Source organism: Streptomyces sp. NPDC048352, assembly GCF_040651895.1.
Classification (GTDB): Bacteria; Actinomycetota; Actinomycetes; order Streptomycetales; family Streptomycetaceae; genus Streptomyces.
Genome location: NZ_JBEZKZ010000023.1, coordinates 1 through 54,694, shown reverse-complemented (window position 1 = coordinate 54,694; position 54,694 = coordinate 1). Strand labels below are relative to the sequence as shown.

The window sequence follows — 54,694 nt, the reverse complement described above, 5'->3', positions numbered from 1 at the left end:
TGGACGGGTGCTGGGGTCCCATGTTGACGACGATGCGCTCGTCGTCGGCGCGGGACGCCGACCGGACGATCTCGTCCCAGTCGCCGCCGGTGACGGTGTAGACGGCGCCTTCGGTCGTCTCGCGCGCGGAGGCGTGGTCTTCCGCGTGGTTCGGGGTGGGGGACATCAGCTGTACGACCTCCGCTGGTCGGGAGCCGGGATCTGGGCGCCCTTGTACTCGACGGGGATCCCGCCGAGCGGGTAGTCCTTGCGCTGGGGGAAGCCCTGCCAGTCGTCCGGCATCATGATCCGGGTGAGGGCCGGGTGGCCGTCGAAGACCAGGCCGAAGAAGTCGTACGCCTCGCGCTCGTGCCAGTCGTTGGTCGGGTAGACCGTGACGAGCGAGGGCAGGTGCGGGTCGGCGTCCGGGACGGACACCTCCAGCCGCAGGATCCGGCCGTGGGTGAGCGAGCGCAGGTGGTAGACGGCGTGCAGCTCGCGGCCCTTGTCGCCGGGGAAGTGCACCCCCGAGACGCCGGTGCAGAGCTCGAAGCGCAGGGCGGGATCGTCGCGCAGGGTGGAGGCGACCCGCACCAGGTGCTCGCGGGCGATGTGGAGGGTCAGCTCCCCCCGGTCGACGACGGTCTTCTCGATCGCGTGCTGCGGGAGCAGGTCCTGCTCCTCCAGGGCGCCCTCCAGCTCGTCGACGACCTCGTCGAAGTACGAACCGTAGGGGCGGCCGGTCGCGCCGGGCAGTGCCACGGTGCGCACCAGGCCGCCGTAGCCGCTGGTGTCGCCGTCGCCGCGGCTGCCGAACATGCCCTTGCGGACGCCGATCACCTCGGGCCCGGAGCCGGGCCGGGGAGCGGGGACGTTGTTGCCGTTCTCGACGGCCGGGTCGTCGCTCACCGAAGGAGCCCCTTCATCTCGATGGTGGGGAGGGCCTTGAGGGCGGCCTCCTCCGCCTCGCGCGCCGCCTCTTCCCGGTTCACGCCGAGCTTCGAGCCCTGGATCTTCTGGTGGAGCTTGAGGATCGCGTCCATCAGCATCTCGGGGCGGGGCGGGCAGCCGGGCAGGTAGATGTCCACCGGGACGATGTGGTCGACGCCCTGGACGATCGCGTAGTTGTTGAACATTCCGCCCGACGAGGCGCACACGCCCATGGAGATGACCCACTTCGGGGCGGGCATCTGGTCGTAGACCTGGCGCAGCACCGGCGCCATCTTCTGGCTGACGCGTCCCGCCACGATCATCAGGTCGGCCTGGCGCGGGGAGCCGCGGAAGACCTCCATGCCGAAGCGGGCCAGGTCGTAGCGGCCGGCGCCGGTGGTCATCATCTCGATGGCGCAGCACGCCAGGCCGAAGGTGGCCGGGAAGACGGATGCCTTGCGCACCCAGCCCGCGGCCTGTTCGACGGTGGTGAGCAGAAAGCCGCTCGGCAGCTTCTCTTCCAGTCCCATGGGAATTCAGCCCCTCAGTCCCATTCCAGGCCGCCGCGGCGCCACACGTAGGCGTAGGCGACGAAGACGGTGAGCACGAAGAGCAGCATCTCGACGAGCCCGAAGATCCCCAGGGCGTCGAAGGTGACGGCCCAGGGGTAGAGGAAGACGATCTCGATGTCGAAGACGATGAAGAGCATCGCCGTCAGGTAGTACTTGATGGGGAAGCGTCCGCCGCCGGCGGGCACGGGGGTGGGCTCGATGCCGCACTCGTAGGCTTCGAGCTTCGCCCGGTTGTACCGTTTTGGGCCGATCAGCGTGGCCATGACCACGGAGAAGATCGCAAACCCTGCGCCGATGGCGCCGAGCACGAGGATGGGTGCGTACGCATTCACGCTCCTCGCTCCTTCCAGTCGTCCTTGACCGTTGGACCGCTGCGCCGGCGCCGCGTGCCCCGCCCCCTCGAAGGCCACCCCCTCGAACAGGGGCCGATCGCATGTGAGGCAGTTCACAAGCCGGACTGGTGCGCATCTTATGCCCGCCGGTCTGTGATCTGCGACACGGGTTGCAACACCGGGTTTGTGATCTCCACCACCCGGCGAACGATCATGAAGCCCAATGAGTGGTGATCTTCATACTCAAGGCATCCACATGATCACCAAAGGTGACATCCGGCCCCGTAGGCGCAGGTGGAAGGCGTGGCGCTCTATCAAATGATGGGCAGTGCAGGCAAATTGGCGAAGCGGTGTCCGAACTGGTAAGGGGATGCGCGTCCCTCGGTCGGGGGAGGAGCCCGGTACGGGAGTGGACGCGGTGACCGGGATTCGCCGCCGACGGGAACCGGGCGGAGATCCTGTGCATCCGTTCACGAACCGCACGGCGGCTTCACGGCGGGATCACGGACCGGTCACAGCGCCCTCACGGCGACGGGCGACTGTGACCTGCGACACACCGAACGGGGGTCGCCGAAAGGGGGCTTGGCCATCTGTACAGGTGGATGGTAGGCCGTGGATCAATTCGGACTTATTACTGAAAGCCCATGATCACAGCCTTGTGAAAGCGTGTCCGTTACGTCCGTTACGGCGTCAATAAGAGGCGTCGCGCGCCCGGTTAGCGGCCCTCGCGCGCAACTGTGGCGCAGACCACGTTTCTTGAAGGAAACCCGGCACCCCTGATAGCGGTTGTCCCATGTCCCACACCGCTCACATACCCAGCCACCGGAAGCCCCGCCGCAGCGCCTCGAAGCTCGCGGTCCGCGCCGGAGTTGCCGGTGGCGTCCTCAGCACCCTGGCCATGGCCGGAACCGCGAGCGCGTCGCCGTCCGAGCCCGTGGCCGAGACGACGCTCGAGATGCCGGTCCTCGACCTGGACCTCGGCGCCGAAGTCTCCAACGCCGTCAACACGGCCGCGGAGAACACCCGCGTCGCCGCCGTCGAGGCCGCCGTCACCGGCGAGCTGAACGCCCAGGAGGAGAGCGCCCGCACGGGTGCCGCCGCCGAGGCGAAGCAGGCGAAGGAAGACGCCACCAAGGCCGCCGAGCTCAAGGCGAAGCAGGAGGCCGACCGCAAGGCCGAGGCCGAGCGCGCGGGCCGCGGCACCGACCGCACCTCCCTGACCACCGCCTCCGCCTCCGACGACGGCGGTTCCTCCGTCGCCAAGGGCTCGGGCAGCGGCTCCACCGCCTCGAAGCCGGCCACCGGCTCGGCGGCCGCCATCGTGAACTTCGCCCGCGCCCAGATCGGCAAGGCCTACGTGATGGGCGCCACCGGCCCCTCCGCGTACGACTGCTCGGGCCTCGTCCAGGCCGCCTACCGCCAGGCGGGCATCACCCTGGACCGCGTCTCGCAGGACCAGTCCATGGCCGGCCGCTCGGTCTCGCTGAGCAACCTGCAGCCCGGCGACATCCTGTACTGGGGCGCCAAGGGCAGCGCCTGGCACGTCGCCATCTACGTGGGCGGCGGCAAGTTCGTCGGTGCGCAGAACCCGAGCACCGGCATCGTCGAGCGCAACCTGAGCTACGACATGCCGACGGGCGCCGTCCGCGTCCTCTGACCGCGGCGTTCCCCGATCTCGACGGTCCCCGTGTCGCACGGTCCCTGAAGGTCCGGCACTCCCCCTCCCCCGGCTACCGCTGGGAGGTACCCCCAGGGGGCGGAGTGCCGGGCCTTCGGCATGCTGGGAAAATGGCCGCTGCGCGCGGCCGTTCGAACCGATCAGCCCTGGAGGTGGTGGTCCGTGAGCAGACCGTCCTACGAGGGCCGCGGCGAGGAGGACCACCGCGACGAGGACCGGCTCGCCGGCGACCGCACCGCCGTCCCGGCCGCCCTCGGGCTGGGGCTCCTCTCGGTCGGCGGCTGGCTGCTGACCACCACCCGCCCGTGGCACAAACCGGGCAATCCCCTGACGCTGGGCCTCGGCTGGACCGTCTCCGGCGCGCTGCTGCTGTCCGGGCTCGTCCTGCTGGCCCGCTGCGTCCGCACCGTCCACGGCGGCCCCGGGGCGGCCGGGGCGGCCGTACGGGGGCCTGGGAGCGGCGGGAACGACTGAGCCGCCCCCGGAGACCCGGGAGCGGCTCACAGGCGCCGCAGAGCGCCCTGGCGGGCCCGCTCAGGCCTTCGGGGCCACCTTCGAGAGGCCGTTGATGATGCGGTCCATCGCGTCGCCGCCCGTCGGGTCGGTCAGGTTCGCCAGCATCTTCAGCGTGAAGCGCATCAGCACCGGGTGCGTCAGGCCCCGCTGCGCGGCCACCTTCATGACCTTCGGGTTGCCGATCAGCTTCACGAAGGCACGGCCCAGCGTGTAGTAGCCGCCGTAGGTCTCCTTGAGCACCTTCGGGTAGCTGTGCAGGGCCAGCTCGCGCTGCGCCGGGGTGGCGCGGGCGTGCGCCTGCACGATCACCTCGGCCGCGATCTGCCCGGACTCCATCGCGTAGGCGATGCCCTCGCCGTTGAACGGGTTGACGAGCCCGCCCGCGTCACCGACGAGCAGCAGCCCCTTGGTGTAGTGCGGCTGCCGGTTGAAGGCCATCGGCAGCGCCGCACCGCGGATCGGGTGCGTCATGTTCTCCGGGGTGTAGCCCCAGTCCTCCGGCATGGACGCGCACCAGGCCTTGAGGACCTCGCGCCAGTCCAGCTCCTTGAAGGCGGAGGAGGAGTTGAGGATGCCGAGGCCGACGTTCGACGTGCCGTCGCCCATGCCGAAGATCCAGCCGTAGCCGGGCAGCAGCCGGTCCTGCGGACCGCGCCGGTCCCACAGCTCCAGCCAGGACTCCAGGTAGTCGTCGTCGTGCCGGGGCGAGGTGAAGTACGTGCGCACCGCGACGCCCATCGGGCGGTCCTCGCGCCGGTGCAGGCCCATCGCCAGGGACAGGCGCGAGGAGTTGCCGTCGGCCGCGACGACCAGCGGGGCGTGGAAGGTGACGGGCGTCTTCTCCTCGCCGAGCTTCGCCTGCACGCCCGTGATGTGCCCGGTACGGGGGTCGCGCACGGGCTCGCCGACGTTGCAGCGCTCGTACAGCCGGGCGCCGGCCTTCTGCGCCTGGCGGGCCAGGGTCTCGTCGAAGTCGTCACGCTTGCGGACGAGTCCGTAGTCCGGGTAGGAGGCGAGCTCCGGCCAGTCCAGCTGGAGCCGCTGCCCGCCGCCGATGATGCGCAGGCCCTTGTTGCGGAGCCAGCCGGCCTCTTCGGAGACGTCGATGCCCATGGCGACCAGCTGCTTGGTGGCACGCGGGGTCAGACCGTCGCCGCACACCTTCTCGCGCGGGAACGCCGTCTTCTCCAGGAGCAGGACGTCCAGGCCGGCCTTGGCGAGGTAGTGGGCGGTGGTGGAACCGGCGGGCCCGGCGCCGACGACGATCACGTCCGCGGAGTGCTCGGAGAGAGGCTCGGTCACTGCGGGGTCTCCCGAAGGCTCGATAAGGGGTGCCCAACGGCACGGGACATGACGCAGTCTATGCAGCGGCGCGGACCCGCCCGGGGCCGGTCCGCGGGCTAGAAGACGCTGAGGCCCGTCAGGGTCGTGAAGCGGTCCAGCGCCGCCACCCCCGCCACCGAGTTGCCCCGGGCGTCCAGGCCCGGGCTCCACACCGCGAGGGTGCACCGGCCCGGGACCACCGCGATGATGCCGCCGCCCACGCCGCTCTTGCCCGGGAGGCCCACGCGGTAGGCGAACTCGCCCGCCGCGTCGTACGTACCGCAGGTGAGCATCACCGCGTTGACCTGCTTCGCCTCGCTGCGCGTCAGCAGGCGCGAGCCGTCCGCGCGCAGGCCGTGCCGGGCCAGGAAACGGCCGGCCAGGGCGAGGTCGGCGCAGCTCATCTCGATGGAGCACTGCCAGAAGTAGTGCTCCAGCAGCGCCGGCACCGGGTTGTCGATGTTGCCGTACGCGGCCATGAAGTGGGCCACCGCCGCGTTGCGGTCGCCGTGTTCCTGCTCGGAGGCGGCCACCTCCGGGTCGAAGCCGATGCCCGGGTTGCCGCTCTCCTGCCGCAGGAAGTCCAGGAGCTCGCTGCTCGCGTCACCGGTCAGCGTCTGGAGCCGGTCGGTGACGACGAGCGCGCCCGCGTTGATGAACGGGTTGCGGGGGATGCCGTTCTCGTACTCCAGCTGCACCAGGGAGTTGAACGGGTTGCCCGACGGCTCCCGGCCCACGCGCTCCCACAGGCCGTCGCCGCCCTCCGCGAGGGCGAGGGCCAGCGCGAAGACCTTCGTCACGGACTGGGCGGAGAAGGGCGTGCGCCAGTCGCCGACCCCGAAGACGTTGCCGTCGAGGTCCGCCACCGCCATGCCGAACTGCCGCGCGTCGACCTTGGCCAGCGCCGGGATGTACTCGGCCGGCGTCCCGCTGCCCACGAGCGGGGAGACGTCGGCCGCGACCCGCTCCAGCAGCCCCTGGTAGTCCATGCAGGGTTACGCCTTGACCCCGCGGTGCAGCGCCACGATGCCGCCGCTCAGGTTCCGCCAGGCCACCTTCGACCAGCCGGCCTTCTGCAGCAGGGCCGCCAGCGCCGGCTGGTCGGGCCACGCGCGGATGGACTCGGCGAGGTACACGTACGCGTCCGGGTTGGAGGAGACCGCCCGGGCGACCGGCGGCAGGGCGCGCATCAGGTACTCGGTGTAGACGGTCCGGAAGGGGGCCCAGGTGGGCTGCGAGAACTCGCTGATCACGACCTGGCCGCCGGGCTTGGTCACCCGGTACATCTCGCGCAGCGCGCCCTCCGTGTCCTGGACGTTGCGCAGTCCGAAGGAGATCGTCACCGTGTCGAAGACGTCGTCCCCGAAGGGGAGCCGGGTCGCGTCGCCCGCCGTCAGCGGCAGCCACGGGTTGCGCTTCTTGCCCTCGCGCAGCATGCCGAGGGAGAAGTCGCAGGGGACGACGTACGCGCCGGTCGCGGCGTACGGCAGGGACGAGGTGGCGGTGCCGGCGGCCAGGTCGAGCACCTTCTGGCCGGGGCGGGCGGCGACCGCCCTGGCGGCCTCCTTGCGCCACAGGCGCGCCTGGCCGAGGGACAGGACGTCGTTGGTGAGGTCGTAGTTCGCGGCCACCCCGTCGAACATGGAGGCGACTTCGTGCGGCTGCTTGTCCAGGGAAGCCCTTGTCACTGGCGTTGGCCCCTCGGTGCTCGGTGTGTCTGCGTCGGACGGGTACCCGGTCATCCTCTCAGGCCGCCGGCCCGGCCCGGCCGCTGCCCCGGCCCGGCCGGCGTTCCGGTGGATCCGGACCGGAAGCGGGCAGACTGTCGGACATTCCGAACAAAGGGTTGACGGATGCCGGCAGGCCGATCAGGGAGCGCACGGCGGGCGGAGCGGCGCGGGCGACTGCGCCGCACGGTCCTCCTGTCGGCGCTGCTCGCCGCCCTCGCGGTGGCCGCCCACCGGCTGGGGCCGCGCGAGGGGGACGCCGACGGCCGCGGCGGGGCTCCCCCGCGGCCGGAACGGGTGACCTCGGTGCCGGTGGGGTTCACGGCCTCCTCCGCCGCCGGGCGGCCCCAGGGCGAGGGCCGCCCGCTGCGCTGGCGGGTGGAGGTGGAGAACGGCAGCGGCGTCGACCCGGACGACGCCGCCCGGGCCGTGGAAGCGGTCCTCGGGGACCGGCGCGGCTGGACACGCGACCCCGCGAACGGCTTCCGGCTCGTCGGCCGCGGGGAGCCGGTGGACTTCACGGTCCGGATCGCCACGCCCGCCACCACCGACCGGCTGTGCGAGGTGGTCACCCCCGAGCTGGTCGGGGAGGCCAACTGCCGGGCCGGGCACACCGTCGTCGTCAACCTCAAGCGCTGGCAGGAGGGCTCGCCCCGGTTCAGCGGCACGCCGGCGGAGTACCGGGCGCTGATCGTCAACCACGAGGTGGGCCACGAGCTCGGCCACGGCCACCAGACCTGCCCGCGCCCCGGAGCCCCCGCCCCGGCGATGATGCAGCAGATCAAGGGGCTGCTCGGCTGCACGTCCAACGCGTGGCCCTACGCCGCCGACGGCACGTACCTGGCGGGCCCGCCGGCCCCGTAGGCCATGGGCCGCCCCGCTCAGAGGCCGTTGCCGGAGACCGCCGTGCCGCAGCTGCTCGCGGTGCCGCGACTGCGGGTGCCGTCGCGGCCGCCGCCGTCGCGGTCGGGCCGGCCGGCGGGAGCGCCCTCGGCCGCGCGGCGCCTGCCGGACGCGGCGAGGAATCCCGCGACGCCCGCGGCGACGCCGGCGACCGTGAACCCGACGGTCTTCTTGTGCAGGGCCATCGCGACCTCCGGAGCGGTTCGGGAACACCCGGCACTGTGCCCCGCCCGGAAGGTCCCGACACCTCGCGCGGCTCCGGCGCGCTACCGCCGCCGGTGCAGGAGACGGCCCGCGATGACCGTGGCCACGCACGTGGTCGCGCCGCGTTCCAGCAGCTCCGCCTCGTCCGCCACCGCGAACACCGCGAACCGGGCCGGGGCGCCGGCCTCCAGCACCCCGTGGTACGCCTGCCCGGCCGACTCCCGCCCGGCGAGCGGATCCAGGACGGGCGTGCCGTCGTACGGGGCCGGCGGCACCACCGCCAGGCCCGAACGGACGACCGCGGTGCGCACGGAGGCGGTCGTGAAGCGCCCGGCCACCGCCACCACCCCGCGCGCCAGCAGCTTCTGCGTGCCCCGCCGGGCGCTGTTGCCCCAGCGGGCCTCGGTCATCTTCAGCGCCTCGAGCGCCTCGGCCCCGGTGATCGGGTCGGCGCCCAGCTCGGTGACCTCGTACGGGTCGTCCGGGTAGTACGTCCGCTCCAGCAGTTCGTCCGCCCCGCGCGCGAGCAGCCCCGGGGTGAGCACCCCGGGCCAGCGGCGGACCCGGGCGTGCGGCGCGGCCGCGCCGAGTTCCCCGTACGGGCCCACGCGGACGGCCCGGTCGCCCTCGACCAGGACCGCGCCGTCCTCCAGCGGAACGGCGCCCGGTCCGGTGACGAGGAGCTCGGCGGTGTGCAGCGTCAGCATGGGGCGTCAGTTCGTGGAGATGAGCTTCAGCTCGGGGTGCGCGGTGCCCCCCTCGATGGCGGTCGAGGAGATGTGCGAGACCACGCGGTCGTCGACGGGGTCGTTCGCCGGGTCGTCGTGCACCACGAGGTGCTCGTACGTGGTCGCGCGCTGCGCGGGGACGCGGCCCGCCTTGCGGATCAGGTCGATGATCTCCTGGCGGTTCGAGCGGTGCCTGGCGCCGGCCGAGGAGACCACGTTCTCCTCCAGCATGATCGAGCCGAGGTCGTCGGCGCCGTAGTGCAGGGCGAGCTGGCCCGCCTCCTTGCCGACGGTGAGCCAGGAGCCCTGGATGTGCGCGATGTTGTCGAGGAAGAGCCGCGCGATGGCGATCATGCGCAGGTACTCGAAGACGGTCGCCTGGGTCCGGCCCTTGAGGTGGTTGTTCTCGGGCTGGTAGGTGTACGGGATGAAGGCGCGGAAGCCGCCCGTGCGGTCCTGGGTGTCGCGGATCATCGCGATGTGCTCGATGCGCTCGGCGTTGGTCTCGCCGGTGCCCATCAGCATGGTGGAGGTGGACTCCACGCCCAGCCGGTGGGCGATCTCCATGATCTCCAGCCAGCGCTCGCCGGATTCCTTCAGCGGCGCGATCGCCTTGCGCGGGCGCTCCGGCAGGAGTTCCGCGCCGGCGCCGGCGAAGGAGTCGAGGCCGGCTGCGTGGATGCGCCGGATGGCCTCCTCGGCGCTGACGCCGGAGATGCGGGCCATGTGCTCGACCTCGGACGCGCCGAGGGAGTGGATGACCAGCTGCGGGAAGTCCTTCTTGATCGCCGAGAAGTGGTGCTCGTAGTACTCGACGCCGTAGTCCGGGTGGTGGCCGCCCTGGAACATGATCTGCGTGCCGCCCAGCTCGACGGTCTCCGCGCAGCGGCGCAGGATGTCGTCGAGGTCGCGCGACCAGCCCTTCTTGGTGTCCTTGGGGGCCGCGTAGAAGGCGCAGAACTTGCAGGCCGTGACGCACACGTTGGTGTAGTTGATGTTGCGCTCGATGATGTACGTCGCGATGTGCTCCGTACCGGCGTAGCGCAGCCGGCGCGCCGCGTCGGCGGCCTGGCCGAGCGCGTGCAGGGGGGCGTGCCGGTAGAGGTCGAGGGCCTCTTCCCTGGTGATCCGGCCCCCTGCGGCGGCGCGGTCGAGGACGGACTGGAGTGCGGCCAGGTCGGTCACCGGTGGATCACCTTTCGGCGGTGTGTCAAGGGTCCGGACCGAGCCAGCCTACGCCAGCGGCCGTGGGCCCCTTCCAGGGCGGGGGTCACGGGCTGCGGGTGAGGTCCCCCTCGGGGTTGCCCGCCGCCTTGTCGCCCGACGTGTAGTGCAGCGAGCCGCCGGCGTTCAGGCTGAACCGCTCGTCGGCGGAGCCTCCCGCGCAGATGCCCGGAGCCGGATTGGGGCCGCCCGCCGTGTCGAGGACCAGGGAGCGGTCGGTGGCGGAGACGAGCTTCCAGTCGCCGCTGCAGTCGGTCCCGAGGAGCGGCAGGACCGACTTGTCCCGGGCGACGACCTCGCCGGTCCTGCCGCCCTTGATGGTGATCTCGAACTGGCTGGTGGCGCCGAGGTGGGTGGTGACGGTGCCCTTCCAGGTGCCGATGAGCTCCTTGGGGACGTCGGTGCGGGTGCCCTTGGGCGGGGCCTGGGAGCCGGACGGGGACGCGGACGGCTGGGCGGAGTCCGGCGCGGAGCCCGCCGGGGCCGGGGAGTGCTGCGGCGGCTTGCCCGCCACCTCCCGGTGCTCCCCCTGGCCGGGCAGCAGGCCCGTCGCGTACAGCCCGCCGGACAGCGCCGCCAGCACGCAGGCGGCGCCGAGCACCAGGGTGCAGCTGAAGCGGCGGCCGGCCGCGGTGAGGGTGACCCCGCGGGTGTCGTCGGCGGTGCGCGGCTTCGGCACCCCGGCCCCCGCTCCGCCGGCCGTCTCGGTCGGGGCGCCGTACACCCCGGCCCCCGCGCCGGCGGATCCGTACGGGCCGGCCTGCGCGAAGGAGTCCGGCGTCCCGAAGCCGACCCCGGCCGGGCCCCCGTACGAAGGGTCCGGCGTCCCGAAACCGGCGCCGGCCGGCCCCCCGAAGGACCCGGCCGTGAACGGCACCGGCCCGGAGCCCGAACCGGCCGGGGCGGGCGACCCGAAGCCGGCACCGGCCGGGGTCCCGGTGCCGGACCCGGAACCGGCCTGGGCCCGGGATCCCGACCCGGCCGCCGTGCCGTACCCCGCCGGGTGACCGGCACCGGCGCCCGGGCCGGAGCCGGAGCCCGCCGCAGCCCCGGCGGGATCGGCGTCCAGGTCCAGCAGCGCCACCGCCGCCCGGGTCGCCTCCTCCACCAGCGGCGCCGGCAGCCACCCCGGCGCGCCGAGGGCGCCGCCCAGGGCCGCCGCGAGGTCCTCCGGCCGCGGCCGCCCGGACGCCGTCTTGGCCAGGCAGGACCCGATCAGCTCGCGCAGCTCCCCCGCGGGGATCCCGTCCAGCTCCGGCGGCTCGTGGACCACCTTGTAGAGGAGGGTCGCGGAGTTGTCCCCGGTGAAGGGCGGCCGGCCGGTCGCCGCGAAGGCCAGCACCGCGCCCAGCGAGAACACGTCCGAGGCGCCGGTGACGCCCTTGCCGAGGATCTGCTCCGGGGACATGTAGCCGGGCGAGCCGATGGAGACCCCGGTGGAGGTCAGCGAGGCGGTGCCCTCCGTGGCCCGGGCGATCCCGAAGTCGATCAGGCGCGGCCCGTCCAGGGTCAGCATCACGTTGGAGGGCTTGACGTCGCGGTGGACCAGCCCCAGCCCGTGCACCGCCACCAGCGCGCGGGCCAGCCCCGCACCCACCGCCCGTGCCGAGGCCTCGGGCAGCGGCCCGTGCCCGGCCACCGCCCGGTCGAGGGAGGGGCCCGCCACGTAGCCGGTCGCCACCCACGGCACCGCGGCGTCCGGGTCGGCGTCCAGCACGGGCGCGGTCCATTCCCCGCCGACCCGCCGCGCGGCCTCCACCTCGCGGCGGAAGCGTGCGCGGAACTCCGCGTCGGCGGCGAAGTGCGGGTGCACGATCTTGACCGCGACGGTCCGGCCGCCGGCGCTGCGCCCCAGGTAGACCCGGCCCATGCCGCCCGCGCCGAGCCGGCCGAGCAGCCGGTACGCCCCGATGGTGCGCGGCTCGCCGGCTTCGAGCGGCTGCATCGCGTCCCCCGTCCCCCGAGATCCGTGTGTGCGAACAGACAGCACCTTAGGGGGTGGCGGGGGCGCGTTCCCGCCGAATACCGCGCGCTTCCGCCGCCGCCCTTCGCATTCGCCTACGGTGGAGCTGAATACGAAAGGCGAACGAATTCCCGGCAAACGGAACATTCCCGAAGAGGGAAGGGGAAGGCCCGCCGGGAAACCGCGATCAGTGATCCGGCGCGGCCGCCTGGAGCAGCTCCACGCGGACGTCCGCGTCGTACCCGGTGTCCGCTCCCGTGCGCCGCGCGAATTCGCGTACGCCGGCCAGCTGCTCGGGTCCGAAGCGGAAGTCGAGGGTGGTGAAGTAGCGCTGGAGGAGCTCGGCGTCGAAGGCCTCCCAGCGGGCCGCCTGCTCGGCGACCTTGACGACCTCTTCCAGGGAGACGTCCCGGGAGGCGAGGAACGCCTCGTGGACCTCCCGCACCACGGCGGGCTCGCGCTCCAGGTAGTCCTTGCGGGCGGCCCAGACGGCGAAGACGAACGGCAGCCCCGTCCAGTCCTTCCACATCCGGCCGAGGTCGTGCACGGCCAGCCCGAGCCGGGGCGCGTCGTGCAGCGAGGCGCGCAGCGCGGCGTCGCCGATCAGGACCGCCGCCTGCGCCTCCTGCATCATCAGCCCCAGGTCAGGGGGGCAGGTGTAGTAGTCGGGGCGGACTCCGTACTGCTCGGCGAGGAGCAGCTGGGCCAGGCGTACGGAGGTGCGGGAGGTCGACCCGAGGGCGACCCGGGCGCCGTCCAGCTGGTCCAGCGGGACCTGCGAGACGATCACGCAGGACATCACCGGGCCGTCGCAGCCGACCGCCAGGTCGGGGAAGGCGACGAGCCGGTCCGCGTTGCGGAGGAACTCCACGAGGGTGATGGGGGCGATGTCCAGGTCACCCTGGACGAGGCGCTCGCTCAGCTTCTCGGGGGTGTCCTTGGTCAGCTCCAGGTCCAGCAGCGTGCCGGTTCGGGCCAGCCCCCAGTAGAGGGGCAGGCAGTTCAGGAACTGGATGTGGCCGACGCGGGGCCGGCTGCGATAGACGTCCACATCGCGAGACTAGCCCCGCTTCTCCGTCAGCGATCGAGCGGGTCTTCAAACGTCCGAGTGACGTGATCTTTCCCTCTGGTCTCGGCCCGAGGGTGCGTGCTAGGCTCGACGCAAGTTGCAGTTTGGTTTCCCTTGCAGTACGAGGCCTGCGGAGCATGTAACCCGCAGGCTTTTGTAGTTTTCAGACTTCTTAGCAGGTTCTGGAGCAGGGCGACCCTTTGGCCCATAGGAGGGCTCATGGCTACCGGAACCGTGAAGTGGTTCAACGCTGAAAAGGGCTTCGGCTTCATCGCCCAGGACGGCGGCGGCCCGGATGTCTTCGTCCACTACTCCGCGATCAACGCCTCTGGCTTCCGCTCCCTCGAGGAGAACCAGCAGGTCAACTTCGACGTCACGCAGGGCCCCAAGGGTCCGCAGGCGGAGAACGTCACCCCGGCCTAGTCGCCAGGCCGGCCGATCGCGGTCGGAATTCGCAGTACCCAAGGAGCCCTGCCTCCTCCGTGTGAGCGGAGGGGGCGGGGCTCCTGCCTTTTTCCCGTCCCGGTCCGTCCGCAGCGCCGTTCGGGGTGCGCTGATGGTTCCGCTGGGTGACCGTTCATCACATGGTGTGTTCGCCGGGGGCGGGCCGGGGAGGCTGGGTCCCGTCACCGAGGCCGGGCACGGGAAAGGAAGCACATGAGGAAGCTCGCTTGGGCCGCACGAGGAATCTCCGCCGTATCCGGGGCCGTGCTCCTCGGAGCGCTGATGGCCCCGTCCGCGGCGGCGGCCGGCGGTCCGACGCCGGACCCGGACCCGCACGGCAAGAACCGGTGCGGCCCGGTGGCGCGGCACGTCAGCTCCGCCGCCCCCGACTTCTCCTTCGCGCTGGGCACGGTGTTCCGGCTGGCCACCGACCGCGAGGGGCACACCTTCCTCAATGACAGCCGCAACCAGGGCGTGTGGATCAACCTGAACGTCGTGCCGAACGCGCCGAGGTGCGTCGTGGACGTCGCCGTCTCCGTCGAGGAGAACTCCGGGGGCCGGCTCACCCTCACGCTGCTCAGCAAGAGCGGCGTGATCTACGAGGCCCGCTGCACCACGTCCTCGACGCCGTTCAGCCCCACGAACCTGCCGGGCACCTGCGGCGTCGGCTTCCAGGCCCTCCAGGCCACGCCCGTCGTCTAGCGCTCCCTGCGGCGCGACGCCGCGACAGGAGACGGCCGGTCGCCCAGGGCGGCCGGCCGTCTCGTGTGCGGAGCTGCGGGTCAGGCCTTCGGGGTGGTGACCTCGATCGTGACGATCAGCTCGGTCTTGTCCGCCGTCCGCAGCCGCAGGTGGTAGGTGCCCGGGGGGACGTCCGTGGTGAGCAGGTCCGGGAGGGCGGTCGTGCCGTCGGCGCCGGTCTCGGGCAGCTCCAGGGCGAACAGCTTCTCGCCGGCCGCGGCTCCCTTGAACCAGGGGCCCTTGGCGGTCTTCGGGTCCACGGGGGTCCAGACGCCCGGCTTGCCCGCGACCTCCTCGACCAGGGCGGCGGTCAGCCGGGCGCCCGCCACCGGCTCGCCGCCGCGGGCGGCCCGGAACTCCAGGCCCTTGACGGCGGTGCCGGGGGAGGCCTTCACCGGTCCGGTGCCGTCGGTGCGGGTCACCACGAGCGGCTCGGCGGCCGGCTTGGCGGTGACCTTGCCGTCCAGGGCCACGGTGAGCTGGCTCTTGGCGTCGTAGGCGGTGGCCCGCAGGGTGAAGGTGCCCGCCTGCGGTCCTGCCTTGAGCCGGGGTGCGGTGGCGACGCCGTCGGCGTCCGTACGGACGACCACGCTCGACTCGTCGCCGAAGACGAAGCCCGTGCCGCCGGTGGTGTCCTGCTCGACGGCGACGACCACGGCCTGGCCCGCGGCCGGCTTGCCGTCGCTGAGCAGCGCCTTGAAGCGGGTGCCCTCCGCGAACAGGCTGCCGGCCTGGGCCTCCAGCTTCGCGTCGCCGACCCGCTCCAGCTTGGCCAGGGTCGCGGGCGCCGGGGTCGGCTTGGACGGCTCCGGCGTCGGCGTCGGCTTCGAGGGCTCCGGCTTCGGGGTGGGCTTGGGGTCCGGGGTCGGGCGGGACGGGTTCACCGGGGTGCCCGGCCTCGTCGCCGGCGGCTGCGCGGTGGGGACGTGCGGGGTCGGCAGGGTCGACGTGGGCGGGGTCGGGTAGGTGCCGACGGGCGGGTTCGGAATGCCCGCGGTGCCGTCCTGCTGGTACTGGCGCATGTAGCCGAGGACGGAGTTCACGTACTCGCGGGAGCTGTTGTAGCCGAGGATCGCCTTGTCGAGGTCGGCCGGCAGCGAGAGGTCCTTGCCGCCCGAGCAGAGGTAGAGGCCCGCGCCGAGCGCCGCGTCGTAGATGTTGTTGGCGTCGCGCTTGCCGTCGCCGTTGCCATCGGCCTTCCAGGTGGCCCAGGTGGAGGGGATGAACTGGAGCGGGCCGAAGGCGCGGTCGTACTCGGTGTCCCCGTCCCACTCGCCCTTGTCGGTGTCGAGGATCTTCGCGAAGCCGTTGCCGTCCAGGCGCGGGCCGCGGATCAGCTTCTCGGTGGTGCCGTCGGACTTGAGCCCGTAGCCGGAGGCGTGCACCGACTCGACGCGGCCGATGCCGGCCAGCAGCGCCCAGGGGAGCTTGCAGGTGGGCAGGGCCGCGGCGACCGCCACCTCGGCGCGCTTGTAGGCGTCCAGGGCGGTCGCGGGTATGCCGGAGGCCCCTTCGGCCGCGGTGCCCGTACCGGCGGCGGGCGGGACCACCGGGTCGGCGAGCTGGCCGGGCAGGTCGAGGCGGGCGTCACCGCGGTCGGCGGCCTGGGGGCTGTCGGGCGTGGGCTCGGCCTCGCCGGCGCCGGCGACCGGGGTGTTGGTCACGACGGCGGCGGTGGTCAGGCTGGCCGCGAGCGCGGCGGTGCACAGGACCTTGCGTGAGGTGTTGACTACGTGGCGGTGAAGCGGCTTCACGGTGCGGCGATCCCCCCAAGGCGGCCGTCAAAGGCGTGCGGCCGGTCGGGCCGCGATTGTTCTGTCTATCAGGTATTCCGATACGACTCACCATCGCCCCCGTAGATATGACACACCATTCGTCTCGGCTTCACCGTCCTGTCGCCCAGGACGTCCAGACCGTCTCCGGCGGTCCTGCGGCCGGGCGGGGAAGGTGCCGCAGCAGCCCGCCCGAAAGGCCCCGAACACCCCTGCTGCTGCCGCTCCGTGGGCCTTTACGACGGTTGTCGGGGAGGGCGGCCGCGAGGGGGGCCGGGGCTGTCAGGGGAGCCTGGTACGTTCGTGGCCCATCGAGCGCACTGCTGTTCGGCACCTCCTCTTCCGTGACAACACCCGGAGGAGGCAACGGAATCGGTCCGGGGTGCCCGGCCGGTCGCCGCTCCCTGCCCGCGCCGATACCGAAGGCCTGCCATGACCACTCCGCCGAATCCCTACTCCGGAGCCCCGGTTCCGCCGAACCCGCACCCCGGCCCTCCGGCCGGGCAGAACCCGTACGGCCAGAGCCCGGCGGGGCAGAACCCGTACGCCCCCGCCCCCGCGGCCGCGCACCCGGCCGCCGCGCCCCCGGCCGGGCAGAACCCGTACGCCCCGAACCCGGCCGCCCCGAACCCGTACGGCCCGTCCGCGGGCGGCCCCGGCCACCCGGCCGCCGGCTACCCGGCCCCCCACCAGGGCCACCCCACGCCCGGCTACCCGGCCCCCGGCCCGGGCCACCCGCAGCAGCCCCAGCCGCAGCACCCGCAGTACGCGGCCCCGTACCCCCACGCCCAGGCGCCCGGCTGCCGCAACTGCGGCGCCCCCGAGGCGGCGAACTTCGCGGTGCGCGCCCACGTCGGCGTACTGGTCCTGATGCGCTTCCACACCCTCAACGGGCCCTTCTGCCGCCAGTGCGGGCGGGCGCTGGTGCGCACCATGACCACCAAGACCCTGTGCCAGGGCTGGTGGAGCCCCCTGTCCCTGGTGGTCTTCACGCCGTTCACGCTGCTCTGGAACCTGATCGCCGCGATGAAGTTCGCCAAGCTGCCGCACCCCACCCCGGCGCCGGGGCACCGGCCGCTGGACGAGGGCCCGCCGGTGCACGCGCGCCCGCTCGCCTACGTGGCGATCATCCCGCTGCTCTGGGCCACCTGGGTCGTGGTCAACATCGTCCTGGACGTGACCGGGCGCCGCTGAGCCCGCCGGGGGCCGGCCCCCGGCGCCGCACCCCTTCACACCGGTGGCCCGCCCCCCTACCCTGACGGCCCGTCAGATTCCTGGACCGAGCCGCCTGGGGGCGCGTCATGCTGCTGCGAGGGAAGACCGTCGTCGTCTCCGGTGTGGGGGCCGGGCTCGGCCACCAGGTGGCCGCCGCCGTGGTCCGCGACGGCGGCAACGCCGTCCTCGGCGCGCGCACCGAGGCCAACCTGGCCAAGTCCGCCGCCGAGATCGACCCGGACGGCACCCGCACCGCCCACCTGCCGACCGACATCGGCGACGAGCGCCAGTGCGAGGCCCTCGCCGCCCTCGCCCGCGAGCGGTTCGGCGGCATCGACGCCGTCGTGCACGTCGCCGCCTGGGACTCGTACTTCGGCGGCCTGGAGGACGCCGACTTCGGCACCTGGCAGCAGATCCTCGACGTCAACCTCCTCGGCACCCTGCGCATGACCCGGGCCTGCCTGCCCGCCCTCAAGGCCGGCGGCGGCTCCGTGGTCTTCATCGGCACCCAGTCCGCCGTCGCCGCGCCGAGCGAGGTCCGCCAGGCCGCCTACGCCGCCTCCAAGGGCGCGCTGACCTCCGCCATGTACTCCCTGGCCCGGGAGCTGGGCCCGCACCGGATCCGCGTCAACACCGTGCTGCCCGGCTGGATGTGGGGCCCTCCCGTACAGGCCTTCGTCACCTTCACCGCCCACGCGGAGGGCGTCCCCGAGGCCGAGGTCCACCAGCGCCTGACGGGGCGGATGGCCCTGCCCGACCTCGCCACCGACGGGGACGTGGCCGATGCCGCCGTGTTCCTCGCCTCCGACCGGGCGCGGGCGATAACCGGCCAGTCCCTGCTGGTCAACGCCGGTGAGCTGATGCGATGACGCCCTCCACCGGCACCCGGCCGGATCGTATGCTCGCCCCATGACCAGTGCGAGCGACGCCCCGACCGACAACGCCATGCGCCGTGCGCTGCGGCGGGCCCGCGACGGCGTCGCGCTCGACGCGGCCGAGGCGGCCGTGCTCCTGCGGGCGCGCGGCGCGGCGCTGGAGGACCTGGCGGCCTCCGCCGCCCGGGTCCGCGACGCGGGCCTGGCGGCCGCCGGCCGCCCGGGCGTGATCACGTACTCGAAGAGCGTGTTCATCCCCCTCACCCGGCTGTGCCGCGACAAGTGCCACTACTGCACCTTCGCCACCGTCCCCGGCCGGCTGCGCCGCGCCGGCCACGGGATGTACATGTCCCCGGACGAGGTCCTCGACATCGCCCGCCGGGGCGCCGCGCTCGGCTGCAAGGAAGCCCTCATCACCCTCGGCGACAAGCCCGAGGAGCGCTGGCCCGAGGCCCGCGAGTGGCTGGAGGCCCACGGCTACGACGACACGATCTCCTACGTGCGGGCCGTCTCCATCCGCATCCTGGAGGAGACCGGGCTGCTGCCCCACCTCAACCCGGGCGTGATGTCGTGGTCGGACTTCCAGCGCCTCAAGCCCGTCGCGCCCTCCATGGGGATGATGCTGGAGACGACCGCCACCCGCCTGTGGTCGGAGCCCGGCGGCCCGCACCACGGCTCCCCCGACAAGGAGCCGGCCGTCCGGCTGCGCGTCCTGGAGGACGCCGGGCGCTCCTCGGTGCCCTTCACCTCCGGGCTGCTGATCGGCATCGGGGAGACGTACGAGGAGCGTGCCGAGTCGCTCTTCGCGCTGCGCCGGATCTCCCGCGCCTACCACGGGATCCAGGAGCTGATCATCCAGAACTTCCGCGCCAAGCCGGACACGGCCATGCGCGGCATGCCGGACGCCGAACTGGACGACCTCGTCGCCACGATCGCCGTCGCCCGGCACATCATGGGTCCCTCGGCCTGCCTCCAGGCCCCGCCCAACCTGGTCGACGGGGAGTACGCCCGGCTGATCGGCGCCGGCATCGACGACTGGGGCGGCGTCTCGCCGCTGACCCCGGACCACGTCAACCCGGAGCGGCCCTGGCCCCAGATCGACCTGCTGGCCGAGCGGTCGGCGCAGGCCGGCTTCGAACTCCGCGAACGGCTCTGCGCCTATCCGGAGTTCGTGCGGCGCGGCGAGCCGTGGCTCGATCCCCGGCTGCTGCCGCACGTGCGCGCCCTCGCGGACCCGGAGACCGGGCTCGCCGATCCGGACGCGGTGGTCGAGGGGCACCCGTGGCAGGAGCCCGAGGACTCCTTCGCCTCCTACGGGCGCACCGACCTGCACACCGCCGTCGACACCGAGGGCCGCACCGGCGACCGCCGCGAGGACTTCGACCACGTCTACGGCGACTGGGAGGCCCTGCGCGAGGCGGCCGCGCCCGGGATGGTGCCCGAGCGCATCGACACCGACGTACGGGAGGCGCTCGCCCGGGCCGCCGACGATCCGGAGCGGCTCACCGACGGCCAGGCCCTGGCCCTGCTGCACGCGGACGGCCCGGCGCTGGACGCGCTGTGCCGGATCGCGGACGACCTGCGCAGGTCGGTGGTGGGCGAGGACGTCACGTACGTCGTCACGCGCAACATCAACTTCACCAACGTCTGCTACACCGGCTGCCGTTTCTGCGCCTTCGCGCAGCGCCGCACGGACGCCGACGCCTACACCCTGTCGCTGGAGCAGGTCGCCGACCGCGCGGCGCAGGCCTGGGACGTCGGCGCGGTCGAGGTGTGCATGCAGGGCGGCATCCACCCCGACCTGCCGGGGACGGCGTACTTCGACATCGCCCGGGCCGTGAAGGAGCGGGTCCCGGGGATGCACGTGCACGCCTTCTCCCCGATGGAGGTCGTCAACGGCGCCACCCGCACGGGGATGTCCGTACGGGACTGGCTGACGGCCGCCAAGGAGGCCGGTCTGGACTCGATCCCGGGCACGGCGGCGGAGATCCTGGACGACGAGGTCCGCTGGGTGCTCACCAAGGGCAAGCTGCCGACGGCCGACTGGATCGACGTCGTCACGACGGCGCACGAGCTGGGCATCCGCTCCTCCTCCACCATGATGTACGGGCACGTGGACCAGCCCCGGCACTGGCTCGGACACTTCCGCACCCTCTCCCGCATCCAGCAGCAGACGGGCGGCTTCACCGAGTTCGTGACGCTGCCCTTCATCCACACCAACGCCCCCGTCTACCTGGCCGGGATCGCGCGGCCCGGCCCGACGGTCCGCGACAACCGGGCGGTGACGGCGATGGCCCGGCTGCTGCTGCACCCGCACATCCCCCACATCCAGACGAGCTGGGTGAAGCTGGGCGCGGAGGGCGCGGCCGAAATGCTCCGCTCCGGCGCCGACGACCTGGGCGGGACCCTGATGGAGGAGACCATCTCCCGGATGGCGGGCTCCTCCTACGGCTCGTACAAGTCCGTCCAGGACCTGATCGCGGTCGCCGGGGCGGCGGGCCGGCCCGCGAAGGCCCGGACGACCCTGTACGGGGAGGTGCCGCAGGAGCGCCAGGACGCGGCCCGCGCCTCGGACGGCCACCTGCCGGAGCTCCTGCCGGTCCTGGACTGAGCGCGCGCGAGGGGGCTCCGGCCGGCGGCCGGGGCGGTGGCCGGAACCGTTCGCGTTCCGGCCGTTCTCCGGTCACTTACGGGCGACCCGACCGACTGCTTCCGAAAACGACCGAAGACGTCCACTACAGTGCGCGTCCTGAGCCTGGGGGGGAACAGCATGGACACGACGACGAGCACGCTGCACACCACGACGGGCACCGCCGGACGCGCGGCCGCCACCGGGCCGGGACCGGCCACCGCCCTGTGGGGCCGGGCCGAACAGCAGGATTTCCGCAGCCGGGTGCGCGGCACCCTCCTCGGCGCCGCCCTCGGAGACGCCCTCGGCGCCCCCGTCGCCGGCCTCTCCCCCGACGCCCTCCGCGCGGCCCACGGCCCGGCAGGACCGGCCGGACCGGCCCCGGCCCGCGGCCGCCGCGGCGCCGTCACGGCCGCCACCCAGCTGACCCTCTTCACCGTCGACGGCCTGATACGGGCCCACGTCCGCCGCGACACCGGCGCCTGGCACCCGCCGACCGACGTCCACCGCGCCTACCGCCGCTGGGCCGCGACCCAGCACGACTGGGGCCCCGACGAGCGGCGCGAGGACAACGGCTGGCTCGCCAACGAGGAGTGGCTCTACGCCCGGCGCGACCCCGACCGGGCCTGCCTGACCGGCTTCGCCGACGACACCCTCGCCACCCTGGAGAAGCCGAAGAACCCCACCGCGCGCGGCGCCGCCCCCGCCCTCCGCTCGGCCCCCTTCGGGCTGCTGGTCGGCTGGGAGCCCCCGCTCGTCCTCCAGCTCGCGGTCGAGTGCGCCGCCCAGAGCCACGGCCACCCCACCGCGTACCTGGCCGCGGGAGCCGTCGCGGTGATCGTCCACGGCATGACCCGGGGCGAGGCCCTGGACGCCGCCGTCCGGCGCGCCCTCGTCCTGCTCGCCGCCCGACCCGGCCACGAGCCCGTCACCGAGGCCCTGGGGCGCGCGGTCACCGCCGGCACCCGGGGCGTGCCCGGGCCCGGCCCGGTCGAGGCCCTCTCCCGCGGCGGGGCCGACGTCCCGGACGGGCCCGACGCCGCCGACGCACTCGCCGTCGCCGTGTACTGCGCGCTCGTCGCCGAGGACGTCCCGCACGGCCTGCGCCTGGCCGTCGACCACGGCGGCGACTCCGCCGCCACCGGCGCCCTGTGCGGCGCCCTCCTCGGCGCCCTGCACGGCGAGACGGCCCTCCCGGCGCCCTGGCTCGCCGAACTGGAGGGCCGCCCCACCCTCCTGGAACTGGCCGACGACTTCGCCCTGGAGATGACCCAGGGCGCAGCCCTGCACGGCCCCGCGGTCACCTCACCGGGCTGGCTGGCCCGCTACCCCCGCGGCTGACACCCGGGGGCGGGCCGCTCAGGCGTGCGGCTGCCTCGGGTGGATCCACAACGCCTCGCCGACGGCGCAGAGTTCCCCTCCGGCGGTGGCCAGGGCGGTGCCCACGGTGTACTTGCGGCCCTCCGCGCCCAGCAGCCACGCGTACGACACCAGCCCCGCGGCCGCCGGAACCGGGCGCAGCAGCCGCCCGGCCAGCGACGCCGTGACCGCACCGGCCGGGCGGCCGCCGCCCAGCAGCCGGCCCGCCGCGTTGCCCGGGCAGTCCAGCGCGGCCCACGCCAGCTCCGGCGGCAGCAGCCCGTCGCCGTCGAGGAGCCCGGCGTCCGGGGTCCAGGCCGTCGCGACGAGGTCCCGCCCGGGCACCGGCCCGCAGTGCAGCCGCAGCCCCGTCGCCGGGGTCCTGCCCAGCCCGCAGCCGAAGCAGTCGACCTGCCCGGCCGGCGGATCCGCCCGGTAGGCGTCGGCGGCCTTCGAAGCCTCCGCCCAGGAGGGCGCCCCCGGCACCTCCCCGCCCGGCGCGGCCACCGCCGACGCCGAGGCGAGCAGCACCCCGTCCCCGTCGAACAGGGCGGCTCCGCCGGCCGCGTCCGGATCCAGCCGGACCGCCGTACCGGTCGGCACGGGCCGCCGGAAGTCCACCCGGACCGCCTCCGCGCCGGCCGCCAGGCGCCCGGCGAGCAGACCGGCGACGTAGCCGCCGAAGGCCACCCCCGGATAGCCGTGCAGCGTCTCCGGAACCGTGATCGTCTCCATCGAGTCCATGGCCCCCACCTCATCACACGCCGTGCGCCGGGCACCCGGCCGGCCGCTTCACCCGCGCCGCCGGCCGCGGGCCCTGCCGCCCTCGCGGGTGAACCCGTACCTTGGCCCTCCCGACGTCTCGGAGGTGCCCTCGCCATGCGGATCGCCACGACCATCTTCCTCACCGACCGCACCGTCTCCCCCACCCGTCTCGCCCGCTCCCTGGAGGAGCGCGGCTTCTCCGGCCTCTACCTCCCCGAGCACACCCACATCCCCGTCAGCCGCGACACCGACGCCCCCATGGGCGGTGAGCTCCCCGAGCAGTACGGCCGCACCCTCGACCCCTTCGTCGCCCTCGGACAGGCCGCCGCCGTCACCGAACGCCTCCACCTCGGCACCGGCATCACCCTCGTCGCCCAGCACGACCCCATCGGCCTCGCCAAGCAGGCCGCCACCCTGGACCACCTCAGCGGCGGCCGCCTCACCCTCGGCATCGGCTACGGCTGGAACGTCGAGGAGGCCGCCGACCACGGCGTCGACTGGCGCACCCGGCGCGAACGGGTCCGGGACCACATGGCCCTGATGCGCGCCCTGTGGTCGCCGGAGCCGACCGCGTACGAGGGCCCGTACGCCTCGGTCCGCGCCAGCGCGGCCCACCCCAAGCCGGTGCAGCCCCCGCGCGAACTCGGCCCCGGGCGGCCGCTGTACGGCCCGCGCACCCTGATCGGCGGCGCGGCCGGCCCGAAGCTCTTCGCCGCCGTCGCCGACCACGCCGACGGCTGGCTCCCCATCGGCGGACGCGGCCTGACCGAAGCCCTGCCGGCTCTGCGGCGGGTCTGGGAGGACGCCGGGCGCGATCCCAAGGAGCTCCGGGTGGTCCCGTACGCCGTCCAGCCGACGCCCGGCAAGATGGGGCACTACGCCGACCTGGGCATCGAGGAGGTCGTCCTCCAGCTCCCCTCGGCGCGGGAGGCGGAAGTCCTGCGCCACCTGGACGACTTCGCCCAGTACCTCTGAACCACCGCCGCACGGAACCGGATCACCCCGCCCGCGCGTGTCAGCGGGTGATGCCCGCCGCCCGCCCGGACGGCCGGTGGCCTGGCCCGTGTTTCGATCGACTCGCTCCTGGGGGACCTCCCGTGCACAGCAACCTGCGTATCTCCGTCGCCGCCGCAGCCGGAGTCGCGGCCGTCCTCACCCTGACCGCCTGCGGCAGCGGCAGCAAGCCGGCCGAGGACAAGAAGCCGAGCGCCGCCGCCCCCTCCGCCCCGGCGGCCTCCCCGTCCGCCCCCGCCGCCGCCGCGGGCACCCTGGACGGCGGCTGGATCGCCATGGCGACCCCGGGCAAGGGCGTGGTGCTCACCGTCAAGGGCCAGCGGGCGTTCGTGGTCGAGGCCGCCACCGGCCTCACCTGCGAGGGCACGACCAACGGCTCGACCCTGGACCTGAAGTGCCCGGCGGGCGCGACCCGTTCGAAGGGCAAGGTCGACTCGGTGGACGCCACCACCCTGAAGGTCACCTGGGAGGGCGCCGGCCAGGACACCTTCCAGAAGAGCGAGCCGGGCAAGCTGCCGTCGCTCCCGGCGCTGCCGAAGTCGTAGGACGCACGCACCGGTCCGCCGCCCCGCACCGGGGGGGCGGACCGGCCGGCTCAGGCTTCGAGGTCGAGGTCGAACGCCGTCTGCACGGCCACCCGGACGACCTCTCCGGCTGCCGACCGCCCCACCCACACCGGGTAGACCCCGTCGCCGCCCGTGCAGAACACCGCGAGGTCCGCACCGAGGCTCCCGCCGTCCAGGTGCATGCCCGCGACGGAGTCGGAGAGCCGGCCGTGCTCCGGGGACCCCTTCCGCCGCGCCCGCTCCAGCAGGTCCCGCAGCTCGTCCCAGGCCCCGGCGTCGCCGAAGGCGCCCGTGGCCGCGTCCGTGCCGAAGCCGAAGGCCTCCCCGGCGCGGAGCCGGAGCGTGTCGTCACCGGGCCCGAGCGCCATCTCCCAGGCCGCCACGGGGGCGTCCCCGATCCGCAGCCGGACGGCCGCCACGTCCTCGTACGACCCCCAGTGCTCCTCCTCGACCTCGACCCAGGCCGCCTCGACGGGGTACGTGCCCGGCGGCACCGCCACCGTGACCCCGGACAGCCCCTCCCCGGTGTCCGGGCAGGCCACCGCCAGCACCCCGCTGGGCAGGCGCAGACTGCCGCACGGCACCGGGTCGAGGACCTTCAGCCCGGGGATCGGCGTCCCGGGCCGGAACACCCGGTCGAAGTCGGCGGGCCCGCGCAGCCGCGAGGACTCCCGCCGCCAGCCGGCCGCCTCCCCGTCCAGCCGCGCGGCCACCCAGTGCGGGAGCACGGCCGCCACCGGGAGGTCCGGCCAGTCGTCGAAGCCGGGCCGGGCCGTCCACAGGTCCCCGTCGGCCACCTCCACCTCGGCCTCCAGGGAGTCCCCGCGCATGCCCCCGGGCTGGTGCGAGATCCGCGCGGTGCCCTCGGCGGAGCACTCCACCGCCGTCCGGGGGCAGTCCACCGCGTACTCCGCCGTCCCCTCGTCCGGGTACCGCCGCACCAGCAGCCGCCGGACCAGCAGCCGCCCCGCGTCGTCCCGCAGCCGCAGCTCCGCCTCGGCGGTCCGGCGGCCGTGCTCGTCGTACGCCCAGGCATCGACACATCCGGCCCGCCAGGCCACCATCCGCACCCCGAGGGGCACTGCACGGCCCGGGGCGCGGTAGACCACCGCGTACGGGAGCCCCTCCGCATCCCGCGCCCTGGCCTCCTCCAGGGTCAGCTCGCGTCCGCCGGTACGGGACGCCGCGTGCCAGGACTCCTCGAAGGTCACGTACGTCGCCTCAGGCATCGACGGTGGCTCCGACCCGCTCCGGGAGGATCTCGGGCATCCCCTCGACCAGCACCACGACGCCGACCAGCTCGCCGTCCTCGGAACGGCCCAGCCAGACCGGATAGGTACCGTCCCCGGTCGTCGCGAAGGCCATCAGCTCGCCGCCGGTGGCCGTGTCCCAGGTGCGCTGCATGAACATGGAACCGTCGGCGAGGTCCTCGTACCCGTCGAGGTCCGGCTCGCCCTTGATCAGCCCGCGCTCGAAGAGCGAGAGGAGGGTCCCGAAGGCCCCGGCGTCGGCGAAGCAGCCGGTGGCGCCGTCGGTGTCGAAGCCGGCTATCTGCCCCTCGATGAAGATCCGGAGGTCGTCGTCCGCGCCGAGGGCCATCTCCCAGGACGCGGCGGGGGTCTCGCTGACGAGCAGGCGGACCGCCGTGGGGTCCGTGGTCGTGACCTCGGCGTTCCGCCACTCGCAGTGGTAGGTGTAGCGGACCCGGGCCTCGTCGAGTACGTACTTGCCGGGCGGGACGGGGACGGTGATCGCCGGTTCCTCGTCGCAGTTGTCGGGGCCGGAGACGGCCAGCAGCCCGCTGGGCACGCTCAGGGTGCCGACCCGGTGCGGCTCCACGACCGTCTGCTCGGGGTGGTACCCGTCGGTGACCCGCACCCCGGGCCGGAACAGCTCGCCGATCCGCCCGGGCTGCGCGGGCCGCGGCGGCCGCCAGCAGGTGGCCGGGGCTTCCCCGCCGTCGCCCTCGGAGACCACGGCCGCCTCGAAGACCGGCGGCTCCGTGAGCCCGTGCATCCGGGCCGAGAGCAGCGGCCACTCCCCGAAGGCGGGCCGGTCCATCCAGCGCTCGTCGTCGCGGAGGCCGGCCGAGGTGGAGTACCCCCGGGGCTCCTCCGACCGCCGTCCCCGACCGTCCGGGAAGAGGTCCAGGACGACGCGCGGGCACTTCGGGTCGAACTCGGCCGTCTCCGGGCCCGGATAGTTCCAGGCGGTGGAGTACCGGTGGAACAGCCGCTGCGGGTCGTCCAGCAGCCGCAGGTCCAGGTCGAAGGTGCGGCGGCCCTGGTCGTCGTAGACCCACAGCCCGACGTAGTGGTCCCGCCAGGACACGAGCCGGACCTCCAGCGGCGCCTCCCGGCCCGCCGTCCGGTACACCGCCACGTATGGCAGCCCGGCGGCGTCCCGCTCCCGCGCCTCCCCGGCGGTGATCGGCCGCCACGGCGTGCGGGCCTCCGGGTCCCACGCCCGCGCGTACCCCACCTCGACGACCATGGCCGCTCCTTGCTCGTGTCCCGTTGCCTGTGCAAGGTAGCCGCCACCGGTGACAGCGGCCCTACCGGGCCAGTTCCGCCCAGACGGTCTTGCCGATGATCCGGTCCATCACCCCCCAGTCGCTCGCGAGCGCGTCCACGATGCGCAGCCCGTGCCCCGACTCCGCCTGGTACTCCTGCGGCTGCACGGCGGGGCGGCGGTCCCGGCGCGGGTCGGACACCTCCAGACGCAGGACGCCGCCGGTGGGATCGCCGTCCAGCAGGGTCATGCGCAGCTCGAAGTCCCGCCCGAGGACCCGCCCGTGGGTGACGGCGTTGGAGGTGAGCTCCGCGACGAGGAGCCCGGCGTCGGCGGAGAGCCGGGTGCCCTCGGGGACACCCCAGTCGTGCAGCGAGACGAGGGCCAGCTGCCGGGCGAGGCGGGCGCCGCGGGGGGTGCAGCTGAAACGCTGAGTGAACACGCGTACGAAGGCCGGGGGGTGGCCGGAAGGTGCGGTCATGAGGAGAACATCCCGTGTGGACAGGGGAGTTCCCAGCAAGGCGACTACTACTGTTCAACAGTAGTAGTCCAGTGGCTGGACAGGTGCAGTCACCGACCGTGAGCATGGTGGTGGGGAGGTGACCGCTATGACCACCGGTGATGACAGTGACGGGAACGACAGCGGTGACAAGGAGGCCTCGACACCGGATCCCGACCTCTTGGACTTCGGGAGGACCGTCAAGGCCTTCCGCAAACGCGCCGGCTGGACCCAGGAGGAGTTCCGCCGACGGGTCGGGTACTCGCTCCAGTACGTGGCCTCGGTGGAACAGGGCCGCCGCCACCCGTCGGCCGCGTTCGTGCGGAAGTCGGAGGAGGTCCTGGACGCGTTCGGCGTCATCGAGATCGCGGCGAAACGGCTGACGCGCAGGCGGGGGCTCGCGTCGTGGTTCAGGCAGTGGGCGGACCTGGAGCAGGACGCGGTGGCGCTCAATACGTACGAGTGCCGACTGATACCAGGGCTGCTACAGACGGAGGCGTACGCGCGGGCGCAGATCCGCAACGTCCCGCCTCTGGCGACGGTAGTGGAAGCGGACGCCCGCATTACCGTCCGGATGGCACGGCAAGAGCTGCTGTTCAAGACGCCTTACATTGCCTTCAGTTTCATCATCGAGCAGTCGGTGATCGAGCGGGAGACAGGCGGTCCGGAGGTGACGCGCGAGCTCATCGACCACCTGCTGGAGTGCACGAAGCTGCCCAACGTCGACATCCAGATCATGCCGAAGGTCAGCCCGGAGCACGCGGGCACCGATGGCCCCTTCCGTCTCCTGGAAACCGGGGAGAACGAGTGGCTGGGGTACAGCGAGGGACAGCAGTCGGGCCAGGTCATCAACAGCCCGAAAGACATAAGTCTTCTCCACCAGCGGTATGCCAAACTGCGCATCCAGGCCCTCAATCCCGCAGACAGTGCGGGCCTGTTGATGCGAATGCGAGGATCCCCGTGAACAGCTCCCAGGGACAGTGGTTCAAGAGCAGCTACAGCAGCAGCCAGGGGGACAACTGCGTCGAGGTCGCCCTCTCCTGGCACAAGTCCACGTACAGCGGCAGCCAGGGCGACGACTGCGTCGAGGTCGCCGCGTGTGCCGACACCGTCCACGTCCGGGACTCGAAGCTCACCGCGAGCCCGGAGCTGGCGGTCAGCCCGGCCACCTGGACCGCGTTCCTCGGCGGGGTCACCGCCTAAGGCGGAGGGATCGGGCCCGGCGCCGCCACGCCCGGGGCCGGACGCCAAAAGCGCCCGTCAGGCAGGGCCTGACGGGCGCCGAGGAAGTAGTCGGCATCGCGCTGGAACCGGACACCCGGCACGGCGCTGCGTACGTGCGCCCAGACGCTCGGCGCCACCCGGTACTCGCCGGCCACCATCCAGGGATCGTCCCCCAGCACGAAGAGGTGGCGGATCTTCAGGAACTGGTCGCGGGAGAGGGACACGGACTCGACTATCTCTTCGTCCTCGTCGCCGAAGCCGGTCAGATCCCAGACGAGGTTGTACCCGTCGGCGAATGGATAGTCGCTGCTCACCCGCCTCAAGCTAGGCGGCACCCACCGGCGGCCGCACCTGCTTTTACGGGGGCTCAGGCGCCGAACACCGCGTCGGTCAGGGCGCTCTGCACCTTCGCGAACGCTTCCGCGGCCTTTGCCATGTCCAGCCGGGCGTCGCCGGTGGTGAGGGAGGCGGTGAGGGTCGTCCCGCCGTCGGGCGAGCTGTACATGAGGGCGCCCCAGCCCCAGAAGCCGCCGTTGTGGGTGTAGAGCGTGCCGTGCTCGGACTCCTGGACGATCAGGCCGAGGCCGTAGCCGAACTTCGGGTGCGGGGTGCGCATCTCGGCGAGCAGCGGGGCGGGCAGGAGCCTGCCGCTCATCAGGGCGGAGAAGAAGGTGTGCAGGTCGCGGGTGGTGGAGATCATGTCGCCCGCGGCGGAGATCCAGGAGGGGTTGGCGCGGGTGACGTCGACGGTCTTCCAGTCGCCGCCGTGCTGGTAGGTGTAGTAGCCGTGGGCGTGCGGCTCGGGGATCTCGGGTGAGGCGTCCGGGACCAGGGTGCCGGTCAGGCCGAGCGGGTCCAGGATCCGCCGCCGCATCTCCTCGGCGAAGGGGCGGCCGGTGACCTCCTCGACCAGGAGCCTGAGGACGACGTAGTTGGTGTTGGAGTAGCTCCAGTCCGTTCCCGGTGCGAAGCGGGCGGGCTTCGAGAGGGCGAGGCGGACGAGTTCCTCGGGCCGGTAGGTGTGGAGGAGCTTGTCCACCCAGTCCTGGCCGTCCCAGGCGATGCCGGGGGCGGTGGTTCCGTCCTCGTAGTACTCCCCGGTGAAGTTGAACAGGCCGCTGGTGTGCTGGAGCAGCATCCGGACGGTGATGCGCCGGTCCAGCTCGTACGCGGGGAGGTAGTCGTCCGCCGGGCCGTCGAGGGCGATCCGTCCGTCGGCGACCAGCTGGAGGACGAGGGTGGCGGTGAACGTCTTGGTGTTGCTGCCGATGCGGAAGTGGCCGTCGGGCTGCGGTGGGGCGCTGTCGCCGAGTGCGCGTATCCCGGCGCTGCCGGCCCATTCGCCGTGCCGGTCGTTCACGCGCAGCTGCACCCCGGCCCAGCTGCCGGATGCGGCGATCTCCTCGATGGTCTTCTGCAGTGCGGGGCGGTCGTTCGGGGTGGTGGTCATGGTGGTGGGTTCCTCCGGTGTGCGGTGGCGGGGTGGGTTCAGGCGGTGCGGGCGGTGATGTCGCCGTAGGCGGTGGTGGCGTGGATGGTGAGGGCGGGGGTGCCGCCGGTGTTCTGGAGGGCGTTGTGGATGCGGCCGTAGGAGGTGCCGGCGTCGAGGGAGGCGGTGACGCCGGGGGCGGCGCCGACGGAGATGTCGCCGTGCTCGGTGCGCAGGGTGAGGGTGCCGCCGGTGGCCTCGGTGATGGCCAGGTGGCCCTTCTGAGTGCGGAGGTCGGCGGAGCCGGACAGGCGGCCGACCGTGATGTCACCGGCGGCCAGGGTGATGCGGGCGCCGGCGGCCTCGTCCAGCTTGACGGTGCCGTGGGCGCTGTCCAGGGTGACCTCGCCGAGGCGGCCGACACCCCGGATCTCCGCGCTGGCCGCCTTCGCCTCGACGTGGGAGCCGGCCGGGAGCTGGACGGTGACCTCGACGGCTCCGGAGGCGCCGAACGCCTGGTTCTTCTGGGGGGCGTTGATGCGCAGGACGCCGTCCCGGTAGTCGACCGTGGTCTCCTCGGCGGCCTTCACGTCGCGGCTCTTGGAGGCGTTCGCGGGCAGGACCTCGATGGTGGTGTCGGCGCGGTCGGCGGCGATGAAGCGGATGTTCCCGGCGGGGACGTCGAGGACGGTGGTGATGGCGGCGGGGGTGGTGAACTTCTGCATGGTGGCCGTTCCTTCGGGCTCGTTGTTTCCGACGACCGAAAAGCTACGGCGCGTTCAGCGACCCGGCAACATGCCTGTTGCGAAGGAATGTCATTCATGCAGCTCAGAGCCGCAATATCGTTGCACCGTCTCTAAATCTAACGCAACGACAGCTAGCTGTTCGTTGCAACGGTTGAAATATGAACGCTACGATCAAGGCCACAGCAGACACCCGCGAGCGTGAAGGAGACCGCGATGCCGGGAGGCAGGCTCACCCCGCAGGAACGCCAGCAGATCGCGCTGGGGGTGGCCGACGGCCTCGCCTACGCGGAGATCGCCCGACGGCTCGACCGCCCCACCTCGACCGTCACCCGCGAGGTGATGCGCAACGGCGGGCCCGCCGGCTACCGCGCCGACCTCGCCCAGCGCGCCACCGAACACCGCACCCACCGCCGCAAGCAGGCCGCGCCCCGAGGGGCCCAGACGTCCCCGCCGGCCCACGGACGCGACCCGGAGGCGGTGCGCGCGTACGAGGAGATGTTCACGACCGTCCTGATGCAGTCGGGCCTCCCCAAGATGACGGCCCGCGTCCTCGTCTCCCTCTACACCGCCGACAGCGGCACCCTCACCGCGTCCGAACTCGTCCAGCGGCTCCAGGTGAGCCCGGGGTCGATCTCGAAGGCGGTCGCGCTGCTGGAGGGCCAGGGCCTCATCCGCCGGGAACGCGACCAGCGCCGCCGCGAGCGCTACGTCGTCGACGACGACGTCTGGTACGAGTCGATGATGGCCAGCGCCCGGTCCACCGCCCTGCTCGCCGAAACCGCGAGGAAGGGCGTGAACGTCCTCGGCCGCACCACCCCCGCCGCGACCCGCCTGGAGAACATCGGCCGCTTCGTCGACTTCGTCTCCGAGAGCATCGTCCGCGCCGCCGACCAGGCCCGCGAGGTCCTCCACACAAAGCCGGCCCCGTCCCCGAACCCGGGGGACCCTGCCACGCCGTGAGTTCCGGAGCGCCGTTGACGGTGCGGGCCGGCCGGGCAGGCGGGGGTGGGCGGGGCACCGTTGAGGGGGTCGGTGGTGTGCCGGGGGCTGCCCGCCAGTCCACTGTCCTTCCGTGCCGGGCCGGTCCCTCAAGGGCGCTCCTTCGTCGCGTCGCTTCGCGATGGCCTTCGGCCACCCTTGACCGACCGGCCCGTCCCGGAATGCCAAAGACTGTCGGGAAGCCCCCGAGGAAACGGCATGGGGGAAGCGTTCAAGGACGGGCCCGTCACAGTCCCGCGAGGGACCGGACCACCTTCGGAGCTGGCGCCAAAGGGGACCACAACAGTGCGGGAGCCCCCATGCGCATCAGATCGCTACGCGCTTCTCTGGTCTCGGCGTCCGGCGGCCGTCTGGGGCTGAAGGAAGAAGCGAAGAGGCGTCTAGAGGGGGTGCATAGGCCCTCGGGGAGCGCATGCGGAGCCCTGTCGGACCCTGACGACACCTCTTCTGTCGGCAGACTCCGACAAGAGGCCACCAGCCCAGGCAAAAGGGTCGCAGACGCCCTCGGAGAGAAGCATGTAGCGATCTGACGCGTCTACCGCTCCCGGACACTGCGCACACCACCATCTCGTACGGGTCTCAGCCCCAGACGGCCGCCGGACGCCAAGCCAGGAGGAGCGTGTAGCGATCTGATGCGCCTGTTGGCCCCCGTCGTGCACGTGGGGCCGTATCCGGGAGGTAGCAGGGTCAGACCCCTCGCGGGTCTGTGACTGGCCCCTTCCTTGACGCTTCCCCCATGCCGTTCCTTCGGGGGCTTCCCGACAGTCTTTGGCATTCCGGGACGGGCCGGTCGGTCAAGGGTGGCCGAAGGCCATCGCGAAGCGACGCGACGAAGGAGCGCCCTTGAGGGACCGGCCCGGCACGGAAGGACAGTGGACTGGCGGGCAGCCCCCGGCACACCACCGACCCCCTCAACCGTGCCCCGCCCCCACCCCCGACCCCGCCCGCCCCGGCCGCCCCCCGCCGTGGCGCAGCGATGAGTTTCGTCGGTCCTGGCAGTCTCCTAGGCGTCGACAGACGACGACGGAGGAGGAAACCCGTGGCGCAGGTGCAGCTGCTCAGAGTCCAGAACTTCAACGTCTCCCGGGACGGCTTCGGTGCCGGGGAGGACCAGAGCCTGGAGCGGCCCTTCGGTCATGCCGATCCCGGGACCATGTTCGCCTGGGCCGGCGCCACCGCGAGCTGGCCGAACCGCACCGATCCCGGCGGCAGCCGTGGCCTCGACGACTACTTCACGCGGGACTTCACCCACCACATCGGCGCCGAGATCATGGGCCGCAACAAGTTCGGGCCGCAGCGCGGGCCCTGGCAGGACCACGACTGGCAGGGCTGGTGGGGGGAGGAGCCGCCGTTCCACACGCCGGTGTTCGTGATGACGCACCACGAGCGGCCCTCGATCACGCTGTCCGACACGACGTTCCACTTCGTGGACGGCGACCCGGCCTCGGTCCTCGCGCGGGCGAAGGAGGCGGCGGGCGGCAAGGACGTACGGCTCGGCGGCGGGGCCACCGTCATCAGGGAGTTCCTTGACGCCGACCTCGTCGACACCCTGCACGTGGCGGTCTCCCCCCACGTGGAGATCGGCTCCGGCTCCCGGCTGTGGGAATCCCCGGACGAACTGCTGGACCGCTTCCACCTGGAGGTCGTCCCCAGCGCCAGCGGCGTGGTCCACCACCTGTTCTGGCGCAGGTGACTTATCCGGTGGACAGGGGGCCGGAGCGGATCCGATAGTGCGGCCATGGCTTCTCTCGTGCGGCACGTGACCGTCGACTGCTCCGACCCCTACGCCCTGGCGCAGTTCTGGCTCGCCGCCCTCGACGGCAAGCTCGGGGACGGCGACTTCCCCGGCGACCCCGAGGTGCTGGTCGAAACCGCCGGTGCCGGGCTGCTGTTCATCCGGGTGCCCGAGGGCAAGACGGTCAAGAACCGGATCCACCTGGACCTCCAGCCGCAGGACCGGACGCGCGACCAGGAGGTGGAACGGCTGGCCGGCCTGGGCGCCACCGTGGTCGAAGACCACCGCAACGCCGACGGCACCGGCTGGGTCACCATGGCGGACCCGGCGGGCAACGAGTTCTGCGTGGAACGCAGCGCCGCCGAGCGGGCCTAGGCCGTCTCCCACCTGACCTCGCCGTCCTGCCACCGGTCGGTGGGGGCGAGGCCGGCTGCGGCGGCGACGGCGGCCGACGCCCGGTGGTCGGGGTGGACGTGCGCGACGACCGTACGCGGCCGCAGCCGGGCGACGAGCCCGCTGGCGGCCTCGGTGGCGATCCCCCGGCCCTGCCAGGGGGTTCCCACCACCCAGGAGACCTCCGCGACGCCGTCGCCGACCGTCGCCTGGACGGTGCCGACGAGGCACCCCTCCTCACGGAGCCGGACGACCCAGTTGCACCAGGAGACGGCGGGGTCGGGCGAGCCCGCCTGCCAACGTTCGTAGCGGGCGCGCAGGGCCTCGACCGTCTCCGGGGCGCCGCCGGTGAAGGCGTGCAGCCCGGGGTCGGACAGCACACCGGCCATCTCGTCGGCGTGCTCGGCCCGCAGCGGCAGCAGGTCGAGCCGGTCGGTGCGGATGATCTCGGGAGGGGTCACGACGACGAGTATGCGCGACGGCCGGCAGGGCCGAACGCCCGTGCTGCGCCGGTGTCTTCGCGGACGCGTACGCCTCCGCCGGCCGGCCACCTGACACATCCCGCCCCGCCCCCCGGGCACCCCGCCGCCCCTCCCCCTACGCTCCCCGCATGATCGATGCACAGACCCACGTCCGCGTCGCCCGTCCCTCCCGGGACCTGGAGGCCGCCGAGCGGTTCTACGTCGACGGGCTCCGGCTCGACGTCCTGTGGCGCACGGCAGGACACGTACCCGGGGAGCACGACCTGCTGATGGTCGGGCCGGCCGGCGGCGGGTGGCACTTCGAGCTGACCCTCGACCCCGACGACCCGGTCGAGCCGTCCCCCACCGTGGACGACCTGTTCGTGGTCTACCTCGGGCAGGCCCCCGACGAGGCGCTCGTACGGCGCCTCGTCGCCTGCGGCGGGACCGTCGTGCCCTCGCACAATCCGTACTGGGACGAGTACGGGGTCACGGTGGCCGACCCCGACGGCTACCGGCTCGTGCTGTGTTCCCGCACCTGGGGCTGAGTCCCCGCCTCCCGGGCGTCGATGAGCTCGTCCCAGTGCTCCTGCGTCCACGCGCACGCCGCGTCGAGCGGCCCGAGGAGTCCGTGGCCGAGCAGGGTGAGGGCGTAGCCGCCCGGCTCCTGCCGTTCGACGAAGCCGTCGCGTTCCAGGCCGCGCAGGGACTGCGTCAGGGACTTGGCGGTGATCCCGCGCAGCGGGACCTTGAGCTCCGAGAAGCGGCGCGGCCCGTCCTGGAGGCAGCGCAGGATCAGCGGCGCCCACTTGTCGCCGACGCGGAACGGCACCAGCGTCGAGGGGCAGACGGGGTCGAACATCTCGGGGTCCAGGGGCGGCTGCGTCATGATCACCACGGTAGGCCGGTCCCGGCCGGTATCCAATCGGTAACCACCCCTTTCCTTACGCTCACGGCATGACGAGCCCCACCGCGAACACCGAGGACAAGGACGCCACCGTGAACACCACCGGCAGCACCACCCCCACCCGTCTCATCGTCTTCGGCGCCACCGGCCGCGTCGGCCGGGCCGTCGTCGCCGGGGCGCGGGCGCGCGGGCTGGAGGTGACGGCGGTGGGCCGGGCCGACGGGGAGGTGACCTCGGCGGCGGACGTCGCGCGGCTCGCTGCCGGGCACGACGCGGCGGTGGTCGCGGTGTACGACGCCCAGGCGGCGCCGGGCGAGTTCTTCCCGGCCGTGGCGCGGGCGCTGGCGGCGGGCCTGCCGCAGGCGGGGGTGCGGCGGCTGGTGTCCGTCGGGCTGGCCTCCGTGCTGCCGACGGCGGACGGGACACCGCTGATGGACACCCCCGGCTACCCGCAGGAGTGGCGGGAGTTCTACGTCGGTCACGGCGCCGGCACCGAGGCGCTGCGGGCCGCCGCGCCCGAGGCCCTGGACTGGGCGGTGCTGTCCCCGGCGGGCGACTTCGACCACGAGGGAACCCCGCGCGGCGGCTACGCGGTCGCTCCCGCCGACGCCGGGAGCCGGATCACCCCGGCCGGTTTCGCCGAGGCCGTCCTCGACGAGGCCACAGCCCCGACCCTGCACGCCGTACACGCGGGCATCCACGAGGAGGCGGCCTCATGACCACCACCCCGGACACCCCCGCTCCCGTGACCGACAGCCCGAACCCCCGGGTGGCGGACCACATCCGGGAGATCCCGCTGGTCCTGGTCACCCCGGCCTGAGGCCCGGCCCCTCGACGGAGCGGGTCACTTCACCTTCGGCGCATCGGGGACCCCGGCGTCCAGGGCGGTGCCGGCGCCCGCGAGGGAGCTGTTGGTGGACCGCGTCGCGGAGCCGGCGGCGGAGCTGGTCACCGCCAGGGCGGTCTTGGCGTCCTTCACCGCCTGGCCGGGGTGGTCGGCGATGTCGGCGACGCGCTTGACGACGGGCTGCCCCTCGACGGTGGGTCCGTCGGCGGCGTGCGCCGTGAGGGGGGTGAGTGCGAGTGCGGCCCCGCCGGTGAGGGCCAGGACGGAGAGGGTGCGCTTCATTGCCTTCATGCCCCGCCCAACGACCCCCGGCACCCCGGGTCACCGCATGCCCGGCCCGTTCCGCGCATCGGATGACCCGGCCGGCCCGCACCCGGCCCGGGAAGGCGGCCGGCCGCGGGCACGCGCGCGGCCCCGGATCGGGGGATGGGCCGCGGGCGATGACACAGCGGGACTTCGGGTGGTGCTGTCAGTCCTCGACCACCAGCGCCGGGGTCGACTTCGTCAGGACCTCGCCGCGGAAGAAGGCGGGGCTGCGGCGTCCGGTGGCGAACATGACGACCAGGCCCAGGGCCAGCAGGCCGACGCCGATGACGAAGACGCTGCCGACGCCGAAGACCGCGGAGCCGGAGCCGTAGGCGGGGTCCCAGGCGTCCGTCAGCGTCTTGAAGAAGACCGCGGCGAGGAGCAGGCCTCCGAGGACCGGGAAGACGCCCTTGAAGAACAGGTCGTGGGCGGAGCGGCGCAGCTCGCCGCGGAAGTACCAGACGCAGGCGAAGGCCGTCAGCGAGTAGTAGAAGCAGATCATCAGGCCGAGCGCGAAGATCGTGTCGGTGAGGACGTTCTCGCTGACCAGGGTCATCACGGTGTAGAAGGCGCCGGTCGCGATGCCCGCCATGACGGTGGCGCGGCCCGGGGTCTTGAACTTCGGGTGGACCTTGGCGTACGAGGACGGCAGGGCCTCGTAGGCGGCCATGGCCAGGACCGTGCGGGCCACCGGGATGAAGGTGGTCTGCAGCGAGGCGGCGGCGGAGGCGAGCACCGCGACGAAGAGCAGGATGCCGAGCAGCGGGCCCATCACCGGGCCGGCGAGGGCGGCGAAGACGTTGCCGGAGGTCTCCTCGTTGCCGAGGCCGAGGCCCTCGGCGCCGGAGCCGACGGCCATCTGGGCGGCGATGCCGGTGGCCAGGTACGAGCCGACGAGGACGACCATCGCGATGAGCGAGGCGCGGCCGGGGGTCTTGGCGGAGCCGGTGGTCTCCTCGTTGGTGGCCAGGCAGGCGTCCCAGCCCCAGTACATGAAGATCGAGAGGGAGAGGCCGGCGGTGAAGGCCGCCATGGATTCGACCGCGAAGGGGTTCATCCACTCCCAGGAGAAGTCCAGGCCGGTGTCGAAGGTGCCGGCGGAGGCCTTCTGGAAGGCCATCACGACGAAGATCGCCAGGACTGCGAGCTGGAGGCCGACCAGCGTGTACTGGACGCCCTTGGTGGCGGTCATGCCGCGGTAGCTGATGGCGGTCGCGACGGCGATCAGCGTCAGGCAGGTGGCGATGTGGACGAGCTTGTCGTCGTCGAGGGCCGCGATCGAGTCGCTGCCGGTGACCTCGCCGGCCAGCAGCCAGAAGTAGGAGGTGGCGACGCCCGCGAGGTTGGAGAGCACGATGATCGTGGCGATCACCAGGCCCCAGCCGCACATCCAGCCGATCCGCGGGCCGAAGGCCTTGACGGTCCAGGTGAACGAGGTGCCGCAGTCCGGCATGGCCTTGTTGAGCTCGCGGTAGGCGAAGGCGACCAGGAGCATCGGGAGGAAGCCGGCCAGGAAGACCGCCGGCATCTGGATGCCGACCTCGCCGGCGGTGGAGCCGAGGGTGGAGGTCAGGCAGTAGACGGGGGCGACGGTCGAGATGCCGATGACGGCGCTGCCCACCAGGCCGACGGAGCCCTTGCCGAGGCCCTTGCCGCGTACTTCGGCCGCGGCGCCGTCCCCGTGCCCGGCGCCGCCCTCGGCGACGCCGCCTACCGTGTCTCCGACCTGAGGCCGTGTGTCCAGCTGTGTCATGGGAAAGGACGTTAGATGCTGCGGTTTCCTTATCCGGAAGACTTAAGTCCGGTACTTCACAGGCCTAAATCCCTTTGATTACGAAGATCGAAAGCATTCACATGACCGCAATACAAGGTTCACTCAGGCACCTATCCATGATTCGAGAGGCGCTGACACGGGAGTTCCGGAATGCGGAAACCGCAGGAGTACCCGATATGTCCGTTTCAAAACTTTCCCGTGCCAATTTTCGAAGGCCCCCGGACCGTGCTCCGACCGCCAAACGACTGCGCGGCGTGAAAACCGCTGGACGGCGCGTGACCGCGCCTGACAGGCTCCCGGCATGACCTACGGAATCGAGTCCCACCCCGCCCGGTGAGCGGCCGCGACGAGCGCACGTCGCTCACTCCCGCCGCTCCCGCACCCTCCCTCCACGACTACGCCCTCTTCCGCCAGGGCATCGAACCCGACGGCCGCTTCCCGCGCCGCGGCCACCCCTTCCCTGACGGGCCCGACGGGCCACCGCCCCCCGAGCCCTCCCGGCCCCGCCTCACCTGGACCCAGGCGCGGGACGAAGTGGCCGCCGCCCTCGCCGGGCCGCTGGCCGACCCGGACCCCGTCCGGGCCGCCGAAGCCGTCCACCACGCCGTCGCCCGGCTCCGGCTGCCGGACCGCACCCTGCGCGCGAACGCCACCCGGCTCCCGCTGGCCGACGAACCCGCCGCCCGGCGCACCGCACGGCAGCTGACCCGGACGGGCACCAGCCCCGCCGCCGTCGGCGTCGGCCTGGCCCTCCTGATCCGCCTCGGCGAACCCGAGGACGTGCCCTGCCTCAAGGCCCTCGGGCTGCTGCGCGGGCTGCGCTCCGTGGCCGCGGCCGCGCTCGACCCCCTCGACCGGCAGGCGGCCGCCCTGCTGACGCTGGCCGGCCGCAGCCGGTCCGCGGAACTGGACCCACTCATCGAGGCGGTGGCGGCCGCCGGGTCCGCCCCCGCGGGCGGCGAGGCCGTGCGCGACGCGCTCGTCACCCTCCTCACCGCACCCGACTGGCCCGCGGTGGCCCGCTGGCAGGCCCGGCGCATCGCCGAGGCGGCCCGCCTGGACGACCTCCTGCGCGCCCGGCCCGAGGACGCCGCGCTGGTCACGGCCGCCGGACGGCTGCTGCACGCCATGGCCGACCGGCGTGAGCACCGGGCCGACCTCCTCGACTACGGCCCGGCCGCGCAGGTGTACCGGGCCGTCGTGGCCCGGGCGGCCGCTCCGGCACCGACCCTCGACCACCAGGTGCTCCTGCTGTCCCTCGCCTCCGACCTGCACAGCGGTACGGCCGCCCTGCTCGACTGGCCGGCCGGGGAGCGGGAGGCGCTCCTGGGCCGCCTGCAAGCGCACCTGCACCGCACCACCGCACCCGAACCCGCCGCGCCCGCCGACCGCCGACGCGCCGCCTGGCTCCGGCGCAACCGCCTGCGCCCCTTCCGCCTCCCGGCCCCGCCCGCCCCCCTGCGCATCGAGGTGGCGGTGGCCGATCCCGCCGACTCCCCGGCCGTCGAGACGCGGATCCTGATCCACGGCCGCCCCCTGCTCCCGGCCCTCTTCGGCAACGGCCCGGGCCACGCGCCCGAGTACCTGCTCGACAACGGCGCGCTGCTGGCCGGCCCCGAGCCGCACGAGGTGCAGCTCGCCGAGGCGTCCTGCACGGAGGGGTGCTGCGGCGCCCTGTACGTCACCGTCCGCCGCGACGGGGACGACGTCGTGTGGGACGGCTGGCGCGGGGCGACCGGCCCGCCCCCGCCGGAGCTGCGCTTCGACGCCGCCGCCTACGACGCCGAGGTCCGGCGCGCCACGGACGACGACTCCTGGTGCTGGCCGGCCCGCGCCACCGCCCGGCGGATCTCGGCGGCCCTGCGGGAGCGGCCGGAGCCGGCGGCGCGCTGGGGCCTCGGTCGGGCGCGGGCCCACACCGGCTGGCACGACCCGGACACCGTGAGCGTGACCTTCCACTACCGGCCCGAGCCGGCCACCCCGCCGGAAGGAGGGGACGGCCCCGGCCTGGTCTTCGTATGGGACCTGCCGGACGACGGCCGGCCGCCCGAGGTGCAGGCCGCGGCGGCGGTGGCGCGCATCGGGGCCACCGACCCCAAGGCCTTCGCCAGGGTGGCGGGCGGAAGCCGGGAGCTGGCCGAGTCCCTCGGCTACGCCTGGCCCCGGCGGGACTGAGGCGCGGCGCCCCCGGGTGCCCCGGCGACGGGACACCCGGGGGTACCGTGCCCCCTAGGTCGACCAGACCACCGACTGGATCTCGCTGTACGCGTGCAGGGCGTACGAGCCGACGTCCCGCCCGACCCCCGACCGTTTGAAGCCGCCGAACGGGGCCTCCATGTTGCGGCCGATCGTGTTGACCCCGACACCGCCCGAGCGCAGCCGGCGCGCCACCCGGAACGCGCGGGCGACGTCCGCGGACCACACGTAGCTCAGCAGCCCGAAGTCGCTGTCGTTGGCCAGCCGGACGGCCTCCTCCTCGTCCCCCTCGAAGGGGACCACCACGACCACCGGGCCGAAGATCTCCTCCCGCACCACCCGCATGTCGTTCGTGCAGTCCACCAGCAGCGTCGGCGCCACGTAGAAGCCGCGGCCGTCCCCCACCACCGGGCGCTCCCCGCCGTGGGCGATCCGCGCGCCCTCCTTGCGCCCCAGCTCCACGTACGACTCCACGCGGTCCCGGTGCGTCGCCGAGATCACCGGTCCGACCACCGTGCCCCGCTCCGCCGGGTCGCCCACCTTCATGTACGCCAGGTAGCCGCGCAGCTTCTCGACCAGCGGTTCGTACACCGACCGGTGGACGATCACCCGGGTGGGAGCGGTGCAGATCTGGCCGCTGTAGAAGGAGAAGGTGGTGCCGATCCCCGCCACCGCCGCGTCGAGGTCCGCGTCCTCGAAGACGACCGCGGCGCCCTTGCCGCCCAGCTCCATCAGCTGCCGCTTCATGGAGCGCCCGCACACCTCGGCGATGCGCCGGCCGACGTCCGTGGAGCCGGTGAAGGACACCATGTCCACGTACGGGGAGTCCACCGCCGCCTCGCCGACCTCCACCGAGGCGCCCGAGACGACGTTGACCACCCCCGCCGGGACACCCGCCTCGTGCAGCGCCTCGGCCATCTTGAACACCGACAGCGGGTCCTGCGGAGCCGGCTTGACCACCACCGTGTTCCCCATCGCCAGCGCCGGGGCCACCTTGCCCGCCGGGTTCGCCCACGGGTTGTTGTAGGAGGTGATGCAGCTGACCACGCCGACCGGCTGGCGCACCTCCAACGCGCCCAGCACGCTCGCCCTCCCCATCGGCCCGGCCTCGGTGACCTGCGGCGGCAGGCCCTTCTCGACCGGCTCCAGGGCACCCTTGGCGTACCGCCGGAAGCGGGACACCCCGACGCCGACCTGCATCCCGCGGGCGATCCCGGTCGGCGCGCCCGTCTCGGCCCGCGCCAGCGCCGCCCACGGTTCGAACTCCCGCTGCATGACGTCCGCGGCCCGGTCCAGGATCGCCGCGCGCTCCCCGGGGGGCGTACGGGACCACGTACCGAAGGCCTCGGCGGCGGCGCGGGCCGCCTCCTCCACCTGGGCGCGGGACGCCTCGGGGGCCAGGCCCACCACGGATTCGTCGGCCGGGTTGACCACCTCGTAGTGCCCGGCGTCGGGCTCCACCCACTCGCCGCCGATGTAGAGCCGCGTCATCGGGTGCTCACCGTCCTCGTGTCCCGGCCGGAACGGAGCACGGTCCCGGGGACCGCCCCCGTCACCTCGTCGTCGCGGATGGTCTCGACGCCGTTGACGCGTACGGACACGACCCCGATCGCCCGCGCGTCCAGCCGCGGGCTGTCGCCGGGCAGGTCGTGGACCAGGGTCGCGGGTGCCGCGTCGATGCGCTGCGGGTCGAAGAGGACCAGGTCCGCGTGGAAGCCCTCGGCGATCCGGCCGCGCCCGCGCAGCCCGAACAGCCGGGCCGGGTCGTCGGTGAGCATCCGTACGGCCTGCTCCAGCGGCACCAGCTTGCGGCCGCGCAGGCAGTCGCCGAGGAAGCGGGTGGTGTACGGGGCCCCGCACATCCGGTCCAGGTGCGCGCCCGCGTCCGAGCCGCCCAGCAGGACGTCCTCGTGCTGCCAGGTCTCGGCGCGCAGGGCCCACGACGCCGGGTCGTTGTCGGTGGGCATGGGCCACAGGACGGTGCGCAGGTCGTCGTTGGCGCAGATCTCGACGAGGCACTGGAAGGGGTCCTGGCCGCGTTCGGCGGCGATGTCGCGCACGACGCGGCCGGAGAGGCCCTCGTTCTCCTTGCTGTACGTGTCACCGATGACGTAGCGCCCGAAGTCGGCCAGGCGCCGGAAGACGCCCGCCTCCTTGCTGTCGGCGCGGCGCAGCATCGCGGTGCGGACGTCCGGGTCGCGGAGGCGGGCGATCCGTTCGGGGACGGGCAGTGCGAGGACCTCGCCCCAGCCGGGGATGAGGTTGAGGGCGCAGAAGGTGCCGAGGGACATGTTCATGGGGGTGAGGATCGGCATGGTCAGCGCGACGATCCGGCCGCCGGCCTTGCGGGCGCGCTCGCTGGGCACCAGCTGGCGCGGGACGCGTTCGGGGACGGCGGCGTCGATGGTGAGGACGTTCCAGTTGAGGGGCCGGCCGGCGGCGGCGCTCATGTCGACGAAGAGGTCGATCTCCTCGTCGGAGAACTGGTCGAGGCAGCCGGCGACGATGGCTTCGAGCTGGGTGCCCTCGTGTTCGCCGACGGCGCGGGAGAGGGCGAGCAGCTCGGCGGGTCCGGCGTGGCGGGAGGCGACGGGGGCGCCGGCGCCGTCGGAGTGGGTGGAGGACTGGGTGGTGGACAGGCCCCAGGCGCCGGCGTCCATGGCCTCGTGGAGGAGGTCGGTCATCTCCCGCAGCTGCTCGGGGGTGGGCTGTCCGCCGGTCGCCTCCTCGCCCATGACGTGGCGGCGCAGGGCGCAGTGGCCGACCATGAAGCCGGCGTTGACGGCGATGCGGCCCTCCAGGGCGTCGAGGTACTCGCCGAAGGTGGACCAGGTCCAGTCGACGCCTTCTTCGAGGGCCTTGAGGGCCATGCCCTCGACCTTGCTCATCATGCGGCGGGTGTAGTCGGCGTCCTGGGGGCGGGCGGGGTTGAGCGGGGCCAGGGTGAAGCCGCAGTTGCCGCCGGCGACGGTGGTGACGCCGTGGTTCATGGAGGGGGTGGCGTAGGGGTCCCAGAAGAGCTGGGCGTCGTAGTGGGTGTGCGGGTCGATGAACCCGGGGGTGAGGACGAGGCCGGCGGCGTCCTCGCTGGTCACCGCCGCCGCCTCCGTGCCGGGCTCGGCGATGAGGGCGATGCGGCCGTCCTTGATGCCGACGTCCGCGGTGTACGCGGGGGCGCCGGTGCCGTCGACGACGGTCGCTCCGCGGATGAGGTGGTCGAGCATGACGGTCCCCTCCTGGGTGGTTCCTGTCGCCCTGGCCGTTGCCCTGGCCGGGCGTGTTCCGTATCCCCTGCCGGGGTGTCTCGAGCCCTGGGGCGGTGCGGGGCCGTGCCGGGCGTCGCGCCCTGCGGGGCTGTCCCCTACCCGCCCTTCCACCGTTCCCAGGGGCGCTGCTCCTGACCCCGCACGGGCGCTCCGCGCCCGTCGCCACAAACGCCGGCCGTTTCAGCCCCGCCGGCGTTTGAGGCGCGGGTCCGGGCAGAGCCCGGGGAACGGTGGAAGGGCGGGGAGGGGCAGGCTCCGCGCAGCGGCCGACCACCCGCACCCGACCCACCGGCCCCCGCCACCCGCACCGACCCCGCCCTGGGTCCAACGGCCGGAGTCCGGCGCAGCGGCACGAAGCCGGTAAGGCGCCCCGGCGCCGCACCGCGCGAGCGGCGCGTCAGGAAGAGGTGGCGGCGGCCTGGCGGAAGCGGGTCGTGCGGTGGACCGGGTCCGTGTCGATGTGCGGGATCACGTGTTCCCCGATCAGCTTGATCGTGGTCATCGTGTCCTCGTACGACACCCCCGTCGGCAGTCCGAAGGACAGCTGGTCCGCCCCCGCCTGCTCCCACCTCTTGCACTGCGCCCTGACCTCCGACGGGTCGCCGCAGATCAGCAGCTCCTCCGCGATCAGCAGCTCGATGATCTCCGCGTTGTACTCCGGCAGCGTCTCCGGCCACTGCGGGATCGCCTCCGGCCGCGGGAAGGTGTCGTGGTAGCGGAACACCAGCGACTGGAAGCGGTTCATGTTCGCGTTGACCGCGATCTCCACCGCCTTGTCGTGGGTCTCCGCGCAGATCGCGGTCGAGGTGACCATCACGTTGTCGTTGACGAAGGCCCCGATCGCCTTCGCCTCCCGGATCGCCGTCTTGTACTGCTCCAGCACCCACTCCATGTCGGAGACCTTCTGGACGCTGAAGCCCAGCACCCCCAGGCCCTTCTTCGCCGCCATCGCGTACGAGGCGGGCGAGCCGGCCGCGTACCACATGGCGGGGTGGGCCTTGCCGTACGGCTTGGGGAAGATCTTCCGGGGCGGCAGCGACCAGTGCTTGCCCTGGAACCCCTCGTACTCCTCCTGGAGGAACATCTTGGGGAATTCCGCGATGGTCTCCTCCCAGATCTCCTTGGTGTGGTTCATGTCCGTGATGCCCGGCAGGAAGCCGAGGATCTCGTGGCTGCCGGCGCCGCGCCCGGTGCCGAACTCGAAGCGGCCCTGGGAGAGGTGGTCGAGCATGGTGACCTTCTCGGCCACCTTCACCGGGTGGTTGACCGGGGCGAGCGGGTTGAAGATGCCGGAGCCGAGGTGGATGCGCTCGGTGGCGGCGGCGAGATAGCCGAGGAAGACCTCGTTGGCGGAGAGGTGGGAGTACTCCTCGAGGAAGTGGTGTTCCGAGGCCCAGGCGTACTTGAAGCCGGACTGGTCGGCCTGGATGACGTACTGGGTCTCCTCGAGCAGCGCCTTGTGCTCCGCCTCGGGGTCGACCTTGGACCGCGCCTCAGGCACGTATCCCTGCACGAAGAGCCCGAATTCCAAGGGGTTCACCGTCCTTAGGTTTCTGACGTTCCGTCAGATTTGATGGGTCCGACTGTTCCACCGCCGGGGCGGGACCGTCAAGAGAGCCGGAAGGCCTTGTCTGACGTACCGTCAGACACTCGGCGGGTCAGAGCACGCTCACCCCCGCCATCCAGCCGCCGTCCACCACGAACGGCTGCCCGGTGATGTAGGAGGAGTCCTCTCCGGTCAGGAAGAGGGCCAGCTTCGCGACCTCCTCCGGCCGCCCCACCCGCCCCAGCGGGACCACCCGCTTGTACAGCTCGGCCATCGCGTCCCGGGCCTCGTCCGTCATCCCCGCCGGGTCGAGCAGCCCGGGGTTGGCCATGGGGGTGTCCACCGCGCCCGGGCACATGGCGTTGACCCGGATGTTCTTCGCCGCCAGCTCCAGCGCCGCCACCCGGGTCAGCCCGAGGATCGCCGCCTTGGTCGCCGCGTACGCCCCCACGTACGCCATGCCCGTCAGCCCGGTGTAGGAGGAGGTGTTGACGATGGTCCCGCCGCCGGCCGCCTCGATCTCGGGGGCGGCCGCCCTGATGCCGAGGAAGGCGCCGATCTGGTTGACCTCGACCACCTGGCGGAACTCCTCCAGAGGGGTCGAGGCCAGCTCGTTGAAGCGCAGGATGCCCGCGTTGTTCACCAGCCCGTCCACCCGGCCGAAGGCCTCCTTCGCCGCCGCCATCGCGGCCGCCCAGTCCTCCTCCCGGCTCACGTCCAGCCGTACGTAGCGCACCCGGTCCGCGCCGGTCTCCTCGGCGATCTCCTTGGCGACGGCGGCGCCCTGCTCGTCCAGTACGTCGCCCAGCAGCACCTTCGCGCCCTCGGCGGCGAAGAGGCGGGCCTCCTGCTCGCCCTGGCCGCGCGCCGCGCCCGTGATGACGACGACGCGCCCGTCCAGCTTGCCCATGGGGTACCCCTAGTCGTTGAGGAGCGGGGCCACCTCGGCCCCGAAAGCGGTGATCTGGTCCACGAGTTCGCCGCGGTCGCGGCTGCGGAAGCGGACCTGGATCTGGTCCGCGCCCAGCGCCCGGTACTCCCGGAGCGACTCGGCGAGCACCTCCGCCTTGCCGGTCAGGGTCCGCCGGCCGGTGTCCCAGCCGGGCTCGCCCACGTAGAGCGCCTCGGTGATCGCTCCCACCTCGAAGGGGCCGGTGACGCCCGCCGCCTCCCGCAGCCCGCGGATGCGGGCGACCTGCTCCGGGATCCGCTCGCGCGGGTCTCCCTGCGGGAGCCAGCCGTCCCCGCGCACGGCGGCCCGGCGGACGGCGGCGGGCGAGGAGCCGCCGACCCAGACGGGGATCCGCGCCTGCGCGGGACGGGGCAGCTGCCCGAGGTCCCGGAAGGCGAACCGCTCCCCCTCGAACCATGGGTACTCCTCGGGCCCGAGCGCCGCGCGCAGGGCGTCCAGGCTCTCGTCGAGGACGGCCCCGCGGCGCTCGAAGTCGACGCCGAGCACGTCGAACTCCTCCCGGACGTGCCCGGCCCCGACCCCGAGGACCAGCCGGCCCCCGGAGAGGTGGTCGAGGGTCGCGTACTGCTTGGCGGTGAGCAGGGGGTGGCGCAGGCCGACGATCGCGACGTGGCTCAGCAGCCGTACCCGCTCGGTGATCCCGGCGAGGAAGGCCAGGGTGGCCACCGGGTCGTACCAGACGGTGCCCATGGGTCCGGCGAGCCGGCGCGGGATGGCCACGTGGTCGCAGGTGGCCAGGTAGCCGAAGCCGGCCCGGTCGGCGGCGCGGGCCACCTCGGCGAGGTCGGCCGCGCCGGCCCCGGCCTCCCAGGGCTCGGCGTAGAGGGTGCTCTGCGACTGGACGGGGAGCTGCATCCCGTACGCCAGCCGGCCTTGCGGAAACACGCGTGCCATGCCGGGCCCGCCTCGCCTTCGTATGCCGATTCGTCGTGCGGTGCCGGGCCATCGTCGTAGCTGACGGACCGTCAGGCAAGGGGTCGGCGGGACGCACCAGGTCGGACGGCGGCGACACGAACTAGGGTGCGGGGCGTGGAACTGACACTCACCCTCGTGAGCGGGCTCGCCTGGACCCTCGTGTACGTCGAAGCCGCCCGGATCGGGCTGCGGGACCGGACGTACGCGATGCCCGTCGCCGCGCTCGGGCTGAACCTCGCCTGGGAGGCCACCTACGCCGTCAACGACTTCCGCACCGGGGTGTCCCCGCAGGGGGTCGTCAACGTGGTGTGGGCCGTCGCGGACCTGGTGATCCTGTACACCTACCTGCGCCACGGGCGCGCCGAGCTGCCCGGCTTCGTCACGCGGCCGCTGTTCGCCGCCTGGAGCGCCCTCGTCCTGGGCGCCGGCTTCGCCGTGCAGTGGCTGTTCCTCGCGCACTTCGGGGCGCACGACGCCAGCCGCTACTCGGCGTTCCTCCAGAACCTGCTGATGTCGGGCCTGTTCATCGCCCTCTACGCCGCCCGGCGCGGCCCGCGCGGGCAGTCGCTGCTCATCGCGGTCGCCAAGTGGCTCGGGACCCTCGCGCCGACCGTGCTCTTCGGGGTGCTGGAGGGATCCGGCTTCGTCCTCGGGCTGGGCGTGCTGTGCTGCGTCTTCGACCTCGCCTACATCGGGCTGCTGGCCCTCGGGCCCGCCACCGGCGGGCCCGGTACGGTCGGGCCCGATACGACCGGGTCCGGTACGACCCGGCCCGGTACGGTCAAAAGCCCGCCGGCCCCATCGCGATGACCGGCTTCGCCGCCGGGTCCAGGGTCCGCAGCAGCTGCTCCATCGCCTCCTTCGGGAGGCCGACGCAGCCCTGGGAGGGGCCGTCGTGGTCCACGTGGAGCCAGATGTTGCCGCCCTTGTCCTCGCCCTCCGGCATGGCCGGATCCAGCGGGGACACCCCCGTGCGGCGGTTGTAGTCGATCGCCACGACGTAGTCGAAGGAGCCGTCCAGGGACTCGCCGTTGACGCCCAGGCCCGACGGGACGAACGCCCGGTCCTGGTCGTAGGGGAGCTTCGTACCGGGCGGGGCCGGGAGCAGTCCGCCCGCGTCGGTCAGGGAGAACACGCCCTGCGGGGAGGTCAGGTCCCCGTACTCGCGCTCCGTGGACCAGCCCTTGGCGCCGTTGCGGGCCGGCCAGTGCCCGGCCGGGGACCAGTCGGCGCCCGCGCCGGTCCGGGTGAAGAAGGTGACGGTGGAGTCCGAGGAGTCCGGGGCCTTGCCGGTGACCAGGACGAGCTGGCGGGCGCTCCCCGGGATCCGGGCGCGGGTCGCGGCGCTGAGGGTGTCCGGCAGCCCGTGCAGGGCGTCGGCCCGGGACGTGCCGCGCGCGGCGTGCCCGGGGCTCCCCTGCGCCTGGGGCCGCACCTGCCGCGCAGCCGCGGCCGGGCTTGGGGTCCGGTCCTGGGCCTGGCCCCGGGGGCGGGCGTCGGAGCGGGCCGCCGGGACGTGCGCGCCGGGTTGCTCGTGCAGGGCGTGCAGCCAGGCGGCGGCGAAGGTCAGCAGGCCGAGGACGGCCACGGCGATCAGGGCCCTCGGCGGTCGGCCGGCCGAAGCGGAACGCCGACGGCCGGCAGCGCGGGGGCCCGTACGGGGCTGCGTACGGCCACCGGTCCGGAAGCGGGAGCGGGCTCGGGCGTGCTTGCTCATCCCCCTGAAGGTACATCAGCTGATCATCGTTCCGGGTGAAGCGCGGTCTCTCGCCGACCCTGCGGCGCGGGAAAGCGGACCCGGACGGTCAGCCCGCCGTCGGGCTCCGGATTGGCCTCGGCGAGGAGGCGCGCGCCGTGCGCCCGCGCGATCGAGGCGACGATCGACAGCCCCAGGCCGGCGCCCTCACCTGCGGTGTGACGGCGTTCCGCGCGGCGGCGGAAGGGCTCCAGCAGGCGCGGCACGTCACCGGGATCGATCAGCGGGCCGGTGTTGGACACCGTCAGCACCCCCTCGGCGGAGGTCGCCACGCGCACCCGGCCGCCCGGGCGGTTGTGGCGCACGGCGTTGGCGAGGAGGTTGCGCACCAGGTGCCCGAGCAGTGCGGCGTCGCCGCTCACCGTCACCGGCACGAGGTCCCGTACGACGGTCAGCGCGGGAGCGGGCTCCGCACCCGGAAGCGGAACCGGCGGGGAGGCGGGGGCCGGGGCGGCGGCGGAGGCCGGGGCGGCGGCAGAGACCGGGGCGGCGGCAGAGACCGGGGCCGGGGCCGAGGCCGGGGGCGGGGGCGGGAGGGCCGTGGAGAGTTCCGCCGCCGTCAGGGACGCCAGGTCCACCGGGGACGCCGACTCCAGCCCCTCCTCCGACACCGCGAGCAGCAGCAGCGACTCCACGAGGTGCTCACTGGAGTCGGCCACCGCGATGAGCCGTTCCCGGATCCGCGCCACCTTCGCCGGCCCCGGATCCCCCGCCAGCCCGATCTCGGCGGCGGCCCGCTGCACGGCGAGCGGGGTGCGCAGCTCGTGCGCGGCGTTGGCGGCGAACCGGCGCTGCGCCCCGACCAGGTCCTGGATCCGGTCGAGCATCCCGTCGAAGGTGTCCGCCAGCCGCTTGAGCTCGCCCGGCGGGGCCTGGAGCCCGATCCGCTCGTGCAGGTTCGCCCCCGACAGGCGGCGAGCCGTCTCGGTGATCACCGCGACGGGGCGCAGGACGCGGCCCGCCATCCACCAGGCGAGCCAGACCGACAGGACGGCGAAGAGGGCGAGGGCGACGAGGGAGACGAGGGTCAGCTCCTGGAGGGCGGCCCGGGCCGCGGCGTCGGAGAGGTTCTGGGTGACCCGCCACTGCTCGATCTGCTCCTGGGTCGGTGCGGTGCCGGGCGGTAGTTTGTGCGCGGGTTCGAAGGTGCGGTCGGCGGGGACGGGCGTGGCGCCGTCCGACGGGACGGGCAGGCCCGGCATGACGGTGGTGACGGCGCCGTTGATGCGGGAGTAGAGGCCGGTGCGCAGCAGGACGTTGACCAGCGCGACCAGGCCGCCGCCCGCGAGGAGCAGCAGCGCGCCGTACAGCGCGGTGAGACGGGTGCGCTCGGAACGGAGCACCGCTCTCATCGCGGAACACCGCTCTGGAGAGGGGCGCCCGGGGCGTCCGTGATGCGGTAGCCCGCTCCCGGCACCGTCTCGATCAGCTGCGGCTCGCCCAGTTTGGCGCGCAGCTTGCTGAGCGTGACCCGCACGGCGCTGGTCCGGTAGCCGGCCTCCTCCTCCCACACCCGCTCGATCAGGTCGTCACTGCTCAGCACCGCCCCCTCCGCCCGCAGCAGCGCCTCCAGCACCGCGAACTCCTTGCGCGAGAGCGCCAGGCGGTGCCCGTCGCGGGAGGCGGAGCGGCGCGCGGTGTCCAGGGCGATCCCGGCCCGCTCCAGGACCGGCGGCAGCGCCGGGTGGGCGCGCCGGCCGAGCGCCAGGACACGCGCGAGGAGCTCGTCGTACGCGAAGGGCTTGGTGAGGTAGTCGTCGGCGCCCAGACCCAGGCCCTCCACCCGGTCCCGTACGGTCCCGGAGGCGGTCAGCATCAGCACCCGGGTCAGCAGCCGCTCCCGCACCACCTGCCGGCACACCTCGTCGCCGTGCAGGCCCGGGAGGTCCCGGTCGAGGACGAGGACGTCGTACTCGCCCAGGCGCAGCCGGCGCAGCGCCTCCAGCCCGTCGCCGGCCTCGTCCACGGCGAGCGCGTCGCCGCGGAGCCCCTCGGCGATCATCTCCCGCAGGAACTCCTCGTCCTCCACCACCAGAACTCGCATGCCGTCCTCTCTACAGGAGGCGCACGTTTCGCCGTTGTAAGCGGCCTGCGGAAGAGAAGCGAAACACCGCCTCCGCGCACGCTTCGCCCCATGAAGCGATCCCTGACCATGACCACGGCCGCGGCCCTCACGGGCCTGGCCCTCTTCGTCACCGCCTGCACGAACGACGGCTCCGCCGGCGGGGGCAGCGGCAGCAGCGGCGCCGGTGCCGGCGGCGCCGGTGCCGACGCCGACAACGCCGTGAAGACGCGGCAGTGCCTGCGCGAGCACGGGATAGACGCCCCCGATCCGAAGCCGGGCCAGAACCCGAACGCGATGACGGTCGGCGGCGGTGCGGACCCGCAGAAGATGGAGGAGGCCATGAAGGCCTGCGGCATGCGCACCGGCTCCGGGGAGGGCCCCACGCAGGAGCAGAAGGACAAGGAGCTGCGCTGGGTCCGCTGCATGCGCGAGAACGGCGTGGACCTGAAGGACCCCGAGTACAGCGGCGGCATGAAGAGCGGCATCGAGGTCCCCAAGGGGCAGGAGAAGGCCTTCGAGGAGGCCCAGAAGAAGTGCGAAGCGGCCTGATGGCGGCCCGGCGGCGGCGCGCGGCGTGGCTGGTGGGCTCGCTGGCGGCCGTCCTGGCCGTGTCGGGCGGGGGCTACGCCGTCCTGGCCCCGCCCGCGCGGGACGGCGAGCGGCGGCATGGCGCCGATGCCCTGCCGGCGGCGACGGCCCCGGTGCAGCGCGGCGACCTCAGCTCGGGCCTCCAGGTGGACGGCACCCTCGGCTACGCGCAGGAGCGCCGGCTGGGCGCGCCCGGGGCGGGGGTCCTCACCTGGATCGCCGCCGAGGGTTCGGCCGTCGAGCGGGACGGGCGGCTCTTCGAGGTCAACGGGAAGGCGGTCCGGCTGCTGTACGGGGCCACGCCCATGTACCGGCCGCTGAAGAGCGGGGACAAGGGCGAGGACGTCCGGCAGCTGAAGCGGAACCTGATCGCCCTGGGGTACGGGACGGGGCTGGACGCGCAGGACGCCACCTTCACGGCGGGTACGGCGGCGGCGGTCAAGCGCTGGCAGAAGGCGCACAGGGCGCCGGAGACGGGCGAGGTCGCCCGGGAGGACGTCGCCTTCGCCCCGGGGCCGCAGCGGGTGAAGCGGTCCGACGCGGCGCTCGGCGACGAGCCCGGGCCGGGCAAGCCGGTGCTGACGGTGACCGGCACCGAGCGGATCGTCCGCTTCCAGCTGGACGCGGCGAAGGCGGGCGCGGTGAAGGCGGGGGACGGGGTGACGGTACGGCTGCCGGGCGGCGGCAGCGCGACGGGGAAGGTGGATGCGGTGGGCGGCACGGCGGGGACGGACGGCCCGGGCGGCCCGGACGGATCGGGTGCGGGAGCCGGCGGGGGCGGCGGGGGTGGCGGGGACAAGAAGGCCAAGGTCGACGTGAGCGTCGTCTTCGACCACCCCGGCGAGGTCAAGGGCCCCGAGCAGTCCCCGGTGTCGGTGGAGCTGACCGGAGAGACCCGCACCGGCGTGCTCTCCGTACCGGTCGGCGCGCTGCTCGCGCTGCCCGGCGGCGGCTTCGGCGTGCAGGTCGTCGAGAGCGGCCGGGCCCGCGAGGTGCCGGTGGAGCTGGGCATGTTCGGCAAGGGCCGCGTCGAGGTCAGCGGCGGCGGCCTCGCGGAGGGCATGCGGGTGGGGGTGCCGAAGCTGTGAGGGAGCACGCACGGCCGGTCGTCGAGCTGGCCGGGGTCACCAAGGAGTACCCGGGCGGGGTCGTGGCCCTGCGCGGGGTCGGCATGACCGTCCTGAGCGGGGAACTCCTCGCCATCGTCGGCCCCTCGGGGTCCGGCAAGTCGACGCTGCTGCACGTCGTCGGCACCCTGGACCGGCCGAGCGCGGGCACCGTGCGGATCGCCGGCCACGACGTCGCCGCACTGTCGGACCGCTCGCTGTCGGCGCTGCGCTCGCGCCACATCGGCTTCGTCTTCCAGTCCTTCCACCTGGTGCCGGGGCTCAGCGCCCGGGCGAACGTCGCCGAGGGACTGCTGTACTCCGGGCTCTCGCGCGCCGAGCGCGGCCGCCGGGCGGCGCGGGCGCTGGAGCGGGTCGGACTCGGCGACCGGATGGAGCACCGGCCCCACGAGCTGTCGGGCGGGCAGAAACAGCGGGTGGCCATCGCCCGCGCGGTGGCGGGCGAACCGGACCTGCTGCTGGCCGACGAGCCGACGGGGGCGCTGGACACGGCGTCCGGGCGGTCGGTGATGGAGCTGCTGCACGAGCTGAACGAGGACGGGGCCACCATCGCCGTGATCACCCACGACCACGAGATCGCGTCGAGCCTGCCCCGGAAGGTGCGCATCCGCGATGGGGAGATCGTGGCGGACGTCCGCGGTGCGGATGCGGCGGGGGCGCTGTGACGGGCGGCCGTACGAGGACCCGTACGCGGCTCAGGCCGCCCAGGCTCACGCCGCGCGACGTCCTGCACGCCGGGTCGGCGGGGCTGCGCTCGCGCCCCGTTCGGGTGTTCCTGTCGGCGCTCGGGATCGCGATCGGCATCGCGACGATGATCGCGGTGGTCGGCATCTCCTCCTCCAGCCAGGCCAAGCTCCTGCGGGAACTCGACGCCCTGGGCACGAACATGCTCGTGGCCACCCCGGGGGCCGCCATGTTCTCGGGGCAGGACACGAAGCTGCCCCCGGAGGCCCCGGGCATGATCTCCCGCATCGAGGGGGTGCGGTCGGTCGGCACCACGGGTGACGTCGGGGAGTCCGTTCGCCGGTCGGAGAACATCCCGAAGGAGGAGACCGGCGGCATCGTGCTGAAGGCCGTCAAGGACGACCTGCCGGGCACCCTGCGGGCCTCCGTCGCCCGGGGCGGCTGGCTGAACGGGGCCACCGGCCGCTACCCGTCGGTGGTGCTCGGACACGTCGCGGCGAGGCGGCTGGGCATCACGGAGCCGGGGCAGCAGGTGTTCGTCGCCGGACGCCACTTCACGGTCGTCGGCATCCTGGACCCGGTCCCGCTGGCTCCGGAGATCGAACGCGCGGCTCTGGTCGGCTGGGAGGCGGCCGAGCGGCTGCTGGGCTTCGACGGCCACCCGACGGCGGTCTACGAGCGCTCGGCGGACGACCGGGTCGCCGCCGTCCGGGCCCTCATCCCCCGGACGGCCAACCCCCGTACGCCGAGCGCGGTTTCGGTGACGGACCCTTCGGCGGCGCTCCAGGCGAAGGCGGCCACGGAGGGCGCGTTCAGCACCCTGCTGCTCGGCCTGGGCGGGATCGCCCTCCTGGTGGGCGGGGTCGGCGTCGCCAACATCATGATCATCTCGGTGCTGGAGCGCCGCCACGAGATCGGCCTGCGCCGCTCGCTCGGCGCCACGAAGGGGCAGATCCGGATCCAGTTCGTCACCGAGTCCCTGCTCCTGTCGGGCCTCGGGGGGCTGGCGGGCATCGCCCTGGGCGGGGCCGCCACGGGGGTCTACGCCCGGGCCGGCGGCCTCCCCTGGGTGGTCCCGCCCTGGGCGGTCTCGGGCGGCTTCGCGGCCACCCTGGCCATCGGCACCCTGGCCGCCGCGCTGGAGAAGCTGGCGCCGGAGATCCCGGCCGGCTCGACCTGCGTCCTGATCCTGCCGGACGGCGGGGACCGCTACCTGGAC

Annotated in this window: 56 protein-coding genes (1 of these 56 cut by a window edge); 24 read left to right on the top strand and 32 right to left on the bottom strand. The window is 73.4% G+C overall.

Annotated features, from left to right (window positions below):
- The 4 genes in view from AB0D45_RS14960 to AB0D45_RS14945 are tightly spaced (at most 14 nt apart) and all read right to left on the bottom strand, a layout consistent with a single transcriptional unit that may run on beyond the window.
- Positions 1-166: the 5' end (the start) of an NADH-quinone oxidoreductase subunit D gene (locus tag AB0D45_RS14960; protein ID WP_361603027.1), read on the bottom strand. It extends 1,175 nt beyond the left edge of the window; only the first 166 of its 1,341 coding nucleotides appear in the window; the start codon lies at positions 164-166; its stop codon lies beyond the left edge, outside the window.
- The gene (locus tag AB0D45_RS14955; protein WP_362458683.1) at positions 166-888 is read right to left on the bottom strand and encodes an NADH-quinone oxidoreductase subunit C; all 723 of its coding nucleotides are present in this window, start codon (positions 886-888) and stop codon (positions 166-168) included. Before AB0D45_RS14955 ends, AB0D45_RS14960 begins: the two co-directional genes overlap by 1 nt.
- On the bottom strand, positions 885-1,439 hold the full coding sequence (locus AB0D45_RS14950) for an NADH-quinone oxidoreductase subunit B (RefSeq protein ID WP_045946776.1): 555 nt from the start codon (positions 1,437-1,439) through the stop codon (positions 885-887). The genes AB0D45_RS14955 and AB0D45_RS14950 overlap by 4 nt, the downstream gene beginning before the upstream one ends.
- A gap of 14 nt (positions 1,440-1,453) precedes the next feature.
- The gene (locus AB0D45_RS14945) at positions 1,454-1,813 is read right to left on the bottom strand and encodes an NADH-quinone oxidoreductase subunit A (RefSeq protein ID WP_361603020.1); all 360 of its coding nucleotides are present in this window, start codon (positions 1,811-1,813) and stop codon (positions 1,454-1,456) included.
- Positions 1,814-2,606: 793 nt separating this feature from the next.
- Between AB0D45_RS14945 and AB0D45_RS14940 the strand changes: the two genes are divergently transcribed.
- Together AB0D45_RS14940 and AB0D45_RS14935 are read left to right on the top strand one after the other, a co-directional pair.
- Positions 2,607-3,470 carry an NlpC/P60 family protein gene (locus tag AB0D45_RS14940; RefSeq protein WP_361603017.1) on the top strand — a complete coding sequence of 288 codons (864 nt, stop codon included), beginning with the start codon at positions 2,607-2,609 and terminating at the stop codon, positions 3,468-3,470.
- A 183-nt stretch (positions 3,471-3,653) separates the two neighbouring features.
- On the top strand, positions 3,654-3,965 hold the full coding sequence (locus AB0D45_RS14935; RefSeq protein ID WP_362458679.1) for a hypothetical protein: 312 nt from the start codon (positions 3,654-3,656) through the stop codon (positions 3,963-3,965).
- A 60-nt stretch (positions 3,966-4,025) separates the two neighbouring features.
- Here the strand turns inward: AB0D45_RS14935 and AB0D45_RS14930 are convergent, their stop codons facing one another.
- The 3 genes from AB0D45_RS14930 to AB0D45_RS14920 form a co-directional block, all read right to left on the bottom strand.
- Positions 4,026-5,309: a geranylgeranyl reductase family protein gene (locus tag AB0D45_RS14930; RefSeq protein WP_361603011.1), complete on the bottom strand. Its 1,284-nt coding sequence runs from the start codon at positions 5,307-5,309 to the stop codon at positions 4,026-4,028.
- Positions 5,310-5,407: 98 nt separating this feature from the next.
- On the bottom strand, positions 5,408-6,319 hold the full coding sequence (locus AB0D45_RS14925; RefSeq protein WP_361603008.1) for a glutaminase: 912 nt from the start codon (positions 6,317-6,319) through the stop codon (positions 5,408-5,410).
- Between the two features lie 6 nt (positions 6,320-6,325).
- On the bottom strand, positions 6,326-7,018 hold the full coding sequence (locus tag AB0D45_RS14920; protein WP_361603005.1) for a demethylmenaquinone methyltransferase: 693 nt from the start codon (positions 7,016-7,018) through the stop codon (positions 6,326-6,328).
- A 165-nt stretch (positions 7,019-7,183) separates the two neighbouring features.
- Here AB0D45_RS14920 and AB0D45_RS14915 point away from each other — a divergent pair, with 165 nt between their 5' ends.
- Positions 7,184-7,921, top strand: coding sequence for a DUF3152 domain-containing protein (locus AB0D45_RS14915; RefSeq protein WP_362458675.1), 738 nt, complete (start codon positions 7,184-7,186; stop codon positions 7,919-7,921).
- 17 nt (positions 7,922-7,938) lie between these two features.
- On the opposite strand, the gene AB0D45_RS14910 is transcribed toward AB0D45_RS14915, so the two are convergent.
- The 5 genes from AB0D45_RS14910 to AB0D45_RS14890 all read right to left on the bottom strand — a co-directional run bounded on the left by AB0D45_RS14910 (position 7,939) and on the right by AB0D45_RS14890 (position 13,130).
- A complete protein-coding gene (locus AB0D45_RS14910) occupies positions 7,939-8,145 on the bottom strand; it encodes a hypothetical protein (RefSeq protein ID WP_362458672.1) in 207 nt (68 codons plus the stop codon).
- A gap of 81 nt (positions 8,146-8,226) precedes the next feature.
- A complete protein-coding gene (locus AB0D45_RS14905; protein WP_362458669.1) occupies positions 8,227-8,871 on the bottom strand; it encodes a hypothetical protein in 645 nt (214 codons plus the stop codon).
- A gap of 6 nt (positions 8,872-8,877) precedes the next feature.
- Entirely contained in the window at positions 8,878-10,077 is a 1,200-nt protein-coding gene (gene mqnC, locus AB0D45_RS14900; protein ID WP_362458666.1) for a cyclic dehypoxanthinyl futalosine synthase, read from the bottom strand.
- An 85-nt stretch (positions 10,078-10,162) separates the two neighbouring features.
- Complete coding sequence (locus AB0D45_RS14895) at positions 10,163-12,061, bottom strand: serine/threonine-protein kinase (RefSeq protein ID WP_362458663.1); 1,899 nt, start codon at positions 12,059-12,061, stop codon at positions 10,163-10,165.
- A 205-nt stretch (positions 12,062-12,266) separates the two neighbouring features.
- Complete coding sequence (locus AB0D45_RS14890) at positions 12,267-13,130, bottom strand: menaquinone biosynthesis protein (RefSeq protein WP_361609089.1); 864 nt, start codon at positions 13,128-13,130, stop codon at positions 12,267-12,269.
- A gap of 237 nt (positions 13,131-13,367) precedes the next feature.
- Between AB0D45_RS14890 and AB0D45_RS14885 the strand changes: the two genes are divergently transcribed.
- Together AB0D45_RS14885 and AB0D45_RS14880 are read left to right on the top strand one after the other, a co-directional pair.
- Positions 13,368-13,571, top strand: coding sequence for a cold-shock protein (locus AB0D45_RS14885; RefSeq protein WP_007265804.1), 204 nt, complete (start codon positions 13,368-13,370; stop codon positions 13,569-13,571).
- Positions 13,572-13,805: 234 nt separating this feature from the next.
- Positions 13,806-14,294 (top strand): hypothetical protein, encoded by a 489-nt coding sequence (locus AB0D45_RS14880; RefSeq protein ID WP_362458660.1) that lies wholly within the window; start codon positions 13,806-13,808, stop codon positions 14,292-14,294.
- A gap of 80 nt (positions 14,295-14,374) precedes the next feature.
- Here the strand turns inward: AB0D45_RS14880 and AB0D45_RS14875 are convergent, their stop codons facing one another.
- Positions 14,375-16,087: a lytic transglycosylase domain-containing protein gene (locus tag AB0D45_RS14875; RefSeq protein WP_362458657.1), complete on the bottom strand. Its 1,713-nt coding sequence runs from the start codon at positions 16,085-16,087 to the stop codon at positions 14,375-14,377.
- A gap of 450 nt (positions 16,088-16,537) precedes the next feature.
- Here AB0D45_RS14875 and AB0D45_RS14870 point away from each other — a divergent pair, with 450 nt between their 5' ends.
- The 4 genes from AB0D45_RS14870 to AB0D45_RS14855 all read left to right on the top strand — a co-directional run bounded on the left by AB0D45_RS14870 (position 16,538) and on the right by AB0D45_RS14855 (position 22,165).
- Positions 16,538-17,299, top strand: coding sequence for a hypothetical protein (locus AB0D45_RS14870; protein WP_362458654.1), 762 nt, complete (start codon positions 16,538-16,540; stop codon positions 17,297-17,299).
- Between the two features lie 107 nt (positions 17,300-17,406).
- Entirely contained in the window at positions 17,407-18,189 is a 783-nt protein-coding gene (locus tag AB0D45_RS14865) for an SDR family oxidoreductase (RefSeq protein WP_362458652.1), read from the top strand.
- Between the two features lie 40 nt (positions 18,190-18,229).
- Positions 18,230-20,806 carry a bifunctional FO biosynthesis protein CofGH gene (locus AB0D45_RS14860; protein ID WP_362458649.1) on the top strand — a complete coding sequence of 859 codons (2,577 nt, stop codon included), beginning with the start codon at positions 18,230-18,232 and terminating at the stop codon, positions 20,804-20,806.
- A 159-nt stretch (positions 20,807-20,965) separates the two neighbouring features.
- Positions 20,966-22,165: an ADP-ribosylglycohydrolase family protein gene (locus AB0D45_RS14855; RefSeq protein ID WP_362458647.1), complete on the top strand. Its 1,200-nt coding sequence runs from the start codon at positions 20,966-20,968 to the stop codon at positions 22,163-22,165.
- A gap of 18 nt (positions 22,166-22,183) precedes the next feature.
- Here the strand turns inward: AB0D45_RS14855 and AB0D45_RS14850 are convergent, their stop codons facing one another.
- On the bottom strand, positions 22,184-22,927 hold the full coding sequence (locus AB0D45_RS14850) for a hypothetical protein (RefSeq protein ID WP_362458643.1): 744 nt from the start codon (positions 22,925-22,927) through the stop codon (positions 22,184-22,186).
- 135 nt (positions 22,928-23,062) lie between these two features.
- Between AB0D45_RS14850 and AB0D45_RS14845 the strand changes: the two genes are divergently transcribed.
- Both AB0D45_RS14845 and AB0D45_RS14840 read left to right on the top strand, forming a co-directional pair.
- A complete protein-coding gene (locus tag AB0D45_RS14845; protein WP_362458640.1) occupies positions 23,063-23,923 on the top strand; it encodes a TIGR03619 family F420-dependent LLM class oxidoreductase in 861 nt (286 codons plus the stop codon).
- Between the two features lie 122 nt (positions 23,924-24,045).
- On the top strand, positions 24,046-24,507 hold the full coding sequence (locus tag AB0D45_RS14840) for a hypothetical protein (protein WP_361609896.1): 462 nt from the start codon (positions 24,046-24,048) through the stop codon (positions 24,505-24,507).
- Between the two features lie 50 nt (positions 24,508-24,557).
- Here the strand turns inward: AB0D45_RS14840 and AB0D45_RS14835 are convergent, their stop codons facing one another.
- The 3 genes from AB0D45_RS14835 to AB0D45_RS14825 all read right to left on the bottom strand — a co-directional run bounded on the left by AB0D45_RS14835 (position 24,558) and on the right by AB0D45_RS14825 (position 27,520).
- On the bottom strand, positions 24,558-25,757 hold the full coding sequence (locus AB0D45_RS14835) for a DUF4241 domain-containing protein (RefSeq protein ID WP_362458637.1): 1,200 nt from the start codon (positions 25,755-25,757) through the stop codon (positions 24,558-24,560).
- Positions 25,750-27,021, bottom strand: coding sequence for a DUF4241 domain-containing protein (locus AB0D45_RS14830; RefSeq protein WP_362458634.1), 1,272 nt, complete (start codon positions 27,019-27,021; stop codon positions 25,750-25,752). The genes AB0D45_RS14835 and AB0D45_RS14830 overlap by 8 nt, the downstream gene beginning before the upstream one ends.
- A 61-nt stretch (positions 27,022-27,082) precedes the next feature.
- The gene (locus AB0D45_RS14825) at positions 27,083-27,520 is read right to left on the bottom strand and encodes an ATP-binding protein (RefSeq protein ID WP_362458631.1); all 438 of its coding nucleotides are present in this window, start codon (positions 27,518-27,520) and stop codon (positions 27,083-27,085) included.
- A gap of 127 nt (positions 27,521-27,647) precedes the next feature.
- On the opposite strand from AB0D45_RS14825, the gene AB0D45_RS14820 reads away from it, so the two are divergent.
- Together AB0D45_RS14820 and AB0D45_RS14815 are read left to right on the top strand one after the other, a co-directional pair.
- The gene (locus AB0D45_RS14820) at positions 27,648-28,502 is read left to right on the top strand and encodes a helix-turn-helix transcriptional regulator (protein ID WP_362458628.1); all 855 of its coding nucleotides are present in this window, start codon (positions 27,648-27,650) and stop codon (positions 28,500-28,502) included.
- On the top strand, positions 28,499-28,741 hold the full coding sequence (locus tag AB0D45_RS14815) for a DUF397 domain-containing protein (protein ID WP_362458625.1): 243 nt from the start codon (positions 28,499-28,501) through the stop codon (positions 28,739-28,741). Before AB0D45_RS14820 ends, AB0D45_RS14815 begins: the two co-directional genes overlap by 4 nt.
- Here AB0D45_RS14815 and AB0D45_RS14810 read toward each other — a convergent pair.
- The 3 genes from AB0D45_RS14810 to AB0D45_RS14800 are packed head-to-tail and all read right to left on the bottom strand — an operon-like array spanning position 28,738 to position 30,916.
- Complete coding sequence (locus tag AB0D45_RS14810; RefSeq protein ID WP_361609890.1) at positions 28,738-29,076, bottom strand: hypothetical protein; 339 nt, start codon at positions 29,074-29,076, stop codon at positions 28,738-28,740. The two genes, AB0D45_RS14815 and AB0D45_RS14810, sit on opposite strands and share 4 nt — an antisense overlap.
- Before the next feature lie 53 nt (positions 29,077-29,129).
- Positions 29,130-30,212 carry a serine hydrolase domain-containing protein gene (locus AB0D45_RS14805; protein ID WP_362458622.1) on the bottom strand — a complete coding sequence of 361 codons (1,083 nt, stop codon included), beginning with the start codon at positions 30,210-30,212 and terminating at the stop codon, positions 29,130-29,132.
- A gap of 38 nt (positions 30,213-30,250) precedes the next feature.
- On the bottom strand, positions 30,251-30,916 hold the full coding sequence (locus tag AB0D45_RS14800; RefSeq protein WP_362458619.1) for a DUF4097 family beta strand repeat-containing protein: 666 nt from the start codon (positions 30,914-30,916) through the stop codon (positions 30,251-30,253).
- Between the two features lie 234 nt (positions 30,917-31,150).
- Here AB0D45_RS14800 and AB0D45_RS14795 point away from each other — a divergent pair, with 234 nt between their 5' ends.
- From AB0D45_RS14795 to AB0D45_RS14785, 3 genes are all read left to right on the top strand, one after another.
- Entirely contained in the window at positions 31,151-31,897 is a 747-nt protein-coding gene (locus AB0D45_RS14795; RefSeq protein ID WP_362458617.1) for a helix-turn-helix domain-containing protein, read from the top strand.
- Between the two features lie 1,078 nt (positions 31,898-32,975).
- A complete protein-coding gene (locus AB0D45_RS14790) occupies positions 32,976-33,629 on the top strand; it encodes a dihydrofolate reductase family protein (protein ID WP_362458614.1) in 654 nt (217 codons plus the stop codon).
- A gap of 45 nt (positions 33,630-33,674) precedes the next feature.
- On the top strand, positions 33,675-34,046 hold the full coding sequence (locus AB0D45_RS14785; protein WP_362458611.1) for a VOC family protein: 372 nt from the start codon (positions 33,675-33,677) through the stop codon (positions 34,044-34,046).
- Here the strand turns inward: AB0D45_RS14785 and AB0D45_RS14780 are convergent.
- The gene (locus AB0D45_RS14780) at positions 34,043-34,525 is read right to left on the bottom strand and encodes a GNAT family N-acetyltransferase (protein WP_362458608.1); all 483 of its coding nucleotides are present in this window, start codon (positions 34,523-34,525) and stop codon (positions 34,043-34,045) included. The two genes, AB0D45_RS14785 and AB0D45_RS14780, sit on opposite strands and share 4 nt — an antisense overlap.
- Before the next feature lie 149 nt (positions 34,526-34,674).
- On the opposite strand from AB0D45_RS14780, the gene AB0D45_RS14775 reads away from it, so the two are divergent.
- Positions 34,675-35,073: a VOC family protein gene (locus AB0D45_RS14775; protein ID WP_362458605.1), complete on the top strand. Its 399-nt coding sequence runs from the start codon at positions 34,675-34,677 to the stop codon at positions 35,071-35,073.
- On the opposite strand, the gene AB0D45_RS14770 is transcribed toward AB0D45_RS14775, so the two are convergent.
- A complete protein-coding gene (locus AB0D45_RS14770; protein ID WP_361608495.1) occupies positions 35,037-35,414 on the bottom strand; it encodes a helix-turn-helix domain-containing protein in 378 nt (125 codons plus the stop codon). The genes AB0D45_RS14775 and AB0D45_RS14770 overlap by 37 nt on opposite strands.
- 68 nt (positions 35,415-35,482) lie before the next feature.
- Here AB0D45_RS14770 and AB0D45_RS14765 point away from each other — a divergent pair, with 68 nt between their 5' ends.
- Positions 35,483-36,151 (top strand): NAD(P)H-binding protein, encoded by a 669-nt coding sequence (locus AB0D45_RS14765; protein WP_362458602.1) that lies wholly within the window; start codon positions 35,483-35,485, stop codon positions 36,149-36,151.
- Between the two features lie 125 nt (positions 36,152-36,276).
- Here AB0D45_RS14765 and AB0D45_RS14760 read toward each other — a convergent pair whose 3' ends face one another.
- Positions 36,277-36,570 (bottom strand): hypothetical protein, encoded by a 294-nt coding sequence (locus tag AB0D45_RS14760; protein ID WP_362458599.1) that lies wholly within the window; start codon positions 36,568-36,570, stop codon positions 36,277-36,279.
- Between the two features lie 178 nt (positions 36,571-36,748).
- Entirely contained in the window at positions 36,749-38,338 is a 1,590-nt protein-coding gene (locus tag AB0D45_RS14755) for an APC family permease (RefSeq protein ID WP_362458596.1), read from the bottom strand.
- Between the two features lie 354 nt (positions 38,339-38,692).
- On the opposite strand from AB0D45_RS14755, the gene AB0D45_RS14750 reads away from it, so the two are divergent.
- On the top strand, positions 38,693-40,534 hold the full coding sequence (locus AB0D45_RS14750; protein ID WP_362458593.1) for a hypothetical protein: 1,842 nt from the start codon (positions 38,693-38,695) through the stop codon (positions 40,532-40,534).
- Positions 40,535-40,588: 54 nt separating this feature from the next.
- Here AB0D45_RS14750 and AB0D45_RS14745 read toward each other — a convergent pair whose 3' ends face one another.
- From AB0D45_RS14745 to AB0D45_RS14725, 5 genes are all read right to left on the bottom strand, one after another.
- Complete coding sequence (locus AB0D45_RS14745) at positions 40,589-42,046, bottom strand: aldehyde dehydrogenase family protein (protein ID WP_362458590.1); 1,458 nt, start codon at positions 42,044-42,046, stop codon at positions 40,589-40,591.
- A complete protein-coding gene (locus AB0D45_RS14740; RefSeq protein WP_362458587.1) occupies positions 42,043-43,779 on the bottom strand; it encodes a D-aminoacylase in 1,737 nt (578 codons plus the stop codon). Before AB0D45_RS14740 ends, AB0D45_RS14745 begins: the two co-directional genes overlap by 4 nt.
- 439 nt (positions 43,780-44,218) lie before the next feature.
- A complete protein-coding gene (locus AB0D45_RS14735; RefSeq protein WP_362458732.1) occupies positions 44,219-45,352 on the bottom strand; it encodes an LLM class flavin-dependent oxidoreductase in 1,134 nt (377 codons plus the stop codon).
- A 127-nt stretch (positions 45,353-45,479) separates the two neighbouring features.
- The gene (locus AB0D45_RS14730; RefSeq protein ID WP_362458584.1) at positions 45,480-46,277 is read right to left on the bottom strand and encodes an SDR family NAD(P)-dependent oxidoreductase; all 798 of its coding nucleotides are present in this window, start codon (positions 46,275-46,277) and stop codon (positions 45,480-45,482) included.
- Positions 46,278-46,286: 9 nt separating this feature from the next.
- Positions 46,287-47,234: an LLM class F420-dependent oxidoreductase gene (locus AB0D45_RS14725; protein WP_362458581.1), complete on the bottom strand. Its 948-nt coding sequence runs from the start codon at positions 47,232-47,234 to the stop codon at positions 46,287-46,289.
- Positions 47,235-47,369: 135 nt separating this feature from the next.
- On the opposite strand from AB0D45_RS14725, the gene AB0D45_RS14720 reads away from it, so the two are divergent.
- The gene (locus AB0D45_RS14720; RefSeq protein ID WP_362458578.1) at positions 47,370-48,065 is read left to right on the top strand and encodes a hypothetical protein; all 696 of its coding nucleotides are present in this window, start codon (positions 47,370-47,372) and stop codon (positions 48,063-48,065) included.
- Here the strand turns inward: AB0D45_RS14720 and AB0D45_RS14715 are convergent.
- The 3 genes from AB0D45_RS14715 to AB0D45_RS14705 are packed head-to-tail and all read right to left on the bottom strand — an operon-like array spanning position 48,037 to position 51,055.
- A complete protein-coding gene (locus AB0D45_RS14715; RefSeq protein ID WP_362458575.1) occupies positions 48,037-48,972 on the bottom strand; it encodes a L,D-transpeptidase family protein in 936 nt (311 codons plus the stop codon). The genes AB0D45_RS14720 and AB0D45_RS14715 overlap by 29 nt on opposite strands.
- A gap of 23 nt (positions 48,973-48,995) precedes the next feature.
- Entirely contained in the window at positions 48,996-50,363 is a 1,368-nt protein-coding gene (locus AB0D45_RS14710; RefSeq protein ID WP_362458572.1) for an ATP-binding protein, read from the bottom strand.
- The gene (locus AB0D45_RS14705) at positions 50,360-51,055 is read right to left on the bottom strand and encodes a response regulator transcription factor (RefSeq protein WP_362458569.1); all 696 of its coding nucleotides are present in this window, start codon (positions 51,053-51,055) and stop codon (positions 50,360-50,362) included. Before AB0D45_RS14705 ends, AB0D45_RS14710 begins: the two co-directional genes overlap by 4 nt.
- 90 nt (positions 51,056-51,145) lie before the next feature.
- Between AB0D45_RS14705 and AB0D45_RS14700 the strand changes: the two genes are divergently transcribed.
- The 4 genes from AB0D45_RS14700 to AB0D45_RS14685 form a co-directional block, all read left to right on the top strand.
- Entirely contained in the window at positions 51,146-51,625 is a 480-nt protein-coding gene (locus AB0D45_RS14700) for a hypothetical protein (RefSeq protein ID WP_362458566.1), read from the top strand.
- Complete coding sequence (locus AB0D45_RS14695) at positions 51,610-52,752, top strand: peptidoglycan-binding protein (RefSeq protein ID WP_362458563.1); 1,143 nt, start codon at positions 51,610-51,612, stop codon at positions 52,750-52,752. Before AB0D45_RS14700 ends, AB0D45_RS14695 begins: the two co-directional genes overlap by 16 nt.
- On the top strand, positions 52,749-53,456 hold the full coding sequence (locus AB0D45_RS14690; RefSeq protein ID WP_362458561.1) for an ABC transporter ATP-binding protein: 708 nt from the start codon (positions 52,749-52,751) through the stop codon (positions 53,454-53,456). Before AB0D45_RS14695 ends, AB0D45_RS14690 begins: the two co-directional genes overlap by 4 nt.
- The coding region (locus AB0D45_RS14685) for an FtsX-like permease family protein (protein ID WP_362458558.1) at positions 53,453-54,694 on the top strand (1,242 nt) is incomplete at its 3' end. The genes AB0D45_RS14690 and AB0D45_RS14685, both read left to right, overlap by 4 nt.

Bases quoted from the DNA above. Each gene is read 5' to 3' on its own strand.
- AB0D45_RS14950 (WP_045946776.1), bottom strand. From the start codon at position 1,439: ATGGGACTGGAAGAGAAGCTGCCGAGCGGCTTTCTGCTCACCACCGTC.
- AB0D45_RS14940 (WP_361603017.1), top strand. From the start codon at position 2,607: ATGTCCCACACCGCTCACATACCCAGCCACCGGAAGCCCCGCCGCAGC.
- AB0D45_RS14925 (WP_361603008.1), bottom strand. From the start codon at position 6,319: ATGGACTACCAGGGGCTGCTGGAGCGGGTCGCGGCCGACGTCTCCCCG.
- AB0D45_RS14915 (WP_362458675.1), top strand. From the start codon at position 7,184: ATGCCGGCAGGCCGATCAGGGAGCGCACGGCGGGCGGAGCGGCGCGGG.
- AB0D45_RS14910 (WP_362458672.1), bottom strand. From the start codon at position 8,145: ATGGCCCTGCACAAGAAGACCGTCGGGTTCACGGTCGCCGGCGTCGCC.
- AB0D45_RS14905 (WP_362458669.1), bottom strand. From the start codon at position 8,871: ATGCTGACGCTGCACACCGCCGAGCTCCTCGTCACCGGACCGGGCGCC.
- AB0D45_RS14895 (WP_362458663.1), bottom strand. From the start codon at position 12,061: ATGCAGCCGCTCGAAGCCGGCGAGCCGCGCACCATCGGGGCGTACCGG.
- AB0D45_RS14885 (WP_007265804.1), top strand. From the start codon at position 13,368: ATGGCTACCGGAACCGTGAAGTGGTTCAACGCTGAAAAGGGCTTCGGC.
- AB0D45_RS14880 (WP_362458660.1), top strand. From the start codon at position 13,806: ATGAGGAAGCTCGCTTGGGCCGCACGAGGAATCTCCGCCGTATCCGGG.
- AB0D45_RS14870 (WP_362458654.1), top strand. From the start codon at position 16,538: ATGACCACTCCGCCGAATCCCTACTCCGGAGCCCCGGTTCCGCCGAAC.
- AB0D45_RS14865 (WP_362458652.1), top strand. From the start codon at position 17,407: ATGCTGCTGCGAGGGAAGACCGTCGTCGTCTCCGGTGTGGGGGCCGGG.
- AB0D45_RS14860 (WP_362458649.1), top strand. From the start codon at position 18,230: ATGACCAGTGCGAGCGACGCCCCGACCGACAACGCCATGCGCCGTGCG.
- AB0D45_RS14855 (WP_362458647.1), top strand. From the start codon at position 20,966: ATGGACACGACGACGAGCACGCTGCACACCACGACGGGCACCGCCGGA.
- AB0D45_RS14850 (WP_362458643.1), bottom strand. From the start codon at position 22,927: ATGGACTCGATGGAGACGATCACGGTTCCGGAGACGCTGCACGGCTAT.
- AB0D45_RS14845 (WP_362458640.1), top strand. From the start codon at position 23,063: ATGCGGATCGCCACGACCATCTTCCTCACCGACCGCACCGTCTCCCCC.
- AB0D45_RS14835 (WP_362458637.1), bottom strand. From the start codon at position 25,757: ATGCCTGAGGCGACGTACGTGACCTTCGAGGAGTCCTGGCACGCGGCG.
- AB0D45_RS14830 (WP_362458634.1), bottom strand. From the start codon at position 27,021: ATGGTCGTCGAGGTGGGGTACGCGCGGGCGTGGGACCCGGAGGCCCGC.
- AB0D45_RS14825 (WP_362458631.1), bottom strand. From the start codon at position 27,520: ATGACCGCACCTTCCGGCCACCCCCCGGCCTTCGTACGCGTGTTCACT.
- AB0D45_RS14820 (WP_362458628.1), top strand. From the start codon at position 27,648: ATGACCACCGGTGATGACAGTGACGGGAACGACAGCGGTGACAAGGAG.
- AB0D45_RS14805 (WP_362458622.1), bottom strand. From the start codon at position 30,212: ATGACCACCACCCCGAACGACCGCCCCGCACTGCAGAAGACCATCGAG.
- AB0D45_RS14800 (WP_362458619.1), bottom strand. From the start codon at position 30,916: ATGCAGAAGTTCACCACCCCCGCCGCCATCACCACCGTCCTCGACGTC.
- AB0D45_RS14795 (WP_362458617.1), top strand. From the start codon at position 31,151: ATGCCGGGAGGCAGGCTCACCCCGCAGGAACGCCAGCAGATCGCGCTG.
- AB0D45_RS14785 (WP_362458611.1), top strand. From the start codon at position 33,675: ATGGCTTCTCTCGTGCGGCACGTGACCGTCGACTGCTCCGACCCCTAC.
- AB0D45_RS14775 (WP_362458605.1), top strand. From the start codon at position 34,675: ATGATCGATGCACAGACCCACGTCCGCGTCGCCCGTCCCTCCCGGGAC.
- AB0D45_RS14770 (WP_361608495.1), bottom strand. From the start codon at position 35,414: ATGACGCAGCCGCCCCTGGACCCCGAGATGTTCGACCCCGTCTGCCCC.
- AB0D45_RS14765 (WP_362458602.1), top strand. From the start codon at position 35,483: ATGACGAGCCCCACCGCGAACACCGAGGACAAGGACGCCACCGTGAAC.
- AB0D45_RS14760 (WP_362458599.1), bottom strand. From the start codon at position 36,570: ATGAAGGCAATGAAGCGCACCCTCTCCGTCCTGGCCCTCACCGGCGGG.
- AB0D45_RS14755 (WP_362458596.1), bottom strand. From the start codon at position 38,338: ATGACACAGCTGGACACACGGCCTCAGGTCGGAGACACGGTAGGCGGC.
- AB0D45_RS14745 (WP_362458590.1), bottom strand. From the start codon at position 42,046: ATGACGCGGCTCTACATCGGCGGCGAGTGGGTGGAGCCCGACGCCGGG.
- AB0D45_RS14740 (WP_362458587.1), bottom strand. From the start codon at position 43,779: ATGCTCGACCACCTCATCCGCGGAGCGACCGTCGTCGACGGCACCGGC.
- AB0D45_RS14730 (WP_362458584.1), bottom strand. From the start codon at position 46,277: ATGGGCAAGCTGGACGGGCGCGTCGTCGTCATCACGGGCGCGGCGCGC.
- AB0D45_RS14725 (WP_362458581.1), bottom strand. From the start codon at position 47,234: ATGGCACGCGTGTTTCCGCAAGGCCGGCTGGCGTACGGGATGCAGCTC.
- AB0D45_RS14715 (WP_362458575.1), bottom strand. From the start codon at position 48,972: ATGAGCAAGCACGCCCGAGCCCGCTCCCGCTTCCGGACCGGTGGCCGT.
- AB0D45_RS14710 (WP_362458572.1), bottom strand. From the start codon at position 50,363: ATGAGAGCGGTGCTCCGTTCCGAGCGCACCCGTCTCACCGCGCTGTAC.
- AB0D45_RS14705 (WP_362458569.1), bottom strand. From the start codon at position 51,055: ATGCGAGTTCTGGTGGTGGAGGACGAGGAGTTCCTGCGGGAGATGATC.
- AB0D45_RS14700 (WP_362458566.1), top strand. From the start codon at position 51,146: ATGAAGCGATCCCTGACCATGACCACGGCCGCGGCCCTCACGGGCCTG.